General features: G+C 66.7%; 52 protein-coding genes. 29 read left to right on the top strand and 23 right to left on the bottom strand.

Annotation, left to right across the window (positions count from 1 at the left end; all coding sequences use genetic code 11):
• The first annotated feature begins 178 nt into the window (after positions 1–178).
• Positions 179–1,582, top strand: coding sequence for an MFS transporter (locus UC32_RS08060; RefSeq protein WP_045730721.1), 1,404 nt, complete (start codon positions 179–181; stop codon positions 1,580–1,582).
• A 334-nt stretch (positions 1,583–1,916) separates the two neighbouring features.
• Here UC32_RS08060 and UC32_RS08055 read toward each other — a convergent pair whose 3' ends face one another.
• The 8 genes from UC32_RS08055 to glyA are packed head-to-tail and all read right to left on the bottom strand — an operon-like array spanning position 1,917 to position 11,064.
• Positions 1,917–2,168 (bottom strand): hypothetical protein, encoded by a 252-nt coding sequence (locus tag UC32_RS08055; RefSeq protein ID WP_045730720.1) that lies wholly within the window; start codon positions 2,166–2,168, stop codon positions 1,917–1,919.
• A gap of 1 nt (position 2,169) precedes the next feature.
• Positions 2,170–3,066: a formyltetrahydrofolate deformylase gene (gene purU / locus UC32_RS08050; RefSeq protein WP_045730719.1), complete on the bottom strand. Its 897-nt coding sequence runs from the start codon at positions 3,064–3,066 to the stop codon at positions 2,170–2,172.
• A gap of 3 nt (positions 3,067–3,069) precedes the next feature.
• Positions 3,070–4,485, bottom strand: coding sequence for an L-serine ammonia-lyase (locus UC32_RS08045; protein ID WP_045730718.1), 1,416 nt, complete (start codon positions 4,483–4,485; stop codon positions 3,070–3,072).
• Positions 4,485–5,135: a sarcosine oxidase subunit gamma gene (locus UC32_RS08040; RefSeq protein ID WP_045730717.1), complete on the bottom strand. Its 651-nt coding sequence runs from the start codon at positions 5,133–5,135 to the stop codon at positions 4,485–4,487. The genes UC32_RS08045 and UC32_RS08040 overlap by 1 nt, the downstream gene beginning before the upstream one ends.
• Entirely contained in the window at positions 5,128–8,070 is a 2,943-nt protein-coding gene (locus UC32_RS08035; protein WP_045730716.1) for a 2Fe-2S iron-sulfur cluster-binding protein, read from the bottom strand. The genes UC32_RS08040 and UC32_RS08035 overlap by 8 nt, the downstream gene beginning before the upstream one ends.
• Complete coding sequence (locus UC32_RS08030; RefSeq protein ID WP_045730715.1) at positions 8,067–8,474, bottom strand: sarcosine oxidase subunit delta; 408 nt, start codon at positions 8,472–8,474, stop codon at positions 8,067–8,069. The genes UC32_RS08035 and UC32_RS08030 overlap by 4 nt, the downstream gene beginning before the upstream one ends.
• Positions 8,475–8,503: 29 nt before the next feature.
• Positions 8,504–9,724, bottom strand: a complete 1,221-nt coding sequence (locus UC32_RS08025) for a sarcosine oxidase subunit beta family protein (protein ID WP_045730714.1) — start codon at positions 9,722–9,724, stop codon at positions 8,504–8,506.
• Positions 9,721–11,064 (bottom strand): serine hydroxymethyltransferase, encoded by a 1,344-nt coding sequence (glyA, locus tag UC32_RS08020; RefSeq protein WP_045730713.1) that lies wholly within the window; start codon positions 11,062–11,064, stop codon positions 9,721–9,723. The genes UC32_RS08025 and glyA overlap by 4 nt, the downstream gene beginning before the upstream one ends.
• 124 nt (positions 11,065–11,188) lie before the next feature.
• Here glyA and UC32_RS08015 point away from each other — a divergent pair, with 124 nt between their 5' ends.
• Positions 11,189–11,857: a GntR family transcriptional regulator gene (locus tag UC32_RS08015; protein ID WP_015938747.1), complete on the top strand. Its 669-nt coding sequence runs from the start codon at positions 11,189–11,191 to the stop codon at positions 11,855–11,857.
• A 38-nt stretch (positions 11,858–11,895) separates the two neighbouring features.
• Here the strand turns inward: UC32_RS08015 and UC32_RS08010 are convergent, their stop codons facing one another.
• Complete coding sequence (locus UC32_RS08010; protein ID WP_045730712.1) at positions 11,896–12,270, bottom strand: VOC family protein; 375 nt, start codon at positions 12,268–12,270, stop codon at positions 11,896–11,898.
• An 82-nt stretch (positions 12,271–12,352) separates the two neighbouring features.
• The gene (locus tag UC32_RS08005) at positions 12,353–13,561 is read right to left on the bottom strand and encodes an ROK family transcriptional regulator (RefSeq protein ID WP_045730711.1); all 1,209 of its coding nucleotides are present in this window, start codon (positions 13,559–13,561) and stop codon (positions 12,353–12,355) included.
• Positions 13,562–13,652: 91 nt separating this feature from the next.
• Here UC32_RS08005 and UC32_RS08000 point away from each other — a divergent pair, with 91 nt between their 5' ends.
• The 7 genes from UC32_RS08000 (at position 13,653) to UC32_RS07970 (ending at position 22,265) form a co-directional block, all read left to right on the top strand.
• Positions 13,653–14,930 carry an ABC transporter substrate-binding protein gene (locus UC32_RS08000; protein ID WP_200896351.1) on the top strand — a complete coding sequence of 426 codons (1,278 nt, stop codon included), beginning with the start codon at positions 13,653–13,655 and terminating at the stop codon, positions 14,928–14,930.
• A 37-nt stretch (positions 14,931–14,967) separates the two neighbouring features.
• A complete protein-coding gene (locus tag UC32_RS07995; protein WP_045730709.1) occupies positions 14,968–15,906 on the top strand; it encodes a carbohydrate ABC transporter permease in 939 nt (312 codons plus the stop codon).
• On the top strand, positions 15,903–16,790 hold the full coding sequence (locus tag UC32_RS07990) for a carbohydrate ABC transporter permease (protein ID WP_045730708.1): 888 nt from the start codon (positions 15,903–15,905) through the stop codon (positions 16,788–16,790). Before UC32_RS07995 ends, UC32_RS07990 begins: the two co-directional genes overlap by 4 nt.
• Before the next feature lie 46 nt (positions 16,791–16,836).
• On the top strand, positions 16,837–18,552 hold the full coding sequence (locus UC32_RS07985; protein WP_045730707.1) for a glycoside hydrolase family 13 protein: 1,716 nt from the start codon (positions 16,837–16,839) through the stop codon (positions 18,550–18,552).
• A gap of 2 nt (positions 18,553–18,554) precedes the next feature.
• Positions 18,555–19,331, top strand: a complete 777-nt coding sequence (gene ppgK, locus UC32_RS07980; protein ID WP_082071991.1) for a polyphosphate--glucose phosphotransferase — start codon at positions 18,555–18,557, stop codon at positions 19,329–19,331.
• 110 nt (positions 19,332–19,441) lie between these two features.
• On the top strand, positions 19,442–21,370 hold the full coding sequence (locus UC32_RS07975; protein ID WP_045730706.1) for an amylosucrase: 1,929 nt from the start codon (positions 19,442–19,444) through the stop codon (positions 21,368–21,370).
• Positions 21,371–21,407: 37 nt separating this feature from the next.
• Positions 21,408–22,265 carry a prephenate dehydratase gene (locus UC32_RS07970; protein ID WP_045730705.1) on the top strand — a complete coding sequence of 286 codons (858 nt, stop codon included), beginning with the start codon at positions 21,408–21,410 and terminating at the stop codon, positions 22,263–22,265.
• Positions 22,266–22,296: 31 nt separating this feature from the next.
• Here the strand turns inward: UC32_RS07970 and UC32_RS07965 are convergent, their stop codons facing one another.
• Complete coding sequence (locus UC32_RS07965; RefSeq protein WP_045730704.1) at positions 22,297–24,195, bottom strand: FAD-binding monooxygenase; 1,899 nt, start codon at positions 24,193–24,195, stop codon at positions 22,297–22,299.
• A gap of 257 nt (positions 24,196–24,452) precedes the next feature.
• Here UC32_RS07965 and UC32_RS07960 point away from each other — a divergent pair, with 257 nt between their 5' ends.
• The 6 genes from UC32_RS07960 to UC32_RS07935 all read left to right on the top strand — a co-directional run bounded on the left by UC32_RS07960 (position 24,453) and on the right by UC32_RS07935 (position 30,917).
• The gene (locus UC32_RS07960; RefSeq protein WP_045730840.1) at positions 24,453–25,919 is read left to right on the top strand and encodes a fumarylacetoacetate hydrolase family protein; all 1,467 of its coding nucleotides are present in this window, start codon (positions 24,453–24,455) and stop codon (positions 25,917–25,919) included.
• A complete protein-coding gene (locus UC32_RS07955) occupies positions 25,912–26,571 on the top strand; it encodes a GntR family transcriptional regulator (protein ID WP_045730703.1) in 660 nt (219 codons plus the stop codon). Before UC32_RS07960 ends, UC32_RS07955 begins: the two co-directional genes overlap by 8 nt.
• Before the next feature lie 30 nt (positions 26,572–26,601).
• Complete coding sequence (gene hpaE, locus UC32_RS07950) at positions 26,602–28,113, top strand: 5-carboxymethyl-2-hydroxymuconate semialdehyde dehydrogenase (protein WP_045730702.1); 1,512 nt, start codon at positions 26,602–26,604, stop codon at positions 28,111–28,113.
• Positions 28,114–28,230: 117 nt separating this feature from the next.
• Positions 28,231–29,316 carry a 3,4-dihydroxyphenylacetate 2,3-dioxygenase gene (hpaD, locus tag UC32_RS07945; RefSeq protein ID WP_045730701.1) on the top strand — a complete coding sequence of 362 codons (1,086 nt, stop codon included), beginning with the start codon at positions 28,231–28,233 and terminating at the stop codon, positions 29,314–29,316.
• Between the two features lie 3 nt (positions 29,317–29,319).
• A complete protein-coding gene (hpaH, locus tag UC32_RS07940; protein ID WP_045730700.1) occupies positions 29,320–30,105 on the top strand; it encodes a 2-oxo-hept-4-ene-1,7-dioate hydratase in 786 nt (261 codons plus the stop codon).
• Positions 30,090–30,917, top strand: coding sequence for an HpcH/HpaI aldolase family protein (locus UC32_RS07935; protein ID WP_200896350.1), 828 nt, complete (start codon positions 30,090–30,092; stop codon positions 30,915–30,917). The genes hpaH and UC32_RS07935 overlap by 16 nt, the downstream gene beginning before the upstream one ends.
• Positions 30,918–30,949: 32 nt before the next feature.
• On the opposite strand, the gene UC32_RS07930 is transcribed toward UC32_RS07935, so the two are convergent.
• Both UC32_RS07930 and UC32_RS07925 read right to left on the bottom strand, forming a co-directional pair.
• Complete coding sequence (locus UC32_RS07930) at positions 30,950–31,186, bottom strand: hypothetical protein (protein ID WP_045730698.1); 237 nt, start codon at positions 31,184–31,186, stop codon at positions 30,950–30,952.
• A 139-nt stretch (positions 31,187–31,325) separates the two neighbouring features.
• A complete protein-coding gene (locus UC32_RS07925; protein ID WP_045730697.1) occupies positions 31,326–34,082 on the bottom strand; it encodes a PEP/pyruvate-binding domain-containing protein in 2,757 nt (918 codons plus the stop codon).
• Between the two features lie 207 nt (positions 34,083–34,289).
• Between UC32_RS07925 and UC32_RS07920 the strand changes: the two genes are divergently transcribed.
• Complete coding sequence (locus UC32_RS07920) at positions 34,290–35,699, top strand: aldehyde dehydrogenase family protein (RefSeq protein WP_045730696.1); 1,410 nt, start codon at positions 34,290–34,292, stop codon at positions 35,697–35,699.
• Positions 35,700–35,723: 24 nt separating this feature from the next.
• On the opposite strand, the gene UC32_RS07915 is transcribed toward UC32_RS07920, so the two are convergent.
• From UC32_RS07915 to dnaK, 5 genes are all read right to left on the bottom strand, one after another.
• The gene (locus UC32_RS07915; RefSeq protein ID WP_045730695.1) at positions 35,724–36,110 is read right to left on the bottom strand and encodes a hypothetical protein; all 387 of its coding nucleotides are present in this window, start codon (positions 36,108–36,110) and stop codon (positions 35,724–35,726) included.
• A gap of 187 nt (positions 36,111–36,297) precedes the next feature.
• Positions 36,298–36,723, bottom strand: a complete 426-nt coding sequence (locus UC32_RS07910; protein WP_015938768.1) for a heat shock protein transcriptional repressor HspR — start codon at positions 36,721–36,723, stop codon at positions 36,298–36,300.
• Between the two features lie 15 nt (positions 36,724–36,738).
• On the bottom strand, positions 36,739–37,719 hold the full coding sequence (locus UC32_RS07905; protein WP_200896349.1) for a DnaJ C-terminal domain-containing protein: 981 nt from the start codon (positions 37,717–37,719) through the stop codon (positions 36,739–36,741).
• A 273-nt stretch (positions 37,720–37,992) separates the two neighbouring features.
• Entirely contained in the window at positions 37,993–38,661 is a 669-nt protein-coding gene (locus UC32_RS07900; RefSeq protein WP_045730693.1) for a nucleotide exchange factor GrpE, read from the bottom strand.
• 3 nt (positions 38,662–38,664) lie between these two features.
• Positions 38,665–40,536, bottom strand: coding sequence for a molecular chaperone DnaK (gene dnaK, locus UC32_RS07895; protein ID WP_015938771.1), 1,872 nt, complete (start codon positions 40,534–40,536; stop codon positions 38,665–38,667).
• 315 nt (positions 40,537–40,851) lie between these two features.
• Between dnaK and UC32_RS07890 the strand changes: the two genes are divergently transcribed.
• Positions 40,852–42,108, top strand: coding sequence for a glutaminase (locus tag UC32_RS07890; protein WP_045730692.1), 1,257 nt, complete (start codon positions 40,852–40,854; stop codon positions 42,106–42,108).
• Positions 42,109–42,127: 19 nt separating this feature from the next.
• On the opposite strand, the gene UC32_RS07885 is transcribed toward UC32_RS07890, so the two are convergent.
• Entirely contained in the window at positions 42,128–42,448 is a 321-nt protein-coding gene (locus UC32_RS07885; RefSeq protein ID WP_045730691.1) for an ArsR/SmtB family transcription factor, read from the bottom strand.
• A 93-nt stretch (positions 42,449–42,541) separates the two neighbouring features.
• Between UC32_RS07885 and UC32_RS07880 the strand changes: the two genes are divergently transcribed.
• On the top strand, positions 42,542–43,834 hold the full coding sequence (locus UC32_RS07880; RefSeq protein ID WP_045730690.1) for an MFS transporter: 1,293 nt from the start codon (positions 42,542–42,544) through the stop codon (positions 43,832–43,834).
• A gap of 75 nt (positions 43,835–43,909) precedes the next feature.
• On the opposite strand, the gene UC32_RS07875 is transcribed toward UC32_RS07880, so the two are convergent.
• Both UC32_RS07875 and UC32_RS07870 read right to left on the bottom strand, forming a co-directional pair.
• Entirely contained in the window at positions 43,910–44,197 is a 288-nt protein-coding gene (locus UC32_RS07875; RefSeq protein ID WP_045730689.1) for a hypothetical protein, read from the bottom strand.
• A gap of 189 nt (positions 44,198–44,386) precedes the next feature.
• The gene (locus UC32_RS07870) at positions 44,387–46,588 is read right to left on the bottom strand and encodes an MMPL family transporter (RefSeq protein WP_045730839.1); all 2,202 of its coding nucleotides are present in this window, start codon (positions 46,586–46,588) and stop codon (positions 44,387–44,389) included.
• A 225-nt stretch (positions 46,589–46,813) separates the two neighbouring features.
• Between UC32_RS07870 and UC32_RS07865 the strand changes: the two genes are divergently transcribed.
• The 7 genes from UC32_RS07865 (at position 46,814) to UC32_RS07835 (ending at position 52,512) form a co-directional block, all read left to right on the top strand.
• Positions 46,814–47,344: a MarR family winged helix-turn-helix transcriptional regulator gene (locus UC32_RS07865; protein WP_045730688.1), complete on the top strand. Its 531-nt coding sequence runs from the start codon at positions 46,814–46,816 to the stop codon at positions 47,342–47,344.
• A 66-nt stretch (positions 47,345–47,410) separates the two neighbouring features.
• Positions 47,411–48,229 (top strand): methyltransferase domain-containing protein, encoded by an 819-nt coding sequence (locus UC32_RS07860; protein ID WP_045730687.1) that lies wholly within the window; start codon positions 47,411–47,413, stop codon positions 48,227–48,229.
• A gap of 70 nt (positions 48,230–48,299) precedes the next feature.
• Positions 48,300–48,602: a type II toxin-antitoxin system Phd/YefM family antitoxin gene (locus tag UC32_RS07855; protein ID WP_327077617.1), complete on the top strand. Its 303-nt coding sequence runs from the start codon at positions 48,300–48,302 to the stop codon at positions 48,600–48,602.
• The gene (locus UC32_RS07850; protein WP_045730685.1) at positions 48,599–48,988 is read left to right on the top strand and encodes a type II toxin-antitoxin system VapC family toxin; all 390 of its coding nucleotides are present in this window, start codon (positions 48,599–48,601) and stop codon (positions 48,986–48,988) included. The genes UC32_RS07855 and UC32_RS07850 overlap by 4 nt, the downstream gene beginning before the upstream one ends.
• Positions 48,989–49,022: 34 nt before the next feature.
• Positions 49,023–49,646, top strand: a complete 624-nt coding sequence (locus UC32_RS07845; RefSeq protein ID WP_045730684.1) for a LysE family transporter — start codon at positions 49,023–49,025, stop codon at positions 49,644–49,646.
• A gap of 174 nt (positions 49,647–49,820) precedes the next feature.
• Positions 49,821–50,360 (top strand): low molecular weight protein-tyrosine-phosphatase, encoded by a 540-nt coding sequence (locus UC32_RS07840; protein WP_045730683.1) that lies wholly within the window; start codon positions 49,821–49,823, stop codon positions 50,358–50,360.
• A gap of 19 nt (positions 50,361–50,379) precedes the next feature.
• A complete protein-coding gene (locus tag UC32_RS07835; protein ID WP_045730682.1) occupies positions 50,380–52,512 on the top strand; it encodes a chorismate-binding protein in 2,133 nt (710 codons plus the stop codon).
• A 14-nt stretch (positions 52,513–52,526) separates the two neighbouring features.
• Here the strand turns inward: UC32_RS07835 and cls are convergent, their stop codons facing one another.
• Positions 52,527–53,966 (bottom strand): cardiolipin synthase, encoded by a 1,440-nt coding sequence (gene cls, locus UC32_RS07830; protein ID WP_045730681.1) that lies wholly within the window; start codon positions 53,964–53,966, stop codon positions 52,527–52,529.
• Between the two features lie 130 nt (positions 53,967–54,096).
• On the opposite strand from cls, the gene UC32_RS07825 reads away from it, so the two are divergent.
• Positions 54,097–55,026 carry an aminodeoxychorismate lyase gene (locus UC32_RS07825; protein ID WP_045730680.1) on the top strand — a complete coding sequence of 310 codons (930 nt, stop codon included), beginning with the start codon at positions 54,097–54,099 and terminating at the stop codon, positions 55,024–55,026.
• Between the two features lie 60 nt (positions 55,027–55,086).
• Positions 55,087–55,551, top strand: a complete 465-nt coding sequence (locus tag UC32_RS07820; protein WP_045730838.1) for a pyridoxamine 5'-phosphate oxidase family protein — start codon at positions 55,087–55,089, stop codon at positions 55,549–55,551.
• A 37-nt stretch (positions 55,552–55,588) separates the two neighbouring features.
• Here the strand turns inward: UC32_RS07820 and UC32_RS07815 are convergent, their stop codons facing one another.
• Positions 55,589–56,302 carry a TetR/AcrR family transcriptional regulator C-terminal domain-containing protein gene (locus UC32_RS07815; protein WP_045730679.1) on the bottom strand — a complete coding sequence of 238 codons (714 nt, stop codon included), beginning with the start codon at positions 56,300–56,302 and terminating at the stop codon, positions 55,589–55,591.
• A 253-nt stretch (positions 56,303–56,555) separates the two neighbouring features.
• Between UC32_RS07815 and UC32_RS07810 the strand changes: the two genes are divergently transcribed.
• A complete protein-coding gene (locus UC32_RS07810) occupies positions 56,556–56,810 on the top strand; it encodes a hypothetical protein (RefSeq protein ID WP_045730678.1) in 255 nt (84 codons plus the stop codon).
• A 146-nt stretch (positions 56,811–56,956) separates the two neighbouring features.
• Positions 56,957–57,544: a GNAT family N-acetyltransferase gene (locus tag UC32_RS07805; RefSeq protein ID WP_045730677.1), complete on the top strand. Its 588-nt coding sequence runs from the start codon at positions 56,957–56,959 to the stop codon at positions 57,542–57,544.
• Positions 57,545–57,671: the final 127 nt, after the last annotated feature.

Here is a 57,671-nt window from a genome sequence, read left to right as displayed (position 1 = left end):
GATTTGTGATCCAGCGCACCCTACTCTCCTAATATATCAAGTGTCGACGCTTGATCGAGCAAGACCTCTTCCACGACACCAGCCCGGCTCCAGAAGCGATTTCCGCGGCCAGCGCTGTTGCGCCCAAAGGCGGGTGCAGCGGCAGGGCGGTGTCCCTACCCCAGGTGAGAAGGAATCGATGAACATACATGTCGCCATTGATGAAGCGCGGTTCACGCGTTTTCACAAGAAGCTGGTTGCAGCGTGCATGGGAGGGCCCATCCTTGACGGCTACATCCTGAGCATCATTGCCATCGCTCTGGTAGGCATCACCGCCGAGTTCAAAACCACGGAACTCGAAACCAGCCTGATCGGCGCAGCAGCGCTGGTGGGCATCTTCTTCGGCGCAGTCCTGCTCGGTCCCCTGACGGACCGGATTGGCCGCCAACTCATGTACACCATTGACCTGTGGGTCCTGGTGATCTCCTCCGTACTGCAGTTCTTTGTCCAGGATTCCTGGCAGCTGATCATCACCCGCCTGATCGCGGGCCTGGCGATCGGCGCCGACTACCCCATCGCCAACTCGCTGCTGGCCGAGTGGCTTCCCCGCAAGCGCCGCGGACAGATGCTCGGAGTGCTCCAGGTGGGCTGGTTCATCGGAGCCGCCCTGGCGTCGCTGGTGGGCTTCGCGATCTTCGAGGTCTTCGGCGCCGGTTCATGGCGCTGGATGCTGCTCACCTCGGCGGTGCTTGGCGCCGTCGTCATGCTGATCCGGCTCGGCACCCCGGAGTCCCCGCGCTGGCTGCTGCACCACGGGCGCAAGGCCGATGCCAAGTCCGCGCTGCGCGCCGCCCTGTCGGACCAGCTGAACGTTGACCACGTCATCTTCGAATCGGCCGAACCTGCCGCTGCGGACGCAAAGAAGGTGGACCTGCGGATCCTGCTGCAGCGTCCGTACCTGAAGCGCATCATCTTCTGCAGCTCGTTCTATGCCCTGCAGGTGGGGCCGCTGTTCGCCATCTTCACGTTCGGGCCCACCATCCTGGGCGCGTTCGGCATGGGCGAAGGAAACCTGGCCAACCTCGGGTCGGTGGTCATTGACATCGTGTTCCTCGCCGGCTGCATCCCGGCGCTGAAGCTGGTTGAGACCTGGGGCCGGCGGCCACTGATCATCTGGTGCTTCGCCCTGATGGCCACCCCGCTGTTCATCCTCGGCATTTTCCCGTCGGCACCGGTGGCCGTCATTGTGGGCTGCTTCGTGGCCTACGCGCTGTTCTCCGGCGGGCCGAGCATCCTCGAGTGGGCCTACCCCAGCGAAATCTTCCCCACCCACGTCCGGGCCAGCGCCGTCGGCATCACCACTGCCGTCAGCCGTATCGGTGCCGCCCTGGGAACCTTCGCCCTCCCGTTCGGCCTTGCCTACTGGGGCATCGGCCCCACCATGCTGGTGGCGGCAATCATGACGGCGGCCGGCTTCCTGGTCTGTGTCTTCATGGCAGAGGAAACCAAGGGAATGACCCTCGCGCAGGCCGGCGGTGAAGCGGCCTCACGTCCGGCTGCCAGCTCCGCCGACCACGACGTCCCCGAACTGCAGGTCAAGTAGCGCAACCTTCACAGCACCAGACCAAGGGCGTGCTGCCCGGGACGACAGGTTCCGGGCAGCACGCCCTTCTGCTGCGTCCCCGGTGAGCGCGTCGGGGTGGAGCGGGCACCATGATGGGGCCTCCCTCCCCCGACGCCGCTGATTCTCCCCAGGTTTCGCCCCTCCAAGGCCGCGGACGACGGCGAGCGGCCGGGACACGCCGTCGTGCTCTGCCAAAGGTGGGGGGACTCAGCGCCGCCCGCCACGAAAGGGGGCGGCACCCTGGGCTACAGCAAAAGCGCGGCCGGCCGCCCGTCAGGGCAACCAGCCGCGCTTCAGCTGTGGGAATGTCCGGTCAGGCGCTGACCGGGGCCGCCACCTGCAGGAGGTGGTGTGCTTCGAGGAGGTCCGGCTCAATCCAGACCTCGTGGCCTTCGTGGAGGCTGTACAGGGTCCTGCCCTGCGAGGCGTCCGCCATCAGCCACACCATGGATGAATCAGGCATGGCGTCATCAACCACACCGTTGCGGACGGTGCGGCCGTACTGCCGGATCTCGACCGGGACGCCAATGAGGCGGTTCCAGTCCTGGTAGCGGCGCAGGCCCATGCTAGCGGAGCACCACGGTGCGGTTGCCCTGCAGGATGACCCGGCCTTCGCAGTGCCACTTCACCGCGTTGGAGAGGGCCTTGCATTCGGTGTCGCGGCCGGCGGCTACCAGGTCCTCGGGACCGTAGGTGTGGTCCACGTCCACCACCTGCTGGGAGATGATAGGTCCCTCATCCAGTTCGGCGTTGACGTAGTGCGCGGTGGCGCCCACCGTCTTGACGCCGCGTGCGTATGCCTGGTGGTACGGCTTGGCGCCCTTGAAGCTGGGCAGGAACGAGTGGTGGATGTTGATGGCCCGGCCGTCGAGCTTGCGGGTCAGGTCGTCGCTGAGCACCTGCATGTAGCGGGCCAGCACCACCAGTTCGACGTCGAGGCCGTCCACCAGTTCCATCAGCTCCGCTTCCGCTGCGGGCTTGGTGTCCGCTGTGACCGGGATGTGGTGGAACGGGATGCCGTGCCATTCCACCAGAGCCTGGTGGTCGCGGTGGTTGGACACCACTGCCACCACGTCCACCGGCAGTTCACCGATGCGGGCGCGGAACAGCAGGTCGTTGAGGCAGTGCCCGAACTTGGACACCATGATCAGTACTTTGCGCTTGGAGCCCTGGCGTTCCAGCTGCCAGCGCATGCCGAACTTCTCCGCCACGGGGGCGAAGGAGTCCCGCAAAACCTCCAGCGTGGAATCGTCGCCTTCGGAGACGAAGTGCACGCGCATGAAGAAGTGGCCTTCGGACCGCTCCCCGAACTGTTTGTTGTCGATGATGTCGCAGCCGTGCTCCAGCAGGAAGCCGGACACGGCGTGGACAATGCCAGGCCCTTCCGGGCAGTCCAGGGTCAGGACGTGCTCCACGGTGGTGGGCGCCTTGGGCGCGGGGACATGGGTTTCAGTGGCAGTCATGGTTCAGCACTCGATCACATTCACGGCGAGTCCTCCTCGGGAGGTTTCCTTGTACTTGGTTTTCATGTCGGCTCCGGTGTCGCGCATGGTCTTGATCGCCTTGTCCAGCGAGACCTTGTGGCTGCCGTCCCCGTGCAGGGCCAGCCGGGCCGCGTTGATCGCCTTGACGCTGGCGATCGCGTTCCGCTCGATGCAGGGGATCTGCACCAGCCCGCCCACGGGGTCGCAGGTCAGGCCGAGGTTGTGCTCAATGCCTACCTCGGCGGCGTTCTCCACCTGCGCCGGCGTTCCGCCGAGCACTTCGCAGAGCCCTGCAGCGGCCATGGAGCAGGCGGAGCCCACCTCGCCCTGGCAGCCCACTTCGGCGCCGGAGATCGAGGCGTTCGTCTTGAACAGGATTCCGACGGCGGCCGCCGCCAGCAGGAAGCGGACCACACCGTCGTCGTCGGCTCCCGGAACAAACTTCACGTAGTAGTGCAGGACGGCGGGCACAATGCCCGCTGCCCCGTTGGTGGGGGCGGTGACGATCCGGCCACCGGCGGCGTTTTCCTCGTTCACGGCCAGCGCGAAGAGGTTCACCCATTCCATCGCCAGCAACGGATCTGCCGGTGCCTTCACGGGAGACGGCAGCGCTGCCGCCGCTTCCGCGCTGGCAGCCGAGGCAGTCAGGGTGCGGAACAGCGACGGCGCCCGGCGGGTGACCTTCAGGCCGCCCGGCAGGATGCCCTCGGCGTTGCAGCCGTTCTCCACGCACTCCTTCATAACGGCCCAAAGCCCCAGGAGTTCTTCCCGGAGTTCGGCCTCGCTGCGCCAGGTCAGTTCGTTGGCGAGCATGACCTCGGAGATGGACATGCCTTCGCGGCTGCAGATCTGCAGGAGTTCGTCAGCCGTGGAGAACGGGTAGGGCAGGACGGTGTCATCCGCCACTACCTTGTCCGCACCCTCGGCGTCGCCGTCCACCACGAAGCCGCCGCCGATGGAGTAGTAGCTCCGCTCGCTCAGCACGGACCCGGTGTGGTCCAGCGCCCGGAACGTCATGCCGTTGGGGTGTGCGGGGAGGGACTTGCGCCGGTGGAGGACCACGTCCTCTTCCCAGTTGAAATCCACCCGGTGCGTCCCGGCGATCTGGAGTTCGGCGTTAAGTGCTGCGGCGGCCACCTGGTCATCGGCGGTGAAGGTGTTGACCGTCTCCGGCTCCAGGCCCTGCAGCCCCAGCACCACTGCCTTGTCTGAACCGTGGCCGCGGCCGGTGGCGCCCAGGGAGCCGAAGAGCTCCGACTGGACCCGGGCGGTGGAGGCCAGGTGGCCGTCGCCCTTCAGCCCGTCCGCGAAGAGCTTTGCCGCCCGCATCGGGCCCACCGTGTGTGACGACGAGGGCCCGATGCCGACAGAAAAGAGGTCAAGGACGCTCAGCGCCATCAGGGGACCTCAGGGGACGCGTACTCCCGCATGCCGTCGAGGAGCCAGCGGCCCAGGAACTCGGCGAACGAGGCCCGCGGGAAGACCCGGAAGGATTCCTCGCCGGTCTTCCACAGGAGGGCGGGGATGTTCCCGATTTCCGTGGAGTACGCGGTGCCGGCCTTGAAGACCCGGGGGTGCAGGTCCAGGGAGCAGCCCTTTTCCAGGACGGAGCGGGCCTGCGGACCGGTCAGCTCGAACGTGGTGCGGTTGGCCGAGAGGTCAACCACCTGGCCGGCGTCGCTGCCCAGGGCGTCCCGGAGCGACTGGATCAGGCTGCCACCCAGGGACTCGTGGGCTTCAGTGGGCGCAACCACCAGGAACTCGGCCGGGCCCAGCCACAGGACGGAGGTATCGCCGTTGCCGGCAACGTCTCCGGACCGGGCGGGCAGGCCGCCGGTCACGGCGGCGATGCGCTGCGCAGCGTCGGAGCCTGCGGCAGCCCGGATCCCCACCATGGTGAGGAAGGGGAGCTCGGAGATCTCAACGGTTCCGGCCAGCGAGCCTGCCGCGAACGCGTCCCGGAGCACTCCGGCCGGGCTGGTGCGGACCGCGAGGTCCTTGTCTGCCGGAGTCTTGGCGGGGGTGGGGGAAGCTGCTGTCTCAGCCATCTTTGCGGGTCCCTTCGGAGTCAAAAAGCACTGTCTCTGCAACAACCACGTCCACCAGCTGGTCGCCGGCGGCTGCAATCAGCGTTTCGCCGATGCGGTTGCGTCCGTTCTTGATCAGGGCCAGGCCGAACGAACGGCCCAGCGCTGCGCTGTGGTAGCTGGAGGTGACGAACCCTTCCATCGGCACGGGGCCGTAGGCCGGGTTGGTAGAGCGTCCCTTTTCCACCAGCTGCGTGCCTTCGGGCAGCCGCAGTGTGCGGTCCACGGGAAGGACGCTGACCAGGTGCTTGCGGTCTTCACGCTGGGCGTCCACGCGGGAGTAGGAACGCTTGCCGATGAAGTCCTTGGCCTTGGAGACGATCCACTCCATGCCGGCATCCTGCGGGGTGACGGTGCCGTCCGTGTCCTGCCCGACGATCGGGTAGCCCTTCTCGGCGCGGAGCACGTGCATGGTTTCGGTGCCGTACGGGGTGATGTTGAACTCGGCACCTGCTGCGGCCACGGACTCCCAGGTGTTCAGGCCGTACCAGGCCGGAACGTTGATTTCATAGGCGAGTTCGCCGGAGAAGGAGATCCGGCAGACCCGGGCCCGGACGCCGGAGGCGAGGGTGGTTTCACGGAAGGTCATGAACGGGAAGTTCTCGGCATCCAGTCCGCCGTTGGCTGCCAGTTCCGGGGCCACCTTGGCGATCACTTCGCGGGACTTGGGTCCCACGACGGCGATGGTGTTCCACTGCTCCGTCACCGAGGTGCACTGGACGTCCAGCTCAGGCCATTCGGTCTGCAGCCATTCCTCCAGGTGGTCCAGCACCTTCGCGGCACCGCCGGTGGTGGTGGTCATGAAGAAGGTGTCTTCATCCAGCCGGAGGGTCACGCCGTCGTCGAAGATCATGCCGTCGGCCAGGCACATCACGCCGTAGCGTGCCGAGCCCGGGGCGAGCTTCTTGAAGGCGTTGGTGTAGACGCGGTTCAGGAACTCGCCCGCGTCCTTGCCGCGGATTTCGATCTTGCCCAGGGTGGTGGCGTCCATGAAGCCCACGGAGTCGCGGACGGCGGCGCATTCGCGCAGCACGGCAGCGTCCATGTCCTCCCCGCCCTGCGGGTAGTACCAGGGGCGCTTCCACTGCCCTACGTCCTCGAAGAGCGCGCCCTTGGCAACGTGCCACGGCTGGATCGAGGTGATGCGGGCGGGGTCGAAGAGCTCACCGCGCTGGCGTCCGGCCAGTGCCGCGAAGGCCACCGGGGTGAACGGTGCGCGGTAGGTGGTGGTGCCGATGTCGCCGATGCCGCGGGAAGCCTCGCCGGCCGTGCGCAGGGCCGCCGCGATCACGCCGATGGCGTTCACGCCGGAGGTCTTGCCCTGGTCGTTGGCGGTGCTGATGGAGGTGTACCGCTTGATGTGCTCCACGGAGCGCATGCCGGCACCGGTGGAACGGAGGACGTCCGCCACGGACTGGTCGCGCTGGAAGTCGACGAAGTGGTGGTGCCAGTCGTCCGGGGTACCTTCCTCGCCCGGCACCAGCCACAGCTGGCGGGTGGGGGCGGAAGCCTTCGGCTCCGAGAGAACGGAAGGCTCGACGGCGGACTCGAAGCCCGCGGCGATGGCCGCCTTCGCGCCGGCGGAGATGCCCTCGGCGAGGCAGTCCGCGGTGGCGAAGGAACCACGGCCGGAGCCGATGGTCTGCTGGTTGGGAACTTCGGTGCTGGGCACGAAGGCTGCCAGCTCGTCGTCCCAGCGCAGTTTGCCCTGGCGCTGCGAGTGCAGGTGCACCAGCGGGCTCCAGCCGCCGGAGACTGCCAGCAGGTCTGCTGCGATCTGCTCGACGCCGGAGGTGAGTTCGCCGTCGTCGTTGATGCTGCGGACGGTGACGCCATCCAACCGCCCGCTGGAATCAGCGGAGGTGTTGGCCACGGCGCTGCCGATCAGCACCCGGAGGCCGGATTCGACGGCGGCAGTTGCCGCGGCGGTGAGCTTCGGACGGGCGTCCACGACGGCTGCGACCTTGACGCCGGCGGCGGCGAGGTCGGCGGCGGTGGCGTAGGCGCTGTCATTGGTGGTGCTGATGACCACGCGCTGGCCGGCGGCCACGGCGTACCGGTTCAGGTAGCTGCGGACGGCCGAGGCGAGCATGATGCCGGGGCGGTCGTTGTTCTCGAACACCAGGGGACGCTCGTGGGCGCCCGGTGCAAGCACAACCTGGCTGGCACGGATGTGCCAAATCCGCTGGCGGGAGACGCCGGGGGCAGCGGGGCTGGTGAGGTGGTCGGTGCGGTTCTGGACGGCGATGACGTAGTTGGCGTCGTAGGCGCCGAACGCGGTGGTGCGGTTCAGGACCGTGGATTCCGCGCCGGAAACCAGTTCGGCTTCGACGTCGGCCACCCATTCGAGGGCCGGTTTGCCTTCGATGGTTTCGGCGAGGCCTTCGGCGGTGGAGCCGGAGAGCAGGGAGCCGCCGAGTTCGGGCTGGTCATCGAGCAGCATGACGCGGGCACCGGTGCGGACGGCTTCGCGGGCAGCAGCGAGTCCGGCGGGGCCGCCGCCGATCACCAGGACATCCGTGTGGACGTACTTCTTGTCGTATTCGGCGCGGTCCTCGGCCGGGTCCAGCTTGCCCAGGCCGTTGAGCTGGAGGGCCTGGAGTCCGTCAACGAGGGAAACGGTGGTGGCAGGGAGCATGGACTCGGCCACGTGGCCGGGGAAGCGGGCTTCCACGCGGACCAGCGCGTTGGCTTCTTCGACGCCGGCGGACATGATGCCGCGGTGCCGGTCCTCGTAGAGGGAGTTGCCGGCGGCGATGCGGCCGTTGGCGAGCAGTGCTGAGGCCAGGGTGTCGCCGGGGTGTCCGGTGAACTCCTCGCCGTCCACGGTGAAGCGCCAGGAGATGGTGCGGTCGATGCGGCCGCCGGTGGCCAGGCGGGCGTTCTGGGAGGTCACTTGGTGGCTCCTTCCGGGGCTGCAGTGGTGGAGGAAAGGCTGGTGCCTGATGTGCTGGGCGCGGCGGTCCCGGTGGTGGTGCTGTCCGCGGCAAGGCTGGCGGTACCGGACTCGGCGCCGGTGGTTCCGGCCCGGTCAGGCCGCGGCGCTCCCATCGGGTAGATCGCCTGGATGTCGTAGCTCACGGTGTCGCGGAGCATGTTGAACCACTGGCGGCAGCCGGTGCTGTGGACCCAGCGTTCGGCGAAGGTGCCCTTGGTGTTGCTGCGGTAGAAGAGGTAGCGGGACCACTCCGTGTCGCTGAGCTCGTTGGGGTTCTCGGGGTAGGCGACGTGGGCCTGTCCCCCGTAGTGGAATTCGGTTTCGTCCCGCGGGCCGCAGTTGGGGCATGGGATCAGCAGCATGTGCGTTAGTCCTTATCTCGTGGCAGCGGCTAGTGGGCCACGGCGGCGGCGCCGTGTTCGTCGATGAGGGCGCCGGTTTCGAAGCGTTCCAGGGAGAACGGCGCGTTCAGCTTGTGCGGGGCGCCGGTGGCGATGGTGTGCGCGAAGGTCATGCCTGCCGCGGGGGTGCCCTTGAAGCCGCCGGTACCCCAGCCGCAGTTCACGAACATGTTTTCCACGGGGGTGGTGCCGACAATCGGCGAGGCGTCCAGGGTGGTGTCCACGATGCCGCCCCACGTCCGGAGCACGTGGGCCCGGGCGAAGATGGGGAAGAGTTCGACGGCGGCCGCCATTTGCTGCTCGATCACGTGGAAGGAGCCGCGCTGGCCATAGCCGTTATAGGAGTCCACGCCGGCGCCCATGACCAGTTCGCCCTTGTGCGCCTGTGAAACGTAGACGTGGACGTGGTTGGACATGACCACCGTGGGGTGGACCGGTTCGTGCAGTTCGGAAACCAGGGCCTGCAGCGGGTGGGACTGGATGGGCAGTTCGAAGCCCGCCATCTCAGCCAGGACCGAGCTGTGGCCGGCGGCGCAGAGGCCAACCTTTTCGGTGTTGATGGTGCCGCGGCTGGTCTTGACGCCCACCACGCGGTCGCCGTCCTTGAGGAATCCGGTCACTTCGCAGTTCTGGATGATGTCCACGCCCAGTTCGTCGCATTTGCGGGCGAAGGCCCAGGCAACATGGTCGTGCTTGGCGATGCCGGCCCGGGGCTGGTAGGTGGCACCCATGACCGGGTAGCGGATGTTGTCGCTGATGTTCAGGATGGGGCAGAGTTTCTTGACCTGCTGCGGGTCCAGCCATTCAGCGTCAACACCGTTGAGCTTGTTGGCACCCACGCGGCGCATGCTTTCACGCACGTCGCCCAGGGTGTGGGCCAGGTTCATCACGCCGCGCTGGCTGAACAGGAAGTCGTACTCGAGTTCCTCGGGCAGGATTTCCCAGAGCTTGAGGGCGTGCTCGTAGATGGCGGCGCTCTCGTCCCAGAGGTAGTTGGAACGGATGATGGTGGTGTTGCGGGCCATGTTGCCACCGGCCAGCCAGCCCTTTTCCAGCACCGCGATGTTGGTCATGCCGTGGTTTTTGGCCAGGAAGTATGCGGTGGCCAGGCCGTGCCCGCCGCCGCCTACGATCACGGCGTCGTAGGAGGACTTGGGTTCCGGGTTGCGCCAGAGGAAATCCGGGTGTTCGGGGAGGTGGGGGGCGCTCACTGGGCTGCTCCAATCAGGTCTGCTTCGGCACCGGCCAGGCTGGTGCTGTTCTCGGAAAGATGCGGGTAAAGGGGGAACTGCTCGGCGAGCGCCGTGACGCGCGCGCGGAGTTCGACGGCGGTCTCCCCGGGCAGGGTGCCGGTGGACGCGGAGGCGATGAGCGCCGTCGCGATGATGTCTGCAACCTCGGCGAATTCGGTGGCGCCGAAGCCGCGGGCGGCGAGGGCGGGGGTGCCGATGCGCAGGCCTGAGGAGACCATCGGCGGGCGGGGGTCGAACGGGACGGCGTTGCGGTTGACCGTGATGCCGATGTGGTGGAGGGCGTCCTCGCCCTGCTGGCCGTCGAGCTCGGAGTGGCGGAGGTCAACCAGGACCAGGTGCACGTCGGTGCCGCCGTTGACCACGGAGATTCCGGCTTCCTGGACGTCCGGCTGCAGGAGGCGTTCGGCCAGCAGCTGGGCACCGTTCAGGACGCGCTCCTGGCGTTCCTTGAATTCGGGGGTTGCGGCGAGTTTGAAGGCCACGGCCTTGGCGGCGACCACGTGCTCCAGCGGTCCGCCCTGCTGGCCGGGGAACACGGCGGAGTTGATCTTCTTGGCGTATTCCTCCTTGGCGAGGATGACGCCGCCGCGGGGTCCGCCGAGGGTCTTGTGCGTGGTGGTGGTGACCACGTCCGCGTAGGGGACGGGGTTCGGGTGCAGGCCTGCGGCCACCAGGCCGGCGAAGTGTGCCATGTCCACCATCAGGTAGGCGCCCACCAGGTCGGCGATCCGGCGGAACTCGGCGAAGTCGAGCTGGCGGGAGTACGCGGACCAGCCGGCAACGATCAGCTTGGGCTTGTGCTCCAGGGCCAGCGCTTCCACCTCGGCCATGTCCACCCGGAGGTCGTCCTCACGGACGTGGTACGGCACCACGTTGTAGAGCTTGCCGGAGAAGTTGATCTTCATGCCGTGGGTGAGGTGGCCGCCGTGGGCGAGGGACAGGCCCAGGATGGTGTCCCCCGGGTTCAGCAGGGCAAACATGGCTGCGGCGTTGGCCTGGGCGCCGGAGTGCGGCTGAACGTTGGCGAATTCGGCACCGAACAGGGCCTTGACGCGGTCGATCGCCAGCTGTTCGATCACATCGACGTGCTCGCAGCCGCCGTAGTAGCGCTTGCCGGGGTAGCCCTCGGCGTACTTGTTGGTGAGGACCGAGCCCTGCGCCTCCATCACTGCCGACGGAGCGAAGTTCTCCGAGGCGATCATTTCCAGGGTGGACTGCTGGCGGTGCAGTTCCAGTGCAACGGCGGCGGCGACGTCGGCGTCCACCGTGGCGAGCGAGGCGTTGAGTGCGTCCTGCATGTTTCTCCTTCTAAACCTGAAAGTCCTGATCCGTAACTGATCTGTAACTGATATATTAGAACTGATGTAATAGTATGTTCCAGATCACTTAGCAGTCAATAGCCACCCGGGAAGAGAGCGCAACATGGCCGTAATGCTGGAGAACTCCATCGCCGGCGAGGAGGACCTTTCGCTCTCCGAGCGGGCCTACCGGCATCTCCGGGACCGCCTCATCATGCTGGACATCCGCCCGGGCGACCCCATCAACGACGGCAAGCTGGCCGCAGAGCTTGGCATTGGGCGAACCCCGGTGCGGGAAGCGCTCAAGCGACTGGAAAGCGACCACCTGGTGGTTTCCTACCCCCGCAGGGGAACGTTTGCCACCATTGTCGACATCACTGAACTCGCCGATGTTTCCGAGCTGCGCGAGTCGCTGGAGCCCTTGGCGGCCAAGCGGGCAGCCAAGCTGGCCACGCCTGCCCTGCGGGCCGAGATCCGGGAAACGGCCGCCGCAATCGCAGGCATGGGCGGCGACGATGACCCCTACGACCTGATGCGCTATGACATCAAGGTCCACCGGCTGATCTACCGGGCCGCTGCGAACGCGCACCTGGAAGACGTCCTGATCCGCTACGACAACCTTGCCACCCGCATCTGGTGCATGGTGCTGGAAAAGGTCCCGTCCGTGTCATCACACATTGCCGAGCACGTTGAACTGCTCGAGGCAGTGGCCGACGGCGATTCCGAGCGCGCGGGCAAGCTCGCCCTGGAGCACGTCACGAGCTTCGAGCAGGCCATCCGCAACGTGCTGTAGGCGGGGACGCCGGGGCCCCTGCGCTCAGGGTCGGGCCGCTACGGATCCAGGCGCTTGCGCAGGAGGCAGAACTCGTTGCCCTCGGGGTCCTGCAGGACGTGCCAGCTTTCGTCGCCGGCCTGCCCCACATCGGCGGGCCGGGCACCCAGGGCCAGCAGGCGTTCCAGCTCGGCGGCCTGGTCCCGGTCCACCGGGTTGACGTCGATGTGCAGCGGCAGCCGGCCGGTCCGCGGATTGCTGCTGGGGCTCAGGATGATGGTGGGCTGCAGTCCGCCGAACCCGGCGGGAGGCCCGATCTCGACGTAGCCGTCCTCCCGGTCGAGCTCCACATAACCGAGGACCTCGCACCAGAACCGGGCCAGCAGCTCGGGATCATTGCAGTTCAGGACCAGTTCACTGATGCGGCATGACATGGTGGCCAGTGTACGGGCAGGCGGCCTCCATCAGGCCGATTTCCACAGCAACAGGGGGCGCCGCGTTCGTGCCGACGGCGCGTCAGCGGCGGATTGCCCGCGGCAGGAACGCCATGGGCTCGCGCCTGAACTGCGTCAGGGCCGATTCAATGGCGCCGTGGACCACAGCTTCCGCGCCGAAGGTGCTGGCAACGAGGTCCGGAAGCGGCAGGCCGGAGTCAGCCGGCAGCAGCGTGCGCGCGCGTTCCAGGACCGGCTCGATGGCGCGCGAAATCCCGCCCGCTATGACCACCCGCTCGATATCCAGGAGGCTGGAGAGCACCACGGCGATCCGCGCCAGCCGGGCACCGAGCCGGGCAATGATGTCCAGGGCCAGCGGGTCCCCCTCGCGGGCCGACTGGAAGACATCTTCCGCAGTGATGTCCTCGTCGGGGATTCGGCGCAGCGATGTGTCTCCGCCGTAGGAACGGACCAGCGTGCGTGCCCATTTCCGGGCCAGCGCCCCGAACCCGTCCGAGGTCCCCTCCTCCGGTTCGAGCTTGCTGTCCGAAAGGATGTCCAGGAACCGCATCTCACCGGCGCCTCCCCTGCGTCCGCGCAGCAGGCGCCCATCGACGATCAGGCCGGCACCGAACCGCTCACCCGACAGCAGGGTTGCCACGTTTGCCGACGGCTCCTGCGCGTGTTCGGCGATGGCCGCGAGGTTGGCGTCGTTTTCAATGGTGACTGCGCCGTCAAGGTGCTGGTCGAACCCGGAGTTCATCAGCTGCCAGAATTCTCCGGCCCCTGGAGACCTGCCGTCCGCATCCACCGGCGCGGGTACTCCCACCACGGTCAGCAGCACATCGGCGGCGTCGCAGCCCGCATCGGCCAGCGCCTGCCGGATCAGCTCCTGTGCGCCGGCAACGCGGCCGGCGCGTCCCAGCGCGTGTGAGTCGATGCTTTGGCGCCGCTTGGCGAGCTCACGTCCACGGAGGTCCGCGACGATGGTGGTGAGGTGGCCTTCGCCGGCATCGAGCCCCACCACTACCCCCGCGGCCTCGCGCAACCGGTAGCGGCGCGCAGGCCGGCCTTTAAGGGCTGGGCCGGCCTCGCCGCCGTCGGTTACTTCCTCGAGCCAGCCGGCGTCAACCAGGCCGTCGCAGACGCCCAGCACCGTGGCACGGGTGAGCCCGGTGGCCCCCATGGCTTCCCCGGCCGTGAACACCTGCTCCTCAAGGGCGAAGCGCAGCAGCGCTCCGGAGTTGATCTGCCGTAACAGTTGCGTCGAGCTCGCCGTAGTTCCGTCCACCCCTTGACGATAGCCCCTGCGTCCCCCATCCTCATATAGGACCTAAATATAAGATCCAAATAAAACCTGATCCACCCCCTCTTAGGAGCCGATGTTGCCACCTTTGCCGTCCGCCGGGACACCACTCTCCCGGCGTACCTTCCTAGCCGCCGCAGGAGGCTCCCTGGCCGCGTTCAGCCTTGCGGCGTGCAGCCCGGCCGGAGCCCAGCCCACCATCACCTTCCACCAGTCGAAACCGGAAGCGGTCCCCTACTTCCGCGACCTCACCGCGAAATTCACCGCGTCCCAGGACCGCTTCCGCGTCCTGCATGACATGGCCACGAACCTCTCTGCCAGCTTCGTCCGCAGCAGCCCTCCGGATCTTGGCTGCCTCAACTACAACCTGGAGATGGCGCGGTTCATGGAGCGCGGCGCACTCTCGGACCTGGCAGACCTTCCGGAAGCGGCATCCATCCGCGGCGACGTCCTCGACCTCACCAACTGGTACCCCACCTACCCGGGCCGTACCAGCGTTATCCCCTACTCGGTCATGGCGGCGTCGGTCATCTACAACCGGCGCATCTTCGAGGCGAACGGCCTCTCGGTCCCCACCACCTGGGACGAACTCATCGATGTCTGCGAACGCCTCAAGGCCGTGGGCATCACTCCGATCTACGGCACGTTCCGGGATCCGTGGACCATCGCGCAGGGCCTGTTCGACTACACCGTGGGCGGGATGGTGGATGTGCGCGGCTTCTACCAGTCCATGCACGGAGCGGGCGAGAAGGTGGGACCGGATTCCGAGGTCTCCTTCCAGAAAACACTGCTGGAACCTGTCCGGCGCATGGTCCAGCTGAAGAAGTACGTCAACGCCGATGCCGCCAGCCGCGGCTACGGGGACGGCAACACCGCCATGGCGCAGGGGCAGGCAGCCATGTATTTCCAGGGGCCGTGGGCCTTCGGTGAAATCGAAAAGGCCGGCACCGACGTCGACCTTGGCACTTTCCCCCTGCCGGTGACCGACAACCCCGCCGACCTCAAGGTCCGCGTCAACATCGACCTTTCACTCTGGGTCCCCGAGGTTTCGAACGGCCAGCAGGGGGCGCGCGCCTTTATCCAGTACCTGATGCAGCCGGAGATCCAGGACACCTACAACGCCAAATTCCTGGGATTCGGCACGGTCAAGGATGCCCCGCCGGTCACCGACCCCAGGATCGTGGAAATGCAGAAGTACTACGACGAGGGCCGCTTCTATATGGGCGCGTCACAGTTCATCCCCAACACGATTCCCGCCGCCAACTACATCCAGTCGATCATCGGCGGCGCCGATGCCGAAGGCACCCTGCGCCGCATGGACGCCGACTGGGCGCGCCTGGCCTTCCGCGCGTAACCCCCAAACAGACCAAGGCACGAAACGAGGACCATCCATGTCATCAATGACAAGACCTTCGACCCGGGCGGTGGTGGCGCCGCCGGCAGCGGCCGAAGCACCGCGGGCCCGCAAGAGCAGGGTTGACCCGCTCTACTATTTCTTCCTGTTCCCGTCCCTGGCCATCTTCACGCTCGCCGTTACTCTGCCCGCCGTGCTGGGCTTCGTCTACAGCTTCACCAACTCCGTGGGGTTCGGCGACTTTGAATTCATCGGCATCCGGAACTTCATCGCCGTGTTCCAGGATGACGGAATCCTGGGCTCTTACGGATTCACGCTCGCCTTCTCGCTGGTAACGGTCATCCTGGTGAACATCGTGGCCTTCTTCCTGGCCCTGGGACTCACGTCCCGCATCCGCTTCCGCGCCGCGCTGCGCACCGTCTTCGTGATCCCGATGGTGATATCCGGCATTGTCATCGCCTTCGTGTTCCAGTACCTCTTCTCGAATTCGCTGCCGCTGGCCGGCCAAAGCCTGGGCATCGAGCCGCTCGCCACGAGCATCCTGGCCAACCCCGACCTTGCCTGGCTGGCTATCGTCCTGGTCACGGCATGGCAGTCGATTCCGAGCGCCATGCTGATCTACATCGCCGGGCTCCTCACCGTTTCCCCGGAGGTCTACGAGGCCAGCTCCATCGACGGCGCCACCCCCTGGCACAACCTCCGGCACATCACCCTGCCGTTGGTGGCCGGGTACGCCGTGATCAACACGGTCCTGGGCTTCAAGAACTACCTCAACACCTACGACATCATCGTGGGCCTGACCGACGGCGGCCCCGGAGTCTCCACGCGCAGCGTCGCCATGGCCATCTTCCGCGGCTTCGAGGGCGGCGACTACGCCTACCAGATGGCCAACGCCGTGATCTTCTTCCTCATCAGCGTGGCCATCGCACTCATCCAGCTCCGCTTCACCCGTGGCAAAGGAGGGATCGCAGCATGAGCACCGCGACCCGCACCATCCCAGCAAAACCGTCGGCCACCGGGAAGCGGCGGCCCCTTGGCGGCCAGGAGCGCACCAACTGGCCGGCAACCGCCGTCCTGATCGTCTGCACCCTCGGCGTGCTCGTCCCGCTGTACGTGACCGTCAGCATGGCGTTCAAGACCACCGGCCAGGCTGTCGACGGCAACGCATTTTCCCTGCCCAGCCCCCTGACCTTTGACAGCTTTGTCCAGGCCTGGACCCTGACGAACTTCTCCCGCGGCTTTGCCATCTCCGTCTTCGTGTCCGTCATCGCCGTGGTGGGGGAGATCGTGGTGTCGGCCCTGGCAGCCTACGCAATTGTCCGGAACTGGGACCGCAAGCTTTTCCGCTGGTCCTTCTTCTACCTGCTCGCGGCGATGTTCATCCCGTTCCCCGTCGTGGCACTGCCGCAGATCCAGCTCACGGGCCTGGTGGGGCTCGACAACCCACTCGGCGTCGCCATCCTGCACATCGTTTTCGCCCTGGCATTCAACACCATGCTGTTCACGGCATTCCTCCGTTCCATCCCGCTGGAGCTGGAGGAAAGCATGCGCATGGACGGCGCCGGGACCTGGCAGGTTTTCTGGCGTCTCATCTTCCCGCTGCTCGGGCCCATGAGCGCCACGGTGGGGATCTTCGCCTTCATCGCATCCTGGAACGACTTCATGATGCCTTCGCTCATCATTTCCGACCCCGAGATGCAGACCATTCCGGTACTGCAGAAGATCTTCCAGACGCAGTTCAGCAACAGCTACAACGTGGCCTTCGCCTCATACCTGATGGCCATGGCACCGGCCATCGTGGTCTATCTGTTCACCCAGCGCTGGGTCATGTCCGGCCTCACCCAGGGCGCCGTCAAGTAATTCCGGCACCTCAGCAATCTCCATCCACACATTAAAGGAACCCCTCGTGACAACCACCGCCACGGCACCCCGCACCGACGCCACCTTCCAGGACGACCCCAACTGGTGGCGCCAGGCCTCCGTCTACCAGATCTACCCCCGCAGCTTCTCCGACTCCAACGGCGACGGCATCGGCGACCTCAACGGCATCACGGCCAAAGTCCCCTACCTGCAGGACCTGGGCATCGATGCCGTGTGGCTGAGTCCCTTCTACCCCTCTGCCCTCGCGGACGGCGGCTACGACGTGGACGACTACCGCAACGTCGACCCGCGGCTGGGCACGCTGGAGGACTTCGACCGGATGGCCAAGGCACTGCATGAGGCAGGCATCAAACTGATCGTGGACATCGTTCCCAACCACTCCTCGGACCGGCACGAGTGGTTCCGGGAAGCCCTGGCCGCGCCCAAGGGATCCCCCGCCCGCGAACGCTACATTTTCCGCGACGGGCTGGGCGAGACCGGTGACCTGCCGCCGTCGGACTGGAACTCCGTCTTCGGCGGCCCCGTGTGGGAGCGCATCACCGAACCGGACGGGACCCCGGGCCAGTGGTACATGCACATCTTCGCCAAGGAACAGCCCGACCTGAACTGGGACAACCAGGAGGTCCGTGACGACTTCCTGGCCACCCTCCGCTTCTGGTCCGACCGCGGCGTGGACGGCTTCCGCATCGACGTCGCCCACGCGCTCACCAAGAACCTGGAAGGAACACTGCCCTCCCAGGCAGACCTCGACGCCCGGGGCGAGGCGCTGTTCCTTGCCGGCGAGCACCCGTACTGGGACCGCAATGAAGTCCACGGGATCTACGCGGAGTGGCGCAAGCTGTTCAACGAATACAACCCTCCCCGCACCGCGGTGGCTGAGGCCTGGGTACACGTGGACCGCCGCGCGAGGTACGCCAGCCCCGAGGGGCTGGGCCAGGCCTTCAACTTCGACCTTCTGCAGGCCGACTTCGACGCCGCGCAGTTCCGCCGGACCGTCACCAAGAACCTCGCCGAGGCCGAAGCGTCCGGCGCCTCGTCCACCTGGGTCTTTTCCAACCACGACGTCGTCCGGCATGCCACCCGCTACGGGCTCCCCACCAGCGGGTCCTCGGCGGAGGGGGAGATCATGGCCGGCCAGGCCGGGAAGCGCTGGCTGCTTGAGGGCGGCCGGCAGGAAGACGTGGACATCGAGCTGGGACTGCGCCGCGCCCGCGCCGCGTCGCTGCTGATGTTCGCCCTCCCCGGATCCGCCTACCTGTACCAGGGCGAGGAGCTCGGCCTGCAGGAAGTCGGCAGCGAAATCCCGGACTCCGAACGCCAGGACCCGTCGTTCTTCCGCAACAGGGGCGTCGAAATCGGCCGCGACGGCTGCCGCGTCCCGCTGCCCTGGAGCGCAGGGGGCAGCTCCTTCGGGTTCGGTCCGGGCGGTTCCCACCTGCCGCAGCCCGAGTGGTTCGCCGGCGCCTCGGTGGAAGCCCAGGAAAACCGGGAGGACTCCACCCTGTCCCTCTACCGCCGTGCGCTGTCCCTGCGGTGGGAACTGCAGTCAGCCGAGACGCTGGAATGGCTGGAAACCGGGCGGGAGGACGTGCTGGCCTTCCGGCGGCCCAACGGCTGGACCTCGGTAACGAACTTCGGCACCGAGCCCTTCGCGCTGCCCGCCGGCCGCCTGCTGGTGGCCAGCTCTCCGGTGGACGGCGGCGAGCTGCCCGGCGCGGCCACCGCCTGGCTGCAGGCCTAGCCGTGGGGTTCGGGCTGGGGATCGACGTCGGCGGGACCTGGATCAAAGGGGCCGCCGTCGACCTTGGCAGCGGCCTCCCTGCCGGCGCCGTGCACCGCCTCCGCACACCGGAGGGCGGCACTGTGGAAGCCGTCGCGGACACCCTGGACCGGCTGCTCACTGAGCTCGAAACGCAGGCACCCGGATCTTCCAACCGGCCCGCCGGCGTCGCCATCCCCTCGATTGTCCGGGGCGGGGTGGCGGCGTCCGCAGCAAACATGGACGGCAGCTGGATCGGGCTGGATGTCCGGTCCTTCCTCGAGGCCCGGCTGGGACGAGCCGTGTGCGTGGTCAACGATGCAGACGCCGCTGGCCTGGCGGAAGTCCGTTACGGCGCGGGGCGGGACGTCTCCGGCACGGTGCTGGTCCTGACCCTGGGCACGGGCATCGGCTCGGCGCTCATCGTCGACGGGAGGCTGGTACCCAACCTCGAACTGGGCCACCTCGAACTCGCCGGCCACAAGGCGGAGACCCGCGCTTCCGCCGTCGCGCGCGAGGCAGCGGGGCTCGGCTGGCCGGAGTACGCCGGCAGATTGCAGCAGTACCTGGCGCATGTGGAGTTCCTCTTCTCACCGGACCTCATCATCCTGGGCGGCGGCATTTCGGCGTGCAGCAGCGAGTTCCTCCCCCGCCTTTCCCTGCGCACACCGGTCCGTCCCGCCGGCCTGGAAAACTCTGCGGGGGTGGTGGGCGCCGCCCTGTATGCGGCGGCCGGAAGGGAAGCGCTGGTCCTGCCATGAAGCCGTACCGAAGCAGTCCGCGCCGCCGGAGTGTGACGTGGCATACTTCGGTACAAACACCGGCTGCCGCTGACTGGGCGGTGCCGATGGAAGCCGGAAGGGGCCGTGGCATGCAGAAATCCGTCGGTGTGGAGGAACCCACCGCTGGGCAGGACAGCCGGGAAGTTGTGCTGGCCGCCCTGTCACAGGAACGTGCGGCAGGCTTGGCCGCGGACCCGTCGTTTGAGCGGCGGCTGGACCGGTACCTCCCGTTGCTCACCGGCCTGTTCCGTCCGCTGTACGGGACCCGGCCGGACTGGCAGGACCAGCTGGCGGCCCTGGTGGTCCTGGCTGCCCGGTCCTGGCAGGAGCGCGCCCCCGAACTCAAAGCCCTTGACGCGGAGCGGGAGGCGAACCCGCACTGGTTTCAGTCCAACGGCATGCTGGGCGGCGTCTGCTACGTGGACCGCTACGCGGAGAGCCTGGAAGGTGTGCGCAAGAGCATCCCCTACTTCAAGGAACTCGGCCTCACCTACCTGCACCTGATGCCGCTGTTCCTGGCACCTGAGCCGCATTCCGACGGCGGTTACGCCGTGTCCAGTTACCGGGAGGTCAACCCGAAGCTCGGCACGATGGAGCAGCTGCGCTCGCTGGCCGCCGAACTGCGCAGCAACGGCATCAGCCTGGTGGTGGACTTCATCTTCAACCACACCTCGGACGAACATGAGTGGGCCCGGAAAGCGGCCTCGGGAGACCCGGAGTTCAGCGACTACTACTGGATCTTCCCGGACCGGGCCATGCCGGACGCGTTCGAGCAGAACGTCCGGGAGATCTTCCCCGAGAACCACCCGGGGTCGTTCATCCGCATGGAGGACGGCCGCTGGGTGTGGGCCACGTTCCACACCTACCAGTGGGATTTGAACTACTCGAACCCGGACGTGTTCCGGGCCATGGCGGGCGAGATGCTGTTCCTGGCCAACCAGGGCGTGGACATCCTGCGCATGGACGCCGTGGCGTTCATCTGGAAGCAGCTGGGCACCACATGCGAGAACCTCCCCGAGGCCCACACGCTGCTCCGGGCCTTTAACGCGGTGTGCCGCCTCGCCGCGCCGTCGCTGCTGTTCAAGTCAGAGGCGATCGTGCACCCGGACGAGGTGGCGCTGTACATCGATCCCGCCGAATGCCAGCTTTCCTACAACCCGCTGCAGATGGCGCTCATCTGGGATTCCCTGGCCACCCGGGACGTCTCGCTCCTGGCCCAGGCTTTGAAGCGCCGGCACAACATCCCGGCCGGCACCGCCTGGGTTAACTACGTCCGCAGCCACGACGACATCGGGTGGACCTTCGCCGACGAGGACGCCGCGGAGCTGGGCATCAACGGCTTCGACCACCGCCGCTTCCTCAATTCGTTCTACGTCAACCGGTTCCCCGGCAGCTTCGCCCGCGGCGTTCCGTTCCAGGACAACCCCCGCACCGGGGACTGCAGGATTTCGGGTACGACGGCGTCGCTGTGCGGCCTGGAGGACAGCCCGGCGGAGGCGGTGGAACGGATCCTCCTGGCCCACTCGGTGCCGTTCAGCACCGGCGGCATCCCGTTGTTGTACCTCGGCGACGAGGTGGGGCAGGTCAACGACTACGCCTACGCCGGCGAACCCGGCCACGGGGAGGACAGCCGGTGGGTGCACCGCCCGCACTATCCGGCGGAGCAGTACGCCCGCAGAACTGACCCTTCCACGCCCGCGGGTGCGGTGTACGCGGGGCTGCGCCGGATGACCGAGGTCCGGGCCGGCACCCCTGAGCTGGCGGGCACGCAGCTGATCGACTTCGCCACGCACAACCGCTCGGTGTTGGCATACCAGCGGCCCGGCCCTTCTCCGGAAGGCCCCCGGGTGCTGGCCCTGGCCAACTTCAGCGACTCCGCCCAGGACCTGCCCGCGGAGACGTTCGGCGGGTTCGCCCCCGCCGCCGTCGACCTTCTTTCTGAGGCCGCGCTGCAGCTGGACGACGGCGTCACGCTCCTCCCCCGGCAGTACCTCTGGCTGCGCGTCACGCCGCAGTAATTGGGAGCTGGCCCCGCCGCGTGAAACCATACCCTTCATGCCCCAGAAGATTGCGTACCAGGGTGAGCCCGGCGCCAACTCCAATATTGCCTGCCAGCAGATGTTCCCGGATATGGACAGCGTCCCGTGCGCCAGCTTCGAGGATGCGTTCGAGCTCGTGTCCAGCGGCGAGGCGGACCTGGCCATGATCCCCATCGAGAACTCCATCGCCGGGCGGGTGGCGGACATCCACATCCTGCTGCCGCAATCCAACCTGCAGATCGTGGGCGAGTTCTTCCTCCCCATACACTTCGACCTGCTGGGCATCCCGGGCAGCACCATCGAAGCCGCCACCGAGGTCCACAGCCACATACACGCCCTGGGCCAATGCAGGAAGCTGATCCGTGAGCACGGCCTCAAACCCGTCATCGCCGGCGATACCGCAGGGTCCGCACGGGAAGTGGCTGAGTGGAATGATCCCCGCAAGCTTTCCCTCGCTCCCCCGCTGGCCGCGCAGATTTACGGCCTCGACGTGCTCGCCTCCAGGGTGGAGGATGATCCCTCCAACACCACCCGCTTCGTGGTGCTGGCCCGTGAAACGGCGCTGCCTGCCAGGGACGAACTTCCCGGCGCGGCAGTCACCAGCTTCGTGTTCCGTGTCCGCAACGTTCCGTCGGCCCTGTACAAGGCACTGGGCGGCTTCGCCACGAACGGAGTGAACATGACGCGGCTGGAAAGCTACATGGTGGGCGACGAGTTCGCGGCCACCATGTTCATGGCCGACGTCGAGGCGCACCCGGAGGACACTTCCCTGCGGCTGGCGCTGGAGGAACTGGACTTCTTCACCACTGAGGTGCGGATCCTCGGGGTGTACGCCGCGGCGGACCACCGGGCGGAACGCACCCCGGCGGCCTGACAGCCAGGGACAGGCGGCTGGCTGCCTTGAGTCAGACCTCCGCGCGCCGGCCCGCTGCCAGGAGAGGAGCGAAGAACTCCGCGAGCTCATCCACCGCACCGAGCGGCAGCACGTTCGCGACGTACTGGTCCGGGCGGACCACCACCACGGCGCCGCTGCGGTCGATGCCGCGCAGCTCAAAGATGTCCGCCTTGGGATCCGTGGCGTACACCTTCTCGTAGTCGGTGAGCTTGAACGGCCCCACCTGCGGTTTGAAGACCGCAGGCACGGCACCGATGTCGACGGCGGTGTGCGGCTGCTGGTAGATGACTTTCAGGTCGAACCACGCGTCCGGGTCGGCGTCCGGCGGCGTTGCGGCCAGCGGGGACTCCGGCGAAGCTGCGAACCACCCGGCGAGCGTGTCAGCGGCTGAGCCGGTACCCGGAAGGGCGGCGTCGGCGAAAACGTAGATCCGCCAGCGGCCGTCCGCGGTGGCGTGGTGGCCCAGGTGCAGGGGGTTGGTATCCCCCACCCGCACCACGGGGGCGGACTTGAAGCGCTTGCCCACGGGGAATCCGGCGGCCAGGTCCTGGTGGCCGGTGCCGCCAACGATCAGGGACGGCGTGTACTGCGTCATGAACCCGGCAGGGAATTCCGCCGTCTGTACGTAGAAGTCCTCCAGGTCAGAGGGGTGCTCGAACTCCTCCGGCTTCTTGGCCATCATGGTGGACCATTCCTTATCGAAATCGATGAGGTTCTTGGCCACCACCTGGCGTTCCTCAGAGTACGTGGTGAGCAGGCTCTCAGGGCTGCGGCCCTCGAGCACGTGGCCCAGCTTCCAGGCGATGTTGAAGCCGTCCTGCATTGACACGTTCATGCCCTGGCCGGCCTTGGCACTGTGCGTATGGCAGGCATCGCCGGTGATGAACACCCGGGGGGTCCGCGTGCCGCGCTCATCCGGCAGGACGTCGTCGAACCGGTCCGTAAGCCGGTGGCCCACCTCGTACACGCTGTGCCAGGCGACGTTCCGGACATCCAGCGTGTAGGGGTGCAGGATCGCGTTGGCCTTGGCGATGATCTGCTCGATGGTGGTCTCCCGGACCGAGTGCTGGCGGGTGGGGTCCACTTCGCCCAGGTCCACGTACATGCGGAACAGGTGGCCGCCTTCCCGCGGGATCAGCAGGATACTGCCTTCGGCGCCCTGGATGGCGCACTTGGTGCGGATGTCCGGGAAGTCTGTGACGGCCAGGGTGTCCATGACACCCCAGGCGTGGTTGGCCTGGTCGCCGGCGAGGGTGCAGCCGATGGCCTGGCGCACCTTGCTGCGGGCACCGTCCGCGCCCACCACGTACTTGGCGCGGACAGTCCGCTCCTGCCCTTCGCTGGGTCCGGCGGTGTGCCGGAGCGTCACGGTGACCGGGTAGTCGCCGCTGTCCGCAACCTCGAGGCCCTCGAACTCGTAGCCGAAATCGGGCGTGAGGCGCGTGGGTGAGTTCGCGGCGAACTCCGCGAAGTAGTCCAGGACGCGGGCCTGGTTCACGATCAGGTGGGGAAACTCGCTGATACCCATCTCGTCATCCACGGCCCGGGCAGACCGGACGATGTTCGCGTGGTTGGCGGGATCCGGCTTCCAGAAGGCCATTTCGGTGATGCGGTATGCCTCGGCGATGATCCGCTCCGCGAAGCCGAAGGCCTGGAAGGTCTCCACGCTCCGCGCCTGGATGCCGTCAGCCTGCCCAATGGCGAGCCGCCCGGGCCGGCGCTCGACGATGCGGGTAGTCACATTGGGGAACATGGACAGCTGCGCTGCGGCGAGCATGCCGGCGGGGCCGGTGCCCACGATGAGGACGTCCACTTCGTCGGGAAGTTCCTCGGGCCGGTTTAGGCCCACGCCGGCTGCGGGCTGGACACGGGGATCGCCGGATACATATCCGTGGTGGTGGAACTGCACGGGGTGACCTCACTTCATTGTGGGCGAATGGCCTGCTCATCATCTGGTGGAACAGGCTCATGGAATGTTCTATATGAGAACAAGACATTCGATAATAGAAACATCAGGACCGGATTCAACTGTACGCCGCACGTGACGCGGGCGACAAGTGCCGCGCGCCGCACCGTGGGAATCCCCCGCATTTACAGGGGTTGACGGGAGTCGCCCGATGAAGAATAGTGATCGTATATGATTTCGTACCTGATGAGGAGACGGTCTTGGAGCAGGTCAATGGCGACACCCTGGCAGCAGCCCGGAAGGTGATCGCAGTGCACATCAACTACCCCAGCCGGGCAGCCCAGCGGGGCCGCACCCCGGAGCAGCCGTCCTACTTCCTCAAGCCGTCCAGCTCGCTTTCCCTCAGTGGCGGCACCGTGGAGCGCCCTGCGGGCTGTGAACTGCTCGGCTACGAGGGCGAGATCGCCTTGGTGATCGGCAAGGCTGCCCGCCGCGTCAGCATCGAGAACGCCTGGAACCACGTCGCCGCTATCACCGCCAGCAATGACCTCGGCGTCTACGATCTGCGCTGGGCGGACAAGGGTTCCAACCTCCGCTCCAAAGGCGGCGACGGGTTCACCCCGGTGGGCCCGGCACTGATTCCGGCAGATGCCGTCGACCCCTCCCAGCTGCGCATCCGCACCTGGCACAACGGGGAGCTGGTGCAGGACGACACCACGGAAGACCTGCTCTTCCCGTTCGCCCGCCTGGTGGCCGACCTCTCCCAGCTCCTCACGCTCGAGGAGGGGGACATGATCCTCACCGGAACCCCTGCCGGCGCCTCCGTGGCGGTACCGGGCGACGTCCTGGAAGTGGAGGTTTCCACTGCCAACGGCGGCCTCACCACCGGGCGGTTGGTCACCACGGTGGAGGAAGGCACGACGGCGTTCGCGGACTTTGGTGCCCGGCCCAAGGTCGATGACCTGCAGCGGGAGGAAGCCTACGGCTCCCGCGCAGCAGCCGGTCTCGCCGCCGTCGGGCCTGCCCTCTCCCCCGAGCTGAAAGCAAAGCTTGAGTCCGTGGCAACGGCCACCCTGTCCTCCCAACTGCGCAAGCGCGGGCTGAATAACGTCAGCATCGACGGGCTGCAGGCCACCCGCCCGGACCGCAAGGTGGTAGGCCTGGCCCGGACCCTCCGCTACGTCCCCAACCGCGAAGACCTGTTCAAGACCCACGGCGGCGGCTTCAACGCCCAGAAGAAGGCCATCGACTCTGTCAACGACGGCGAAATCCTGGTCATGGAAGCCCGCGGCGAGAAGGGAACCGGCACCGTGGGCGACATCCTCGCCCTGCGGGCCCAGGTCCGCGGCGCGGCGGCCATCATCACCGACGGCGGCGTCCGCGACTTCACCGCTGTGGCCAACCTGGAGATGCCCACGTACTTCGCCAACCCGCACCCCGCCGTGCTGGGCCGCCGCCACATCCCGTGGGACACGGACATCACCATCGCCTGCGGCGGCGCCACGGTGCAGCCCGGGGACATCATCGTGGCCGACTCCGACGGCATCCTGGTCATCCCGCCGGCCATCGCCGAAGAACTCGTGGACGACTGCATCCGGCAGGAGAAGGAAGAAACCTTCATCTTCGAGATGGTCAAGCAGGGCAACAGCGTGGACGGCCTCTACCCCATGAACACTGAATGGCAGGCCCGGTACCAGGAGTGGGAAGCGGGAAACCACCATGACTGAGGCCACCATGGTTGCCGGCAGCAAGTCGGAGCAGGCCTACCAGGCGGTCAAGGCCCGCATTATCGAAGGCACGTACACCCCCGGCTACCGCCTGGTCCTGAGCATCATCGCCAAGGACCTCGGCGTCAGCGTAGTCCCCGTCCGTGAAGCCATCCGCCGTCTCGAGGCCGAGGGCCTGGTGACGTTCGAACGCAACGTCGGCGCCACCGTGGCAGGCATCGACCCCACCGAATACCTCTACACCATGCAGACCCTCAGCATCGTGGAAGGTGCAGCCACCGCGCTGTCCGCACCCCTGATCGACGGACCGGCCATCGCCCGGGCGCGCGCCATCAACGACGAGATGCGGGACTGCCTGGGCCACTTCGACCCCGTCCGGTTCACGAAACTCAACCAGGACTTCCACTCCGTCCTGTTTGAGCACTGCCCCAATCCGCACATCCTGGACCTGGTTCACCGCGGCTGGAACCGGCTCGCGGCGCTGCGGTCCTCTACTTTCCGTTTCGTTCCCGGCCGCGCACTTGGCTCCGTCGAAGAGCACGAAAACCTGCTGAAGCTTCTCGAAACCGGAGCAGACGCCGACACCATCGAAAAAGCTGCCCGCCAGCACCGCACCGCCACCCTGGACGCCTACCTCGCCCAAACCCGCTAGCACGCCCAGCACCAGTAAAGGACTTCAACGATGACGACCTCAACAGAAACTGCCAAGCACTACATTCCCGAGGACCTGCCCACCCACATCCAGCACTACATCAACGGCCAGTTCGTTGATTCCGTCGGTGGCAAGACCTTCGACGTCCTGGACCCGGTGTCCAACCGGAACTACGCCACCGCGGCGGCCGGCCAGAAGGAAGACATCGACCTGGCTGTTGCCGCCGCGCGTGAAGCGTTCATGAACGGTCCGTGGCCGAAGATGAAGCCGCGCGAGCGTGCCCGGGTGCTGAACAGGATCGCGGACGCCGTCGAAGCCCAGGAAGCCCGCCTCGCCGAACTCGAAACCTTCGACACCGGCCTGCCCATCACCCAGGCCAAGGGCCAGGCCCTCCGCGCCGCCGAGAATTTCCGGTTCTTCGCGGACCTGATCGTGGCCCAGTTCGACGACGCCATGAAGGTCCCCGGCTCGCAGATCAACTACGTGAACCGCAAGCCCATTGGCGTCGCCGGCCTCATCACCCCGTGGAACACCCCGTTCATGCTGGAGTCCTGGAAGCTCGCCCCGGCCCTGGCCACCGGCAACACTGTGGTCCTCAAGCCCGCCGAGTTCACCCCGCTCTCGGCTTCCCTGTGGGCCACCATCTTCAAGGACGCCGGCTTGCCCGACGGCGTGTTCAACCTGGTCAACGGGCTCGGTGAAGAGGCGGGCGACGCGCTGGTCAAGCACCCGGACGTTCCGTTGATCTCCTTCACCGGCGAGACCACCACGGGCCAGACGATCTTCCGCAACGCCGCCGCGAACCTCAAGGGCCTCTCCATGGAGCTTGGCGGCAAGTCCCCCTGCGTCGTCTTCGCCGATGCAGACCTGGACGCCGCCATTGACTCCGCGCTGTTCGGCGTTTTCTCCCTCAACGGCGAGCGCTGCACCGCTGGCTCCCGCATCCTGGTGGAGCGCGCCATCTACGACGAGTTCTGCGGGAAGTACGCCGCCCGGGCAAAGAACATCGTGGTGGGCGATCCCCACGACCCCAAGACGCAGGTGGGCGCCCTGGTCCACCCGGAGCACTACGAGAAGGTTGCCTCCTACGTGGAGATCGGCAAGTCCGAGGGCCGGCTCCTGGCCGGCGGCGGCCGACCCGAGCACCTGCCCGAAGGCAACTACATCGCACCTACGGTGTTCGCCGACGTCGCACCCGACGCCCGGATCTTCCAGGAGGAAATCTTCGGACCCGTCGTGGCCATCACCCCGTTCGAGAACGACGACGAGGCCCTCGCCCTGGCCAACAACACCAAGTACGGCCTGGCGGCCTACATCTGGACCCAGAACCTGACCCGGGCCCACAACTTCTCGCAGAACGTCGAGGCCGGCATGGTGTGGCTGAACAGCCACAACGTCCGCGACCTGCGCACCCCGTTCGGCGGCGTCAAGGCCTCGGGCCTGGGCCACGAGGGCGGCTACCGCTCCATCGACTTCTACACCGACCAGCAGGCCGTGCACATCACCCTCGGCTCCGTACACACCCCCAAGTTCGGCGCCTGACCATCACCAGCAGCCCAACTAGGTCGCAATTGATGTCGTTATGGACCCTCAAAACGACATCTACTGCTACCTAGTTGGGACACCACAAGAGTCACCTTTCAAAGAAGAGAGAATCCCATGACCAACTTCGTTCCCACCCCCACCGTTCCGGCTCCGGATATCGTTCGCTGCGCGTACATGGAAATCGTGGTCACGGACCTTGCCAGGTCCCGCGCGTTCTACGTAGACGTCCTGGGCCTGCACGTCACCGAAGAAGACGAGAACAACATCTACCTGCGGTCCCTGGAGGAGTTCATCCACCACAACCTGCTGCTGCGCAAGGGACCGGTGGCCGCCGTCGCCGCTTTCGCCTACCGCGTGAAGTCCCCCGCCGAGGTGGACGCCGCCGAGGCCTACTACCGCGAGCTCGGCTGCCGGGTGGAGCGCCGCAGGGACGGCTTCACCAAGGGCATCGGCGACTCCGTCCGCGTCGAGGACCCGCTGGGCTTCCCCTACGAGTTCTTCTACGAGACCGAACACGTGGAACGCCTCACCCAGCGCTACGACCTCTACTCCGCCGGTGAACTGGTGCGCCTGGACCACTTCAACCAGGTCACCCCGGACGTCCCCAAGGGCCGCAAGTACCTGGAGGACCTCGGCTTCCGCGTCTCCGAGGACATCAAGGATTCCGACGGCGTCACGTACGCCGCGTGGATGCACCGCAAGCAGACCGTGCACGACACCGCCCTGACCGGCGGCAACGGCCCGCGCATGCACCACGTCGCGTTCGCCACGCACGAGAAGCACAACATCATCCAGATCTGCGACAAGATGGGCGCCCTGCGCATCAGCGACCGGATCGAACGCGGCCCCGGCCGGCACGGCGTGTCCAACGCGTTCTACCTCTACATCCTGGACCCGGACGGCCACCGCATCGAGATCTACACCCAGGACTACTACACCGGCGACCCGGACAACCCCACCATCACCTGGGACGTCCACGACAACCAGCGCCGCGACTGGTGGGGAAACCCCGTGGTCCCGTCCTGGTACACCGAAGCGTCACTGGTCCTGGACCTCGACGGCAACCCGCAGCCGGTCATCGAACGCGAAGAAAAGTCCGAGATGGCCGTGACCGTGGGTGCCGACGGCTTCTCCTACACCCGCAAGACCGACGGCCCAGGGGCTGAATCCCAGGGTTTCAAGCTGGGAGCGCAGGTCTGACCGATGCTGGAGCCGACGACGATCGAAGCCATCGCGGACGAGCTGCTGGAAGCCGCCCGGACCCGCACCCCTGTCCCCCGCCTGACGTCCCGCTATCCGGACATGACGGTGGAGGACTCCTACGCCGTCCAGCAGTTGTGGCGCCGCCGCAACGAGGAAGCCGGGCGGACCCTGGTGGGGCGCAAGATCGGCCTCACGTCCAAGGCCATGCAGGCCGCCACCGGCATCACCGAACCGGACTACGGCGCCATCTTCGATGACATGGTGCTGGAAACCGGCTGCTCCGTGGAGTGGGACCGCTACACCCACCCGCGCGTGGAGGTGGAGCTGGCCTTCGTGTTGAAGGACGGCCTCAAAGGCCCCGGCTGCACCATCTTCGATGTCCTGAGGGCCACCGACTACGTGGTTCCGGCCCTTGAAATCCTGGATTCCCGGATCGAGATGGAGGGCCGGACCATCGTGGACACCATTTCGGACAACGCAGCCATGGGCGCGATGGTGATTGGTGGCCGCCCCGTGAAACCGAACGCCGTGGACCTCCGCTGGGTCTCGGCCATCCTCTACAAGAACCAGACCGTGGAGGAAACGGGTGTGGCCGCCGGTGTCCTGGACCACCCCGCCAACGGCGTCCACTGGCTCGTCAACAAGATCGCAGCCCACGGAGACTCCCTGAAAGCCGGCGACATCATCCTCGCCGGGTCCTTCACCCGGCCCCTCTGGGCCTACAAGGGCGATACCGTCCACGCCGACTACGGCCCCCTGGGGAGCGTGACATGCCGCTTCGAATAGACCACACCTTCCGGGACGCCCTGGCCGCACAAGCCCTCGCTGCGCAAAAGGGTGAAGCAGGCCGGCCGCTCGCGGGGATGTGGGTGTGTTCGGGCAGCCCGCTGATCGCCGAACTCTGCGCCGGGTCCGGCCTGGACTGGCTGCTGGTGGATGCCGAACACAGCCCCAACGGGCTCGAATCCATCCTCGCCCAACTGCAGGCCATCCACGGCTACCCGGTCCACACCCTGGTCCGGCCCCCGGTCAACGACACCGTGGTGATCAAGCAGTACCTGGACCTTGGCGTGCAGAACCTGCTGATCCCCATGGTCAACTCCGTGGCCGAGGCCGAAGCCGCCGTGGCCGCCACGCGTTACCCGCCACAGGGCGTCCGCGGGGTGGGGTCCGCCCTGGCCCGCGCCGCACGGTGGAACCGCGTCCCCGACTACCTGGCCCGCGCCAACGAAACCATCAGCGTCACCGTCCAGATCGAATCCACCGCCGCCGTTGAGGCGGTGAAGGACATCCTGAAGGTCGAAGGCGTGGACGCCGTGTTCATCGGCCCGTCAGACCTCGCAGCCTCCATGGGCCTGCTGGGACAACAGGAACACCCGGAGGTGCGCGCCGCCGTCGAGCACTGCCTCGCTGCTGCCAAAGCAGCCGGAAAGCCGGCAGGCGTCAACGCCTTCAACCCGGACACCGCCCAGCATTACCTCGACAACGGAGCTGACTTCATCCTGGTGGGTGCCGACGTCGCCCTCCTGGCCAGGGGCTCCGAAGCCCTCGCCGCCAAATACATCAAGCCCGGCGGCGAAACCCAGGCCAGCTATTGACCAACGGGCCGGCACGATAATGCCGGCACAGGTCAGCCAACCCGGGTGTAACTGATTTCCGTCTCTCCGGCCGGGCCGCCGGGGAGTGTCACATATGTGCCCTGCGCCCTGCTGGCTGTTTCCGCGAAGTCTTCCGGGTGCGAGACGTAGCTGCCCTGGGGGCGCGGTGTAGCCTCCGCCCCGGCGGGCATGGTGACGTAGCTCCCGCCGCGGGGGACGGCGGTGGCGTCGGTTGCGCCGGCTTCAATGAGGTAGGACTGCAAAGTCATGGTGCTCTCCTGCGTTTCTGGGTGGGGGCGCCCATTACCCACTTCGCCTGCGGTTTGGGGGCAGGAGGAAGCGTGGTTTTCGCTGGTGGGTATGCGGTGCGTTTGCCTGGATCCGGGGAGGAATCACCCGGCAGTCCTGTCAGGACTTCGCCGGCCTGCCGTCGATTCTAGAGCTTAATATGAGCAGTTCACAATAACTTTTTGTGGATGACGCAGAATTTTCGATTGTTGCCTTATCTGCCGGCAGGACGGTGACCGTGCCGGCGTCCCCGTCCACCAGGACCTGCTGTCCGGTGGTGAGCCGTTGCGTGGCCACCCCGGTGCCCAGGACAGCGGGGATGCCGTACTCGCGGGCCACGATGGAGCTGTGGCTCAGCGGGCCGCCCACATCAGTCACCACCGCCGAGGCCATGGCAAAGAGCGATGTCCAGGCAGGCGTGGTTATCCGTGCCACCAGGACGTCCCCTGGCCGCATCTGGCCGAAATCCTGGGGACCGGACAGCACCCGGGCCGGGGCGCTGACCCGTCCCGGGCTCGCTCCGACGCCCTTGATGACATCGCCGCTCTGGTGCTGCGATCCGGCCGGCATCCACGAGCCGAAGGACCGCTCCATCCACCGGCTCTCCGGAAGCATCTGCGGGGCAGCGGCCCTCGCCTGTCCACGCCACAGCATCCGGCGCTCCTCCACGGCGTCGGCACGGACGGGGCGGGCCGTTCCGGTGATGGCCACAGCGGCAGCACCGGATGCCTGCGTGCCGGGCGCGGCGAGGCCGAACTCCACGGCGCTGCGCAGTTCCTGAAACCTCAGCCAGAACACATCATCCGGAGCAGCGATGACCGAAGATGCCACCAGCCGGCGCCCGAGTTCACGGAGCAACCGGCGAAGCACTGGCCAGGCGAGGCCGACGTCGGCGAGTGCGTCTTCCCGGATTGGCGCGGTCTCCTGGGCCCATCGAAGCAGCCGGTGGAAAACGGCACGACGGCGTGGCCCCAGGCGCGCCGCCGCGTCACGGGTCAGCTCCTCCCGGCGTTCGGTCATCAGGCGCTGCCGTTCGTGCGGATCCGTGCCCTGGCCGCGGAGGTAGAACTTCACGGTATCCAGCAGGGCAGACGGGTCGTCGGCCGGCACCGGGGTGGCGAAGTCCAGGTTGTAGACGGCGTGGCCGTAGAGATCCAGGTGCTCCTGGAACGTGAACCGCCACTCCTGCCACAGGACGTCGTCCACCCCCGCCGGCGTGGAACCGGTGCGCTGGCACTCGGCGAGTTCCGCCGTCGGCCGTTCCAGTAAGACCGCCGTGAGCCCGGGATCGCTGCGTGCCCAGACGGCAAGGTCCCAGAGCGATTTCTCGGCGCGGATGGGCTCACTGTCGAAGCCGAGGAGCAGTGCCTGCGCGGGGGGATCCCCGTCCCGCCGGACCAGCTTGTCGTAGAACGCCCGGAAGGACAGTTCGCTCGTGGCGGCGAGCGGGATGATGGACTGCACGGCGGTGTAGTAGACGGTCCCCGCATCCAGCAGCGTCTGCACGCCGGCCAGCAGGTCCCCGCCGGACAGCTCCTGCAGCGGCTTCGCAGCCCAGTCCTTGACCACCCGCTGGTAATTGGGGTGCGAGTACTCCCGCCAGCCGGCCACGCCCATGTGCGCTTCGCCGCGGAACAGTGCCCGGAAGGCCGCCGGCGATTTGGCCATCATCCGCCACATGCCGGAGTTTCGATAGTAGTAGTAGGCGTACCCGTTGACGGTGGGCAGCCGGACGTCACCCTCGCGGACGGCGTTCTTGCCCACCGCTCCGGCCAACAGCGCCTGCAGGGACCTCGCCACGGAGCCGTCGATGAGGTCCGCGAACAGTGGTGTCAGCGGGTCCGGCAACTGCTCCACGATGCTGGCCCGGAAGTACATGCCCTTCGGGTAGGGCAGGGGCCAGGTGCCCGGGATGTCGGCCGACGGCTCCGGCAAGGCGGTGATGGGGCGGGACTGCAGGATGAAGAAAGTGCCGCCGGCACGCGCCCACTCGACATCCTGCGGCACCCCGAAGTGCCCCGCAATCCGCCTGCCCAAGGCGGCCAGTTCGGCAACCGCGGAATCGTCCAGGACGGGCGCTCGACGGCGGGCTGCCGCCACCGGCTGCTCCCGGGTCCCGTCCTGCGCGTACACGGTCATCACGGATTTGTCGGCCGTCTGCCGGGAGAGCACCTTCCCCGTGGCCATCTCCACCACCATGTCATCGGTGCTGACGGTCCCGCTGACCACCGATTCCCCGAGTCCCCAGGCGGCACTGATCACCGCTTGGTCCCGCCGGCCGTTCGCGGGGTTGGCGGTGAACATCACCCCGGCCGCCTCGGCTTCAACCATCTGCTGGACCACGACGGCGAGCCGCACCTGGCCGGGCAGCACGCCTTCGCGGGCCCGGTACGCCATGGCCCGCGAAGTCCAGAGCGAGGCCCAGCAGCCGATGACAGCTGCCTGGAGCGCCTCGAAGCCACGGACATTCAGGTAGGTGTCCTGCTGCCCGGCGAAGCTGGCCGACGCCAGGTCCTCCGCGGTGGCCGACGAGCGCACCGCCACCGGGACGTCCGCTCCGCCGAGGAGCCCGTAGGCGCCGGCGAGCTCGTCCCGCATCACGTCCGGCAGGGTGCCACCCGTGAACAGGGCACGGATCCGGTCCGAGGCAGCCGCATAGTCACCGGGCGCGGCGTCCGGGGACACCGCGGCCAGGCGCTGGATTTCGTCCTGGAGGCCGTTGGCGTTGACGAATTCGGCGTAGGCAGTGGTGCCCAGCACGAATCCCGGCGGAACCGGCAGCCCGGCCCGGATGAGCCCGGCAAGGCCCACGGCCTTGCCGCCGGCAGCGTCCAGACCGCCGTTTCCCACATCGCTGAGACCGTTGATGTATGGCATGACCGCACGTCCTTGCTGCCCGGAGGGGGCGGTGCCGTGAACCTGATCCTCAACATCATGGCACCGCATGGCAGGCCTTGCCACTGTTCCCTCCGGGTCAACAGTCCTGCGCCACAACACAAGGACCGCGGCCTGCGCACAACCACACTGGGAGTAACCCGTCCAGCCGCCCGGCTGGCGCCCTTGCCTACTCGAAGTGGAGTATCCGTGGAAACCTATGACGCGCTGCTGGCTGCCATCTCGCCCGCCCCCGGCACCGGCCGGACCATCCTGGACCCCGCAACCGGCGCGGACGTGGGCGAGGCTCCGGTGCACGCAGTGGCGGACCTGGAAGCGGCCATCACCGCGGCCGCCGCTGCGCAGCCGGCATGGGCTGCCCTGGGCCACGCCGCCCGGTCCGCCGTCCTCCTCAGGGCGGCCGACGCCGTCGAACGCTCCGCCGAGGAACTCGCCCAGCTGCTCTCCCGCGAGCAGGGCAAGCCCCTCAACGGGCCCAACGCCCGCTTCGAGGTGGGCGCCTGCGCGGCCTGGCTCCGCGCCGCGGCCGGCACTCCCCTGGCTTCCGAAACCCTGGTGGACGACGGTGAAACCCGCGCCGAACTGCACTACCGGCCCATCGGCGTCGTGGGTGCGATCGGGCCGTGGAACTGGCCCATGATGATCACCACCTGGCAGATCGCTCCGGCCCTCCGCATGGGCAACTCCGTGGTGGTCAAGCCTTCCGAGTACACGCCGCTTTCGGTCCTGGCCCTGGCCAAGGTGCTCAATGAGGAGCTTCCCGAGGGGCTGCTGACAGTGGTGTCCGGCGGCCGGGACGTGGGCGAGGCGCTGGCAACTCACCCTGCAATCGGCAAGGTCATGTTCACCGGATCCACCGCCACAGGCAAGGCGATCATCCGCTCGTCGGCGGACACCGTCAAACGCCTCACGCTCGAGCTCGGCGGCAACGACGCCGGCATCGTCCTGCCCGGCACCGATCCCCGGGCCATCGCCCAGGACCTCTTCTGGGGCGCCTTCATCAACACCGGCCAAACCTGCGCAGCGCTCAAGCGCCTCTACGTCCACGACTCCATCTACGACGCCGTCTGCGAGGCGCTCACCGACGTCGCGAAAGCCATGCCGATGGGGAACGGCCTGGACGAGGGCAACGTGCTGGGCCCGCTGCAGAACAGGGCGCAGTACGACGTCGTTGCGAACCTTGTGGAGGCGGCCAGGGCTTCCGGAGCACGTGTTCTCCTCGGCGGGAACCCGGACTCCAGCAGGCCGGGCTACTTCTACCCCGCCACGCTGGTGGCGGACATCGACAACGGCAACCCGCTCGTGGCCGAGGAACAGTTCGGCCCCGCACTGCCGATCATCCGCTACGGCAGCATCGATGAAGCCGTGGAGATGGCCAACGCCCTCGACGTCGGCCTGGGCGCCTCGGTATGGTCCTCCGATCCCGCGGCGGCCCGCGACGTTGCATCCCGGCTGGAAGCAGGCACCGTCTGGATCAACCGGCACGGCGCCGTCGATCCGCGGATTCCGTTCGGCGGGGCCAAGCAGTCCGGCTACGGCCTGGAATTCGGTGCAGAAGGCCTCAAGGCCCTGGGCGTCCCCCAGGTCATCAACGGCTAGGCCATCGTCGGCTGGAGGCCAGGCTCACCCCATGGCTGGAGCCACCGACGTGCGGCCAGACAGGTGGCGGCGGGCCCAACGGGCGAGCTTCCTGCCTTTGCCCTGCCACCAGTTGTCCTCGTCCTTGCCGTAGTGGAACCGGAAGATGATGGCGGTCAGCACGAACATACCCATCACCACGTCGATCCACGACGACACCACGATGGCCACCAGGACCGTCAGGGCATCGGCGACGACCGCCGGGATGGCCAGGGTCCGGAAGACGGTGCTGGCCACATAGCGCCGGTGCGACCGCGGAACGGACGTTGCCCGGACCATGTCGAAGCAGACGCACACCACCACGACCGTCTGCCCGATGGCCAGCAGGGCCTGCCCGGGCACCGAAGCGCTGAAGGACGCCACTGCTTCCATTCCCGGGCTCATGGCCGGGCCAAGAGAAGAGAACCAAACATGGAATAACCCCCAGAAACGAATGGAACCACTGCCGCTTCGGCAGTGGTTCCATTGAAGGTTTCTGCGGGAGGAGCCGCACGAGTAGTGGGTACTCTAATTTCGCCCGGTGACCAGGGGCCGGGTACTCACCGGCGGGCAGCTGCTGCTACTGCCCGATGGCGCGGGGCCGCCACACAACCATGGCCTGCGACCGCGGACGGGGGCGCTGGCCGCGGGCCAGGCTCACGACGTCGCCCGCCGCGCCTGCGGCGAAGATGCGGGAGTCGAACGCCTGCGGGCGCCGCCCCAGTTCTTCGGTCAGTTCCAGCACCCGCCGCTGCAGGGCAGACACCTGGTTTTCAAGTTCCAGGATGCGTTTGATCCCCTCGAGGGAGACGCCTTCTTGGGACAGCCGCTGCACTTCGCGGAGCATGTTGACGTCCCGCTGCGAGTACCGCCGGGATTTCCCGGGAGCGCGGCTGGGTTTGACGATGCCCAGGCGGTCGTACTGACGGAGCGTCTGGGGGTGCATGTCAGCCAGCTCAGCCGCCACGGAAATCACGAAGATGGGCTGGTCAGCGTTGATGTCCACGGCACACCTCCTCCGCTACAGCCGGGCCTTGGCGGCCAGGCCCTCTCGGACGTCGGCACCGGCCGTGGCCTCGGCGAAAGCCTTCACGGCGGCCTCGGCCTCCTTGTTCAGGTTCTTGGGAACGGCGACGTCGATGGTCACCAGAAGGTCGCCGGTGGCCTTGGAGGTCTTCACGCCTTTGCCCTTCACCCGCAGGGTACGGCCCGACGGCGTGCCGGCCGGAACACGGACCCGCACCTTCTCGCCGTCGATGGTGGGCACCTCGATGTCGCCGCCCAAAGCAGCTTCGGGGAAGGTAACCGGGACGTGGATGCGGAGGTTGTCGCCGTCGCGCGTGTAAAACTCGTGCGGCTTGACCGAGACGGCAACCACCAGGTCGCCGTTGCCGGCCTGGCCGGGCTGGCCCTTGCCGCGCACCCGGACCTTCTGGCCGTCCTTGATCCCGGCGGGGACGCGGACATCAATGACTTCGCCGTTGGGTTCACGGAGGCCGATGGTGGTGCCGCGGATGGCACCGGAGAACGAGATGCTGGTGGAGGCGGTGCGGTCCGCGCCCTTCTGGGGTGTCCGCTGGAACCCGGGCGAGCCGCCGAAGCCGCCGCCGAACAGGTCCGCGAACTCGGGCGGGATGTTGCCGGAGGACGGGTTGAAGCCGCCTGCGTGCCGTCCTGTGTTGCCGGTGAAGAGGCCGCCGAACAAATCCTCGAACCCGCCATTGCCGCCCGCGGCGCCGCCGCCGCCGGGAGCGAACCGGGCTCCGCCGCCCATGGCGCGGATGGCATCGTACTGCTGGCGCTCATCGGCATCGGAGAGCACCGAGTAGGCCTCTGAGACGTCCTTGAATTTCTTCTCGGCAGCAGCATCGCCGGAGTTGGTGTCCGGGTGATACTGCCGTGCCAGCTTCCGGTAAGCCTTCTTGATATCGGCGTCGGAAGCGTCCTTGGCAACACCAAGGATCTTGTAAAAGTCCTTGTCCACCCAATCCTGGCTAGCCAATGGCGTTTCCTTTCAAGTCTCTTAATTAATAGCTCTCCGCGGTACAGGGGCCCCCGCCCCTACGCTGGGTGGCTGAGGATCTGCGATCCCCAGCCACCCAGCGCCGGCAGGCCCGATGCCACTCCCGGGGCCCCTGTACCGCTGCGAGCTTGGTGGTTACCTCACCTTAGGCGAGATGACCGCTGGCGCGGAGGCCGGATATGGGGCGGCGGTGTGGAGGGCACCGCGAAGCGGGCACCGCCCCATATCCGGCGTAGCGCCTGGCGACCCGGACTAAGCCGGGACGGCGACGATGACCTGGGCTGCGCGGAGCACGCGGTCGCCTGATTTGTAGCCGGAGCGGAGCACCTGGCTGACGGTGTCAACCTCGATGTCTTCGCCGGGCTGCTGGATCAGGGCCTCGTGGACCGTGGGGTCGAACTCCACGCCGGTTTCGTCGATGCGGACCAGGCCGTAGGTCTTCAGCGCGTTCTCCAGCTTGGCGGCGATCGCGGCGAAGGGACCATCGGTGAGGTCACCGTGCTGCCGTGCGGCGTCGACGTCGTCCAGGACCGGGAGCAGGGAGTTCAGGACGCCAATGACGGCCATCTCCCCTGCCACGGCGCGGTCGCGTTCCACGCGCTTGCGGTAGTTGACGTACTCGGCCTGCAGGCGGAGGAGGTCGTTCTTCAGCTCGGCTGCCTCAGCGTTGGCGGACCCTGCGGGGACTCCCTGGGCCACGGATTCCTCTGCGGGCACCTCGACACCGTTGAGGATCTCCTCGGCCTGGGCCAGCGCGTCGCCGTCGGAATCCTCCGCGGAGCCGGCCTGCCCGCCCTCAGGGTGCCGGGCCTGGCCGGTCACCGGGTCAACCTTGCGGTTGTCCCGGATGACCGGTTCCTGGGGGTTGCCCTGCTGGCGCTCGGATGAGTTGTGCTCTTCCTCGTTACCGTGATGGGGCATGGCTTACTTCTTCGCTTCGTCTTCGTCGATGATCTCGGCGTCGACGATGTCTTCGTCGGCCTTGGAGCCATCGCCCGCTGCTGCGCCTTCGGCACCCGCGGCACCGGTGGCGCCGTCCGGCGAACCGGCCTGCGAGTAGATGGCTTCGCCGAGCTTCGTCTGGGAAGCCTGCAGCTTCTCGAACGCGGTCTTGACCTCGGCGTCGTCGGTGCCTTCGAGGGCCTTCTTCAGGGCGTCGACGTCGGCCTGGACCTCGGTTTTGACCTCTTCGGGCAGCTTGTCGGCGTTGTCGGCGATCAGCTTGTCCACCGAGTAGGCGAGCTGCTCAGCGGAGTTGCGGGTGTCGGTTGCCTCGCGGCGGGCCTTGTCCTCGGCAGCGTGCTCCTCGGCGTCCTTGACCATGCGGTCGATGTCTTCCTTGGAGAGGGCGGTGCCGCCGGTGATGGTCATCGACTGTTCCTTGCCGGTGCCCTTGTCCTTGGCGGAGACGTGCACGATGCCGTTGGCGTCGATGTCGAACGTGACCTCAACCTGCGGGACGCCGCGCGGTGCCGGGGCGATACCGGTCAGCTCGAACGTGCCCAGCGGCTTGTTGTCGCGGGTGAACTCGCGTTCGCCCTGGAAGACCTGGATGGCCACGGACGGCTGGTTGTCGTCAGCGGTGGTGAAGGTCTCGGACCGCTTGGTGGGGATGGCGGTGTTGCGCTCGATCAGGTGCGTCATGACGCCGCCCTTGGTTTCGATGCCGAGGGACAGCGGGGTGACGTCGATCAGGAGGACGTCCTTGCGCTCACCCTTCAGCACACCGGCCTGGAGTGCAGCACCAACGGCCACAACCTCGTCCGGGTTCACGCCCTTGTTCGGTTCCTTGCCACCGGCGAGTTCCTTGACCAGCTCGGAGACTGCGGGCATACGGGTGGAGCCACCCACCAGCACGATGTGGTTGATGTCGGAGAGCTTGATGCCGGCTTCCTTGATCACGTCGTGGAACGGCTTCTTGGTGCGCTCGAGCAGGTCCTTGGTGAGGTCCTGGAACTTGGCGCGGGTCAGCTGCTCGTCCAGGTGCACCGGGCCGTCGGGGGTGACGGACAGGTACTGGAGGGAGACGTTGGTGCTGGAGGAAGAGGAGAGTTCCTTCTTGGCCTGCTCAGCGGCTTCACGGAGGCGCTGCAGGGCAATCTTGTCCTTGGACAGGTCGATGCCCTTGACCTTGAGCTGGTTCAGCAGGTAGTCGACGACGCGCTGGTCCCAGTCGTCGCCGCCCAGGCGGTTGTCACCGGCGGTGGCGCGGACCTGGATGGTGGAGAAGTTGTCTTCGTCCTTGCCAACTTCCAGCAGGGAGACGTCGAAGGTACCGCCACCCAGGTCGAAGACCAGGATGAGTTCGTCTTCCTTGCCCTTGTCCAGGCCGTAGGCGAGGGCCGCGGCGGTGGGCTCGTTGACGATGCGCAGGACGTTCAGGCCGGCGATCTCGCCGGCTTCCTTGGTGGCCTGGCGCTCGGCGTCGTTGAAGTAGGCCGGGACGGTGATGACGGCGTCGGTGACCTTTTCGCCCAAGTAGGACTCGGCGTCGTTCTTCAGCTTCATCAGCGTACGCGCGGAGATTTCCTGCGCGGTGTACTTCTTGCCGTCGATGTCCACCTTCCAGTCAGTGCCCATGTGGCGCTTGACGGAGGCGATGGTGCGGTCAATGTTGTTGACGGCCTGGCGCTTGGCGATTTCGCCGACCAGGACTTCGCCGGACTTGGAGAATGCAACCACCGACGGCGTGGTGCGGCCACCCTCGGCGTTGGCAATAACGGTGGGCTCGCCACCTTCGAGAACGGAGACGACGGAGTTGGTGGTTCCGAGGTCGATACCTACTGCACGTGACATGTGTTGCTTCCTTCTTTCCTTGGAAACTGGTTGGCGCCCGCATGATTGAGCGTTCTGCACTCAACTTTACTCACGGCCCAGATGATGTCAACTGAAGTTGAGCGTACTCCACTCAACTTCTGTCCTGCGGGGCACACAAAGACGACGGCGGCTCCCTCACGTTGCCCGAAAAGGCGCGGAATTTTGGGCTGCTTGGGCCGCGTTCCGCTATGGGAGAACAGGCGGCGGCCAGCCTCGGTAGAGTGGCTGGCGGGGGAAGAGTTGCCTGTGCGGCTGCCCTGAAGGACACCAACAACAGCAACGGAACGGCACTGAGTGAAAAATCCGATTCCCGATTACCTCGACGAAGTCATGACGGCGCTCCGGGACGAGCATTCCGGGGACGTGGCCGGCTATATCCCGCAGCTTGCGCAGGCCGAGCCCGACGTCTTCGGAGCCGCCATCACCACCGTCAAGGGGCACACTTACGCGGCGGGCGACAGTGACAGGCTTTTTTCCATCCAGTCCATCTCCAAGCCGTTTGCCTACGCGGCCGCACTGATCGACCGGGGAATGGACCGCGTCTGCCAGACCGTCGGCGTGGAACCATCCGGCGAGGCCTTCAATGAACTCTCCCTTGAGGGCGAAACGCACCGCCCCAAGAACCCCATGATCAATGCCGGCGCCATAGCCACCCATTCACTGGTGGGCACTTCCGGCGGGACGCGGACCGATCGCTTGCTGGAATTCTTTTCAGGCCTGGCAGGGCGGGAACTGCGCATCGACCAGGACGTCTGCGGCTCCGAGTTCGAGCACGCCCACCGGAACCTGGCGATCGGCCACATGCTGAAGAACTACAACGTCCTGGACGGCGATGTCCATGACATCGTGCTGGGCTACACCCAGCAGTGCTCCATCCTGGTCTCCACCAAGGACCTTTCCATGATGACGGCGACCCTCGCCGCCGGCGGGATCCAGCCGCTCACCGGGGAGCGGCTGATGGAGCCGGGAACTGCCCGCCAGGTCATGGCAGTCATGGCCGGCGCCGGCATGTACGACTTCGCCGGTGAATGGCTGACCAAAGTGGGCATACCGGCGAAGAGCGGTGTATCCGGCGGCATGATCGGCGTCCTGCCAAACCAGGTGGGCATCAGCGCGTTCTCCCCGCGCCTGGACTCCCACGGCAACAGCCACCGTGGCCGGCTGGTCTTTGAACGGCTCTCGGCGGACATGGGCATGCATCTTTTCGGTGTGGACCAAGGCAACGACCAGTCGGTAGCCGTGGAAGCCAACGGGCAGGACGTTACGTACCACCTCTATGGCACCGTCCAGTTCCTGACCGCTGCGGACCTGCTGCACCACATGTCAGCCGCTGAAGCGCCGGGCCATGCCGTCATTGATGTTTCCCGGGTTGACGCTTTCACTGATGTGGGCCGGCGCATGACCCTCGAAGGAATGCGGCGGCTGCATCTGGATGGCTGCGCAATCAGCCTTCGGGATCCCTTCGGCAGATTGCCGGACCCGGACTTCGGGGACGGAAACTACCCCAGGGTCATCAAGCAGCCGGCCGGGCAGCCAGACACCCCAGCCTGAACGCCCGGCCGAACGGCGCCTACTGGGCCGGCGCGTCGAGGACCGCGGGGAGCAGGCCCGGGAACCGGGCTTCAAGGTCTTCGGACCTGAGGGTCAGGCGTCGGCCCCGGCCGTTGGCCTCGTTGCGGATGACGCCGGCCTCGCGCAGGACCTTCATGAGGTGGGATTTGGTGGACTTCGGCATGTCCGGGACCCTCAGCGAGCAATCAGCCATGTCGAGGGGGCCGGAGCGGAGCTGACGCACGATGTCCAGCCGCTCAGGATCGCTTAATGCGAAGAGCACACTGGGCAGATCGAGATCCGCACGGGTGGGGTGGGGGAGGTTCGCCGGCGTAGCCACGGTTCGATAATAGTTGAACCAATGGGGTTGGTGCCAGTAGGCTATTGATTCGATATTTTTCGAACCAACCTCAACCCCGGAAGGTGGCACGTTGTGACGCACTCCCCCGCAGCCCGGCCCCGCGAAGCACGCCGGCGGCTGGGCTTTGTCCTCGTCGCTGCTGCTACGGCAGCAATGATGGCCGGCGCCAGCGCCCCGTCCCCCTTCTACCCCACCCTGCAGGAGCAGTTGCATCTGCTGCCGGTGGCCACCACGGGAATCTTTGCCGTTTATGCCGTTGCGCTGCTGGCGGCACTGCTGGTGTTCGGTTCCCTGTCGGACCATCTGGGACGCAGGCCGGTCATCTGCGCTGCCTTCATCCTGCTCGCCGGCAGCGTCACTGCGTTCCTCCTCGCGGATTCACTGGCACTGCTCCTGGTGGCGCGCGTCCTGCAGGGCATCGCCAGCGGCCTCCTGCTGACCACGCTTTCTGCGGCCATTGCGGATCTCGAATCCGAGGACGACCCCGGCTCGAGTGCTGCCTGGAACACGGTGGCGCCGTTGGGTGGCCTGGCGCTGGGCGCCCTGGCGTCCGGGCTGCTGCTGGATCTGATGGCAGAGCCGCGCACCCTGGTATTCGTCTCGCTGTCGGTCATCTACATCGCATTTGCCGCCCTGGTGTGGGCCGCACCCGAAACCTCACCCCGCGCGCCCGGGCTGGCCGCATCCCTGAGGCCGCACCTGACCCTGCCGCCGGCAGCCCGGAGTGGATTCATCAGCGGCGCACCCGCCGTGTTTGCCGGTTGGGCGACGGGCGGGCTGTACCTCTCGCTCGGCGCGGCGATAGTCCACACAACGTTCGGCATTCAGGAGCACCTGTGGCAGGGCATGGTGATCACCATCCTGGCCGGCGTCGGAGCCGCAGCGGCCGCAGTCCTGCACCGGTTCGGAGCCCGCACCATCACCATTTTCGGGACCACAGCCCTGGCACTGGGAACCGCCCTTTCACTGCTGGCCATCGGGCTGGGCTCGTTCGGCCTGTTCCTGGCCGCCGTAGTGGTGGCCGGTGCCGGATTCGGCACCGCGTTCATGGGCGTCATCCGGTCCATCAGCCCGCTGGTTGAGGACCATGAACGTGCCGGCACCTTCGCCTCGCTCTTCGTGGTGGCCTATACGGCCTTCGGTGTTCCAGCCGTGCTGGCCGGACTGCTGGCACCCGTCCTGTCGCTGCCCGTGACCACCTACGCCTACGGCGCCCTGGTAACGGTGCTGGCCGCTGTGGCAGCGGTCAGCCGTGCCCGCAGCAAAGACGCCGGACGTCCCGGCGAAGCAACGGCTGGTAACGCCGGGGCCCGGGACGAGACAGAACCCATAGGCGTCGGAGCGGCCTCCGACGCCGGGCACTAGCTCCGCCCGGGCACAAGGGCCGGGACCGGACGGTCCGGCCGGCGGCTCACCTGGCCGGACCCGCCGCAGGGAAACCTACCGGTCGGTCTCCGGGAGCCCGTGCAACGGCCCGCGCTCGTCCTCCGCGGCCTGGACCTGCCCATCGGTCAGCCCCTCACGGACCGCTCCTTCTCCGCGTTCATGCCCGCTGGTGCCGGCGTCGCCGTAATCGCCGTCGGGATATTGGCCGTCTTCAAGGTTTTCTGAAGGGACTTCCACGGCGCCGGCCTCACCGTAGTCGCCATCCATGTACTGCCCGCCCTCGCCTTCCATGCCGGGGGCAGTGCCCTTGCGGGGGTCCTCGTCTGCGCGGTGTTCACTCATGCGTCATCTCTCCTTCGAGTTCCGCGTCCACGTGGGCGCACTGGCAGTTTATCGAGCTGCGGGGCCTGCCGACAGGGCTTGCTTCCTGAGTCTCAGTGGCCCGGAGGCAAGCCGGCCACCCCGGATACGGCTGCTGCCGCCACCGTGGAATGGTGGCAGCAGCAGGGCCGATCAGCAGCGGGTTCCCCGTCAGCGGCTGGAGACCTCCTCGAGGGGCTCGACGCCGGGCTCCCGCGGCTTCTCCGCAGGTGCCGCGTGGCTGCGGGCCAGCTTGCCGGGCCACCAGATCTTCGGGCCGAGGTCGTACGCCAGCGCAGGCACCAGCAGCGAGCGCACCAGCACGGTATCCAGCAGCACGCCGAAGGCCACGATGAAGGCCAGCTGCACCAGGAACATGATGGGGATGACGCCCAGGGCGGCGAAGGTTGCCGCCAGCACCACGCCGGCTGAGGTGATGACGCCGCCGGTGACACCGAGGCCGCGGAGGATGCCGGGACGTGTTCCGTGTTTGATGGATTCTTCCCTGACCCGGCTCATCAGGAAGATGTTGTAGTCCACGCCCAGGGCCACCAGGAACACGAACCCGAACAGCGGGACGGTGGCATCTGCCCCCGGGAAGCCCAGGAGGTTGTTGAACACCAGCGCGGAGACACCCATCGCGGCGGCGTAGGACAGCACCACGGAGAGCACCAGCAGGACCGGCGCCACGATGGAGCGCAGCAGCAGCATCAGGATGAAGAGGATGACCACCAGGACCACCGGGATGATGATCACCAGGTCGCGCTGGGCGGTGGTGTTCGTATCCAGCGCGGTGGCCGTGACGCCGCCCACCAGGGCACCGGAGTCAACGGCCTTGACGTCGGTCCGAAGCGCCTTGACCGCTTCCTCGGCCTCCAGGGAGTCCGCGGCCGAGTTCAGGGTGGCATTGATGAGGACTTTGCCTTCGCGGACGTCCGGCTCGCTGGGCGCACCGGGGGCTCCGGTAATGGGCACGCTGCCCTGGGCCAGCAGGTAGGCGTCGCCCACGCCGTCGGCCGCCTTGACCGTGTCCAGGACTTCCTGTGCCTTGGCCTGGTCTGCAACCACGACGGCGGGGCTGCCGCTGCCGGCGTCGAAGTGGCGCGCCAGCGCATCCTGGCCGTCCACGGCGTTGGATGCGGTGAGGATGACGTCGGTCTGGGGCACGCCGTTGGCCTTTAGCTGCAGGACGCCTGCCGAGGCAACCAGCAGGAGCAGGACGGAGCCGATCCAGACGGTCCGCGGACGGCGGGACACCAGCGAACCGGTGGCGCGCCACAGCCCCTTCTGGCCTTCGAGGCCGGTGACCAGCTCGGGCTCGCGCTCATCGGCGGGCACCAGCTTGGGCCGGAAAGGCCAGAAAGCCGCACGGCCCAGCAAGGCCATGAGGGCGGGCAGGAGAGTCAGCGCGGCGAACAGCGAGCAGACGATGCCGGCCGCAGCCACCGGGCCCAGGGCCTTGTTCGAGTTGAGGTCGGAGAACAGCAGGCACAGCAGCGCGATGATCACCGTGGCACCGGAGGCCAGGATTGGTTCGAAGGAAGCCTTCCAGGCGGTGATCACCGCCGACGTCCGGTTGGTGGTGTGAGTGAGCGCCTCACGGAAACGCGCCACGAACAGCAGCGCATAGTCCGTTGCCGCGCCGATCACCAGGATGGACAGGATGCCCTGGCTTTGGCCGTTCAGCTGGATCCACCCGGCCTTGGCCATGCCAAACACCAGGAGGATGGCCGCGCAGAGCGCGAAGACCGAGGTCAGGAGGACCATGATGGGCAGCAGCAGGGACCGGTAGACGATCAGCAGGATCACGAACACGGCAGACAGGGCCACCAGCAGGAGAATGCCGTCAATTCCGCCGAACGCGGCCGTAAGGTCCGCTGCCAGGCCCGCGGGGCCGGTGACGTAAGTCTGCATTCCCTCAGGCGCGCCCTCGGCGACCGTATCGCGGAGTTCCTTGACGGCTTCCTTGACCTCCACGCTGCCGCCGATGGGGGCGACGAACTGAACAGCCTTGCCGTCCTCGGATGGAATCGGCCCGATCACCGTGCTCCCGAGCTTCAGTTCCTCGATCTTTGTGCGCAGCCCGGCTGCCTCGCCCAGCTGTGCCGGGGTGAACGCATCGGAGTTTTCAATGACGATGATTCCCGGAACCTCGTCCGAGTCGCGGAATTTCGCCTGCCAGTCCTGGGCTTCGGTGGCCTCGGCACTGGCCGGCAGGAACGACGCCTGGTCGTTGGAAGAGACCTCTTCCAGCCGGCCGAAGGTGGGGCCGCCGATGCCGGCAAGGCCAAGCCAGGTCAGCACCAGGATGACGGGAATGAGCCAACGGAGCCAGAACGGAACGCGTTCCTTGGCTGCAGTCTGATGTTTCATGATGCCTTCCATGCGGATGGTCCACGCGGGACGAAGCGGAGTAGGATTGATTCCACACTAGACTATCTCCATGATAGAGATAAGTGCCAGTCAAGCTTTTTATGCAGCGGGTCCGGCTCCAACCTTTTCCAACCCCAACGCCGCGCAATACCAAGGCTGCTGAAGTAATATCCCTCAGGGCCTGTACGCACAGACAAACGGCCCCGCGAACTCCAGGAGGTGACCATGAACGGCAACAATCCGAGCAACACCGGCCCGTCCGCGCAGGACGCACCTCCCGCCGGCGGTCCGCACCCCCTGGTCCGGCTGCTCCAGGACTTCACGCTGGAGGCAAACCGCTACGTGGACGCCGCCGGCGGACGCAAGGACATGCACCGGACGGACCTGAACGCCCTGGCCGTCATCATGCGCCATACCGCGAAGGGCAACGTGGTCACACCCGGGCTCCTTCGCAGGGAGCTGAACCTGAGCTCCCCCGCCACCACGGCCCTGGTGGACCGGCTGGACAGCTCCGGCCACGTGGTCCGCGAGCGGCACAGTTCGGACCGCCGCCAGGTCCAGCTCAAGATGACCCCCAAAGCCTTTACCGAGGGCGGCGCCATCTTTGCGCCCCTTTCCCGGCACATGGGAAAGGCCATGGCCGAATTCACGGAAGCCGAACTGGACACCGTGTCACGCTTCATGGCCGCGATGGTGGAAGCCACCATCGCCGCCCGTGAGGACGCCCCTGAGTCCTCCGGCCATCCGTCCACCTAGCAGACACTGCCGTTTTGATGGCCTCAACGCCGGTCCCTGACGCCTGGTTGGGAGTAGCGTTTGTCCATGAGCGACCCACAGCCTGAAGACGACGTCTACACGCACGGCCACCACGAGTCCGTAGTCCGGGCCCATGCCGCCAGGACCGCGGAGAATTCAGCAGCGTTCGTCCTGCCGCACCTCACCCAGGGAACGGACGTGCTCGACGTCGGATGCGGGCCGGGGAGCATCACGTGCGATTTTGCCGCCGTAGTCAGTCCGGGCAAGGTCACCGGACTGGACCGCTCACCGGACATCATCGCCCAGGCCAAGGCGCTCGCCGTCGAACGCGATGTGCCCAACGTGGAATTCATGGCCGGAAACATCTACGACCTCGACTTCGCGGACGGGACGTTCGACGTGGTGCACGCCCACCAGGTGCTGCAGCACCTGACCGACCCCGTCGAAGCGCTGCGGGAAATGCGCCGGGTAGCCAAGCCTGGCGGCATCGTTGCTGTGCGGGACGCCGATTTCCACGGCATGAGCTGGTACCCCGCCATCCCGGAGCTGGACGAATGGATGGACCTCTACCAGCTCATCGCGCGGCGCAACGGCGCAGAGCCCGACGCCGGGCGTCGCCTGGTCAGCTGGGCACAGTCCGCGGGCTTTCACGACGTCGCTCCCACCAGCAGCAACTGGCTCTACGCCACGGGCCAGCAGCGCCGCTGGCAGGCCCGCGTCTGGGGTGAGCGGGTGCTGCATTCGGCGTTCGCGGAACAGGCCCTGGAGTACGGTTTCGCCAACCCGGCGGACCTTGCGCGGATCTCGGCCGGCTGGCACCGCTGGGGTTCAACGGATGACGGCTGGTTCCTGATCCCCAATGGGGAAGTCATAGCCCGGGCGTAGGCGGACAGGTTTTCCACATAGCTCCAAGGTTCCCTGCCGCGCATGCGCCACCAGGCGTAGCGTCCGGGTCATGACCTATCACGGCGACCGGGAGTACTGGGCTGAACCTATCGCAGTGGAAGTTGACCAACTAGACTTGGTCAACATGGGACAGTACAACGTCCAGGAAGCCAAAACCCGGCTTTCCGAACTGCTGAACCTCGTCGAACGCGGCGAGGATGTGGTCATTGCCAAAGCCGGACGCCCCGTTGCGCGGCTAGTGAAAATTGAGCCTCCCACCCGTCGGGAACTTGGCTTCCTTGGTCCCCTCCACATTCCGGATGAGTTCTATGAACCGTGGACGGACGAGGAAATGGGATTTCCCGGCCAATGAAGCTCCTCCTGGATACGCACACGTTCCTGTGGGCCATCGCCGAGCCGCGGCGGCTCTCCACCAAAGCCCGGAACGCCATCACCAAACTGGATAACCAGGTCTTCGTTTCGCCGGTGACAGCGTACGAGCTGTCCTACAAGCACAGGCTCGGAAGGCTTCCCGCCGGAGCGGCGATTGTCGCCAGCTTCGGCCGCCAGCTCGCCCACCTCTACGCATCAGAGATTCCGCTCAGTGCATCCCACAGCCTCGCGGCGGGGCAGTTGGACTGGGACCACAAGGATCCGTTTGACCGCTTGCTGGCAGCCCAGGCCATGGTGGAAGGTTTCAGCCTGGTCACCGCCGACGACGCCCTGCACGCGTTCGAACCGGTGGCCACTTTGTGGTGACGGGCCAGCCGGCCGGCCCGCGTAAGATTGGTTAGTGCAATTTTCCCTGTGGCTGGCCCTGGCGGGTGCCGGCGCCCTCATCAGTTTCACTCCCGGCGCCGGTGCCATCAACACCATGAGCAATTCCCTGAACGCCGGCTTTCGCCGCTCCATCTGGGGAATCCTCGGCCAGCAGGCAGCACTCGTTGTCCACGTGCTCATCGTGGCGCTGGGCGTGGGTGTCCTGGTGTCCGGGTCTCCGCTGGCCTTCAACATCATCCGGTACGCCGGTGCCGCCTACCTCGTATACCTGGGCATCCGGCAGTTCCTCAGCAAGCCCGCCGTCCAGGAGGAAGAGGCGGCGCCAGCTAAATTCGAGCCTGCGGCGTCAATCTTCCGGCGCGGGTTCTGGGTAAACCTCCTGAACCCTAAAGCGATTGTCTTCTTCCTGGCCTTCACGCCCCAGTTCATCCGGCCCGAAGAATCGCTGGTTACCCAGTACGCCATACTCACGGCCACCATCGTGGCCATCGACATCCTGGTCATGTGGTTCTTCTTTGCCGCGGCCGCGCGGTCCTTCCAGCGCTTCACGCAGACCGAGCGGGGCCAGTTGGTCCTCAGCAAGGTGTTCGGCGTGCTGTTCGTGGGCGTCGGAATCCTGCTCGCATTCATTCACTGATCCCGGTTCGGGACCGGAGGGGAAGGCCGCCGGCCGGGCTCCCGGCAGGAGGCATCTTGCCCCTCAACTCTGTTCCCTACCCATTTCCGTCAACGGTCATGCGTCTTTACAAGTTCGTCAATTATTGTGAATCGCCGCTGGCCATCGGTGGCGAGAAAGCGCATGCTTAGACGCATGAACTCAACGTCGAGCCCATACCGCGTCATTGCCGTTTGCACTGGCAATATCTGCCGCTCCCCCATGGCTGAACACATGCTCCGGGCGGCACTGGAACGCGAGGGGCTGGACGGCCTGGTGACGGTGGACTCCGCCGGCACCACCGGGTACGAAGCGGGGCGGCCCATCGATCCACGCGCGGCCCGCCGGCTGGCCATCACCCAAGTCGCCACTGATTTCCACGTGGCACGGGAGTGGGACCCGGGCTGGTTCCGCGACAGGGACCTGATCCTCGCTCTGGACATCGACCACTACGCGTGGCTGAGCCAGGCTGCTCCGGACAGGGAATCGCTGGAGAAGATCCGGATGCTCCGCAGTTTCGACCCCGCCATGACCGGCCGCGACCTTTTGGACCAGGGCATCGAGGATCCCTGGTACGGCGGCCACGCCGATTTCGACGCCGTCTGGCACCAGATCCACACCGCGGTGCCCGGCCTCGTTGACCACATCAGGGCAGCAGTTGCAAGCAGCGCACACCTGGCGCGGCAGGCGCTCTGAAAACGGTACGCTCTACTCCATGAGCCCAGCCCCCGTCATCATCGCCATTGACGGACGTTCGGGCGCAGGCAAGACCACACTCGCCGTGGAACTGGCAGCGCGGCTGCGTGCACGCCACAAGGTGTCGCTGTTCCACCTTGAGGACATCTACCCCGGCTGGAACGGCCTGGCCGCCGGCATCGAACGCTACGTCAGCACCGTCCTGGGTCCGTTGAGCCGCGGCGAGGCCGCCACCTGGACCAGCTGGGACTGGGAAAGGCATTACGACGGCGACTCCCGGGTCACCCTGCCCGCCGAGATTGTCATCGTGGAGGGAGTTGGCGCCGCGGCCGCCGCCGCCCGGCCCTTCCTTGGCGTGGTTATCTGGGCTGACTCACCGGAGGAAGTCCGCCGCACCCGCGCGCTGCAGCGGGACGGCGAAACCTATGAGCCGTTTTGGGAGCAGTGGGCTGCCCAGGAGTCCGAATGGCTGGCCGCGGACGATGTTGCCGCCGAGGCGGACCTGCAGATCAGGAACGTGGCCGATGGCAGCGCCCCGGAGGACGTGCTGCAGCTCCTGCCGTACCTGCCGGTGCTGGCACAGGTCCTCGCCCCCGAGCTGTCGGCCCGCCGTGGCTTGAGCCTCCGTGCGGAACGGCTCGACGCACGCCCGCAGGCCGCCGGGCTGTTCCGTGCCCTGTACGGCATGTCCGCCAACGCCGTCTGGCTCGACTCTTCCAACGCCGGGGCGTCGTTCAACCTGGGGCCGGCGGCGGGCGGGGACCCCAGCGATCCAACCGTCCGGACGGCTGCCGAACGCAGCCGGTTCAGCATTTTGGCGGACGACGGCGGCACGTTCGGCCAGTCGGTCACGCACCGGTCCGGGGCCAGCCATATCAGCGCCGGATCCGTCACCGCCACCGTGGACGGACCGTTTTTCCGGTGGCTGGACACGGTATGGGGCCGCCGGGCAGTCCGCGCCCCGGAGGGCTATCCCGGAGAGTTCACCCTGGGGTGGCTGGGCTACCTGGGCTATGAGCTGAAACGCGAGACCGGCGGCACCGATGTTGCAGCGGCTACGCCGGATGCCGCACTGATCTTCGCCGGACGGGCGGTGGTCCTGGACCATGCGGAAGGCACCGCCTGGCTCCTGGCGCTGGAAGCCCCGGACGCCGCCGAGTGGCTGGACACTGCGCGGGCAGCCGTGCAAGCCGCAGTGGCTGCGCCCGCGGCGTGGGACAGCGGGAATGCCGCCGAATCGGCCGGCGGGGGGATTGTTGGCGGCAGCACCGCCGTCGGGGGCTCTTCCGTGCCCGTGTTCGCAAGCCGGGACAGTGGGTTGGCCTACCGGACCAAAATCGCCGGGGCGCAGCGCGAAATCGCCGAAGGCAACACCTACGAAGTGTGCCTGACCACCACCCTCGCGGCCCGTGTTCCGGCGGGCTCCCTGGACCCGTGGAACACGTACCTGGCACTGCGCCGCCGGAACCCTGCGCCTTTCGCCAGCTACCTGGCCTTCGACGGCCTGGCGGTTGCCAGCACGTCGCCGGAACGTTTCCTGAGGATAGCGTCCGACGGCGGCATGCGCGCCGAGCCGATCAAGGGAACCCGCCGCCGGGCTGCTGACGCCGCTGAGGACGCCGCCCTCCGCACGGAGCTTGCCACCTCGCTAAAGGACCGGGCCGAGAACATCATGATCGTGGACCTGCTGCGGAATGACCTAAGCCATTTTGCTGTCCCCGGCTCCGTGACGGTGAGCCGGCTGTGCGCCATCGAAAGCTATGCCACCGTGCACCAGATGGTGAGCACCATCGACGCCAGCCTGCCGCCGGGTTCCCCGCGGGCGGAGGCTGTGGCCGCCTGCTTCCCTGCCGGTTCGATGACCGGGGCGCCGAAGATCAGCACCATGGCCATCCTCGACCAGCTGGAAGCGGGCCCGCGGGGAATCTATTCGGGTGCCATCGGCTATTTCTCGCTGAACGGTGCCACAGACCTGGCCGTCGCCATCCGGACGCTGGTGATCCGCCGGGATGGTGACGGTACTGCGGAGCTGACCCTCGGCGTCGGCGGCGCCATCACGTCCGATTCCGTCCCGGACGAGGAATACGACGAAATCCGCACCAAGGCCTACGGTGTGCTCTCGACGCTCGGAGCGGTTTTCCCGGACGCCTGACGCCGCGTACCTGCCTACTGGACCGTTGCCGTCAGTCTTGCCACGTTGTCCACGTAGCGTGCTGCGAGCGGCCGGTTCAGCCAGTCCGCCAGCCGCAGCTCGTGGGAGATGCCCCGGTACGTGTTCTCCACGGCGCGCATCTTGGTCACAATGTCCTCGCCGACGAGCATGACGGACACTTCGAGGTTCAGCGAGAACGATCGCATGTCCATGTTGCTGGAGCCCAGGACGGCCACCTCGTCGTCGATTGTGAAGTGCTTGGCGTGCAGCACGAACGGGGCCTTGTACAGGTAGATCCGCACACCGGCCTCGAGCAGCGCCTCATAGTAGGACTGCTGGGCGTGGTGGACCAGGAACTGGTCGCCCTTTTCGGAGACGAACAGTTCAACGTCCACGCCGCGCTGGGCCGCCGTCGTAATGGCGTACAGCAGGGAATCATCCGGGACGAAGTACGGGCTGCAGATGGAGATGCGGTGCTGCGCCGAGTAGATCAGGGTGTTGAACAGCCGAAGGTTGTTCTCCGTGCTGAACCCGGGGCCGCTGGGCACCACCTGGGCGGTGACGAGCCCCGGTGCGGTGTCCACCGGAAGCTGCAGCTGATGCTCCAGTGACTCGTCCGTTTCGCTGAGCCAGTCTGTGGCAAAGACGACGTTCAGGGTGGTGACGATCGGCCCGCGGAGGCAGGCCATCAGCTCAACCCACTCCCGGCCCGCCTTCCGGTGGCGGGGATTGTTGTAGGAAGGCTCTATAAGGTTCTGCGAGCCGGTGAAAGCCACTTCACCGTCCACCACCATGATCTTGCGGTGGTTCCGGAGGTCCGGCCGGCGCCACTGTCCGTGGATGGGCAGCAACGGAAGCATGCGCTTCCACTGGATCTTGCCGGCCTTGAGCCGCTTGAGGAGGTTCTTGTAACCCTTGACCCGCAGCGTGCCGATGTGGTCGAAAAGAACCCGCACTTCCACGCCGCGTTCGGCGGCTTCCTCCAAGGCGGTAAGGAGCTCGTCGGTGATGTGGTCCGTGCTCATGATGTAGAACTCCGCGTTGACGAATTTCTTCGCCTTCCGCACCGCCTGGGTCATGGCCAGGATCGAGTCCGGGTAGCCGGGCAGGAGGTCCACGGTGTTCCCGTCCACCATGGGCAGCGAACCCAGCCGGCGGTTCAGTTCCCCGGCTGACTTCACCCATTCAGGTCCCTGGTAGTCGCTCTCGGCATCCGAGAGTGCCGTAATGCCCGCCTGCACCCGCTCATTGACCTGCTGCTGCTGCTCGCGGCGCCGGCTGGACAGCCTGAAGTTACCGAAGAGCAGGAAGAGGACGATGCCCACAAAGGGCACGAAGAAGATGCCCAGCAGCCAGGCCATGGCCGTGGTGGGGCGCCGGTTGCCCGGGATGATTCCCAGGGCCAGGATCCTGATGGCGAGGTCTGCCACGCCGAGGATCACCACTACCCACATCGGCGCGGTGCCGGCAAGCGAAAATGGCCACAACACGAGATAACCCCCGGAAGATGAGCTCCCGGCGGACCGTTTCCGTCCGGGGCGTTCCGCCCAGCTTATCCGCGCGGCGCCGCACTAAGCTGGAGCCATGACCTCTCCCGCTTCCGTGGTACTCGTTTTCCTTGATCCTGCCTTCCCCAACGGCCGGCCCGCCGACGCTTCAAAGCCGCAGCTGATGGTCACGGACCAGGGTGCCACCCGGGGCGACGGCATCTTCGAAACGATGCTCGCCGTCCGGGGTTCCGTCAGGAAGATCCAGGCCCACCTGGACCGCCTGGGCGGCTCCGCGGCGGCGCTGGACCTCAGCATCCCGGGCCAGGATGACTGGCGGCGGGCCATTGCCACCGCCATTTCCGAACACCAGGCGCAGTACCCGTCCCCCGATGCGGGCGACGATGAACTGGTGGTCAAGCTGGTGGTGACCCGCGGCGTGGAAGGTGCGGCCACTCCCACTGCCTGGGTGCAGGTCTCCCCCGCGCCGGCTGCCGGGCGGCGCCAGCGCGAAACAGGCATCGATGTCATCCTCCTTGACCGCGGTTACGACAGCGACGTTGCCGAGCGTGCGCCGTGGCTGCTCATGGGCGCCAAGACGCTCTCCTACGCCGTCAACATGGCCGCCCTGCGCCATGCCCGCAAACAAGGCGCAGACGACGTCATCTTCCTGTCCTCCGATGGCCGCGTGCTTGAGGGCCCCACGTCCACGGTGCTGCTGGCCCACGTGGAGGAGTCCGCTGACGGGACGGCCATCAAGCGCCTCATCACGCCGCAGCTGGACAGCGGCATCCTGCCCGGAACATCGCAGGGCGCCCTCTTCACCGCAGCAAAGGCGGCCGGCTGGGAACTGGGCTACGGCCCCCTGGAACCGCAGGACCTGCTGGATGCCGACGCGGTCTGGCTGATCTCCAGTGTCCGCCTGCTCGCCCCGGTCAACACGATCGACGGCAAGCAGATCGGCACCCCGGCGTTGCAGAAGGAGCTGACGGCCGAGCTCACCGGGCTTTACGCCGGGATCGAATAGCACTGAAACAAGTGGTGAAGTCCCTTTTCCGCGTGCTGCTTCGCCCGTAAGGTGTGGACCATGGACTCGCCAAAGCTGCCAATCGAAAACCTTTCCTTTGACGACTGCTGGGAACTCCTGGCTGACGACACCCTGGGCAGGCTCGCCATCGTCGTCGACGGCCACCCCGAGGTATTCCCGGTCAACTACGTCGTTAACCGCCGGAGTGTCGCGTTCCGCACGGCGGCGGGTTCAAAGCTGTGGGGCGCCCTCATGGAGCGTCCCGCGGCGCTCGAGATCGATGGTTACGACCCCGCCAGCGAGCTTGCGTGGAGTGTGGTGGTGCGCGGCGATACCCAGGTCATCGAGGACCAGTCGGAAATGGATGCCGTGGACGGCCTGGGGCTTGAGCCGTGGCAGCCCGGCGAAAAATCGAACTACATCCGGCTGAACGCCAAGGCCCTCACGGGCCGGCGGTTCCAGGTGAACCGGCCGGATGTCTGGAACACCCGGCTTCAGGACCGGCGCCGCGCCTCCTTCGAGTAGGCAGGCCCGCACACATCCCGGCTTTCAGGCCCCCGGGCTACCGCTGCTGCACCAGCCGTTGCTGCGACAGCTGGGATTCGAGGCCGGTCAGCAGGATGGTGATTCCCTGGTCGAGTTCCTCCGAGCCGTCGTATTCGGCCAGTTCCGGCGCGAGCGCCCGGAGCCGCGGAAACTCCTTCGGGGGCAGGCGGTGCAGACCCAGCCGGAGGAGTGCTTCGTTCTCGTCCGGGTCCACGATGTACTCCTGCAACTCGTTGAGCAGGTGACCGTAGAGGAAGCCGTAGTAGGCGCGGTAGACGTGCAGCGCGTCTTTGGGCTCGAAGCCCGTCTCGATCAGGAGCGACAGAATTTGCTCCAGCGGGCGGAGGGTGCCCAGCGGCCGCATCCCCAGCGGGGTGGACAGGGGCCTGGTGACCAGCAGCGGCACAACGTTGGGGTGCCGGATGGCCAGCAGTCGCAGATCGTGGGCCAGTTGCCGGAGCTGCGCCTTCCAATCGGGGTCGTCCTTCTTGATGGACAGGTCCTCGAGAACAAGCTCAGCCACGCCATCGAGCAGTGCGGCCCGGTTTTCGGCGTATCGGTAGAGGCTCATGGGATCCCGCCCCAACGCCTGCCCCAGCCGGCGCATGGTCAGGGCATCCACGCCGTCGGCATCCACAAGTTCCAAGGCCTTGGCGAGGACGGATTCCCTGCTGAGGGGTATTTTGCGCCGCGCCTGGACAACTGCTCCGCGGGTGTCGGGGGAATCCATGGTTCCATCCTTGGATCTTGAATGCCCGGACCCGGCGGCTGCCGCACCTGGCGCCTGCCGCTCGCAGCGGCTGGGGCATTGCTTCTCTTGTAGTCTACGGGTAAAGTCTACATTGTAGATACGGCAGTTAATCCGCCTGAGAGTCCCCAATTCTCCAAGGGGTCAAGTCACACTCCATGGCCCTGTGCAGGGCGTGGAGGCTCGCCGCTATAGCCGAATGGCGACACCATGCACGTAGCGAAGGGATGCCACCATGGCTAATTCGCAGTTTGATCTGTTCCTCCAGGAAGCCACCTACCTCGACGACAGCACAGAACATGGCCTCAACCGTGACCGCCTGTTCGGGCTTTACACCAGCTGGTGCTTCATCAACCAGCTCTCCCCCGGCGCGGAGCCGCAGTTTTGGTCAGCCATGAAGCACCGGATCAACCCGCGTCACAACCGCCTGCGGATGAAGGGACCGGCTGCGGCGGACTACATCGTCGCCAGCTACCCCGGCCTCGTCTGAAGCGCAACGGGACACTACGAAGCGAATGCTGTGGCACCACGTGTGCCACAGCATCCTTCGTTAATGCGGGCACCACCTGGCGCCGCAGGAACCCCGCAGCTCCCGCGGACTGCAGCTCTCACTGGCCACCACGGCACAATCGAGGGATGGACAATCCAGGTTCCCCACCAGCCGACAAGCCGGAAGAACTGCTCCACGGCGTTGGCATCCGGCTGCTTCACGCCTATGACGCGGATGCCCTCGCAGCGGCCTACGTTCGGAACCGGCAGCATCTGGCGCCGTGGGAACCCCTCCGGCCAGAGGCGTTCTACACCGCCCCGATGCAGCGGGAACTGATTCGGGCCAAGCGTGAGCAGCTGGGGCTGGGCACGGAGGTTCCCTGGGTGCTCGTCGAGGATTCCGGCAGCGCAGCGGCGGGCTGGCGCATCGTCGGAACGATTACCCTCACCGGGATCGTCCGCGGCCCGTTCCTCAGCGCCAACCTTGGCTACTGGGTTGACCACGGCCTCCAGGGACGGGGCGTGGGTACGGCTGCTGTCCGGTTCGCAGCCCGTTACGCGCAGACGGAGCTTGGCCTCCACCGCATCCAGGCCGCCACCCTGCTGCGCAATGCGGCGTCGCGGCGGATCCTGGGCCGGGCAGGGTTCCGCGAGATCGGAGTCGCCCCGGAATACCTGCAGATCGCCGGGACATGGCAGGACCACTTGCTGCACCAACTCATCCTGCCGCGTTGACAGTAGGACGCCTGGCCGGGCCCAGGCTCCCGGACGCGGCGCCTAGGTGTACTGGGTCAGGACGTTGGTTACATCGTGAATAGGTGAAGACCTCTTAGGTTGGTGGTTACCACACACAGCCAACGAC

The organism is Pseudarthrobacter chlorophenolicus (assembly GCF_000962805.1).
GTDB lineage: Bacteria > Actinomycetota > Actinomycetes > Actinomycetales > Micrococcaceae > Arthrobacter > Arthrobacter chlorophenolicus_A.
Note: the sequence above shows the minus strand (reverse complement) of the source record. Positions and strands in the feature narration are given on the sequence as shown.

Bases quoted from the DNA above. Each gene is read 5' to 3' on its own strand.
- UC32_RS08060 (WP_045730721.1), top strand. From the start codon at position 179: ATGAACATACATGTCGCCATTGATGAAGCGCGGTTCACGCGTTTTCAC.
- UC32_RS08055 (WP_045730720.1), bottom strand. From the start codon at position 2,168: ATGGGCCTGCGCCGCTACCAGGACTGGAACCGCCTCATTGGCGTCCCG.
- purU (WP_045730719.1), bottom strand. From the start codon at position 3,066: ATGACTGCCACTGAAACCCATGTCCCCGCGCCCAAGGCGCCCACCACC.
- UC32_RS08045 (WP_045730718.1), bottom strand. From the start codon at position 4,485: ATGGCGCTGAGCGTCCTTGACCTCTTTTCTGTCGGCATCGGGCCCTCG.
- UC32_RS08040 (WP_045730717.1), bottom strand. From the start codon at position 5,135: ATGGCTGAGACAGCAGCTTCCCCCACCCCCGCCAAGACTCCGGCAGAC.
- UC32_RS08030 (WP_045730715.1), bottom strand. From the start codon at position 8,474: ATGCTGCTGATCCCATGCCCCAACTGCGGCCCGCGGGACGAAACCGAA.
- glyA (WP_045730713.1), bottom strand. From the start codon at position 11,064: ATGCAGGACGCACTCAACGCCTCGCTCGCCACGGTGGACGCCGACGTC.
- UC32_RS08015 (WP_015938747.1), top strand. From the start codon at position 11,189: ATGGCCGTAATGCTGGAGAACTCCATCGCCGGCGAGGAGGACCTTTCG.
- UC32_RS08010 (WP_045730712.1), bottom strand. From the start codon at position 12,270: ATGTCATGCCGCATCAGTGAACTGGTCCTGAACTGCAATGATCCCGAG.
- UC32_RS08000 (WP_200896351.1), top strand. From the start codon at position 13,653: ATGTTGCCACCTTTGCCGTCCGCCGGGACACCACTCTCCCGGCGTACC.
- UC32_RS07995 (WP_045730709.1), top strand. From the start codon at position 14,968: ATGTCATCAATGACAAGACCTTCGACCCGGGCGGTGGTGGCGCCGCCG.
- UC32_RS07990 (WP_045730708.1), top strand. From the start codon at position 15,903: ATGAGCACCGCGACCCGCACCATCCCAGCAAAACCGTCGGCCACCGGG.
- UC32_RS07975 (WP_045730706.1), top strand. From the start codon at position 19,442: ATGCAGAAATCCGTCGGTGTGGAGGAACCCACCGCTGGGCAGGACAGC.
- UC32_RS07970 (WP_045730705.1), top strand. From the start codon at position 21,408: ATGCCCCAGAAGATTGCGTACCAGGGTGAGCCCGGCGCCAACTCCAAT.
- UC32_RS07955 (WP_045730703.1), top strand. From the start codon at position 25,912: ATGACTGAGGCCACCATGGTTGCCGGCAGCAAGTCGGAGCAGGCCTAC.
- hpaE (WP_045730702.1), top strand. From the start codon at position 26,602: ATGACGACCTCAACAGAAACTGCCAAGCACTACATTCCCGAGGACCTG.
- hpaD (WP_045730701.1), top strand. From the start codon at position 28,231: ATGACCAACTTCGTTCCCACCCCCACCGTTCCGGCTCCGGATATCGTT.
- hpaH (WP_045730700.1), top strand. From the start codon at position 29,320: ATGCTGGAGCCGACGACGATCGAAGCCATCGCGGACGAGCTGCTGGAA.
- UC32_RS07935 (WP_200896350.1), top strand. From the start codon at position 30,090: ATGCCGCTTCGAATAGACCACACCTTCCGGGACGCCCTGGCCGCACAA.
- UC32_RS07930 (WP_045730698.1), bottom strand. From the start codon at position 31,186: ATGACTTTGCAGTCCTACCTCATTGAAGCCGGCGCAACCGACGCCACC.
- UC32_RS07925 (WP_045730697.1), bottom strand. From the start codon at position 34,082: ATGCCATACATCAACGGTCTCAGCGATGTGGGAAACGGCGGTCTGGAC.
- UC32_RS07915 (WP_045730695.1), bottom strand. From the start codon at position 36,110: ATGGAAGCAGTGGCGTCCTTCAGCGCTTCGGTGCCCGGGCAGGCCCTG.
- UC32_RS07900 (WP_045730693.1), bottom strand. From the start codon at position 38,661: ATGCCCCATCACGGTAACGAGGAAGAGCACAACTCATCCGAGCGCCAG.
- dnaK (WP_015938771.1), bottom strand. From the start codon at position 40,536: ATGTCACGTGCAGTAGGTATCGACCTCGGAACCACCAACTCCGTCGTC.
- UC32_RS07875 (WP_045730689.1), bottom strand. From the start codon at position 44,197: ATGAGTGAACACCGCGCAGACGAGGACCCCCGCAAGGGCACTGCCCCC.
- UC32_RS07870 (WP_045730839.1), bottom strand. From the start codon at position 46,588: ATGAAACATCAGACTGCAGCCAAGGAACGCGTTCCGTTCTGGCTCCGT.
- UC32_RS07865 (WP_045730688.1), top strand. From the start codon at position 46,814: ATGAACGGCAACAATCCGAGCAACACCGGCCCGTCCGCGCAGGACGCA.
- UC32_RS07860 (WP_045730687.1), top strand. From the start codon at position 47,411: ATGAGCGACCCACAGCCTGAAGACGACGTCTACACGCACGGCCACCAC.
- UC32_RS07855 (WP_327077617.1), top strand. From the start codon at position 48,300: ATGACCTATCACGGCGACCGGGAGTACTGGGCTGAACCTATCGCAGTG.
- UC32_RS07850 (WP_045730685.1), top strand. From the start codon at position 48,599: ATGAAGCTCCTCCTGGATACGCACACGTTCCTGTGGGCCATCGCCGAG.
- UC32_RS07840 (WP_045730683.1), top strand. From the start codon at position 49,821: ATGAACTCAACGTCGAGCCCATACCGCGTCATTGCCGTTTGCACTGGC.
- UC32_RS07835 (WP_045730682.1), top strand. From the start codon at position 50,380: ATGAGCCCAGCCCCCGTCATCATCGCCATTGACGGACGTTCGGGCGCA.
- cls (WP_045730681.1), bottom strand. From the start codon at position 53,966: ATGTGGGTAGTGGTGATCCTCGGCGTGGCAGACCTCGCCATCAGGATC.
- UC32_RS07825 (WP_045730680.1), top strand. From the start codon at position 54,097: ATGACCTCTCCCGCTTCCGTGGTACTCGTTTTCCTTGATCCTGCCTTC.
- UC32_RS07820 (WP_045730838.1), top strand. From the start codon at position 55,087: ATGGACTCGCCAAAGCTGCCAATCGAAAACCTTTCCTTTGACGACTGC.
- UC32_RS07815 (WP_045730679.1), bottom strand. From the start codon at position 56,302: ATGGATTCCCCCGACACCCGCGGAGCAGTTGTCCAGGCGCGGCGCAAA.
- UC32_RS07810 (WP_045730678.1), top strand. From the start codon at position 56,556: ATGGCTAATTCGCAGTTTGATCTGTTCCTCCAGGAAGCCACCTACCTC.
- UC32_RS07805 (WP_045730677.1), top strand. From the start codon at position 56,957: ATGGACAATCCAGGTTCCCCACCAGCCGACAAGCCGGAAGAACTGCTC.